Annotated in this window: 49 protein-coding genes and 3 riboswitches (2 of these 52 cut by a window edge); of the genes, 21 read left to right on the top strand and 28 right to left on the bottom strand. The window is 67.7% G+C overall.

The genetic code is table 11. The features are described 5' to 3' along the window. Positions 1–165, bottom strand: the start of a protein-coding gene (locus LSI54_RS00510) for a hypothetical protein (protein ID WP_241463662.1). The gene continues 243 nt to the left of window position 1, outside the view; only the first 165 of its 408 coding nucleotides appear in the window; it begins with the start codon at positions 163–165; its stop codon lies off the left edge, out of view. Positions 166–259: 94 nt separating this feature from the next. On the opposite strand from LSI54_RS00510, the gene LSI54_RS00505 reads away from it, so the two are divergent. After that, the gene (locus tag LSI54_RS00505; RefSeq protein ID WP_241470277.1) at positions 260–1,243 is read left to right on the top strand and encodes an SDR family NAD(P)-dependent oxidoreductase; all 984 of its coding nucleotides are present in this window, start codon (positions 260–262) and stop codon (positions 1,241–1,243) included. A gap of 76 nt (positions 1,244–1,319) precedes the next feature. Here the strand turns inward: LSI54_RS00505 and LSI54_RS00500 are convergent, their stop codons facing one another. Beyond that, complete coding sequence (locus LSI54_RS00500) at positions 1,320–2,930, bottom strand: mechanosensitive ion channel domain-containing protein (RefSeq protein ID WP_241477509.1); 1,611 nt, start codon at positions 2,928–2,930, stop codon at positions 1,320–1,322. A gap of 188 nt (positions 2,931–3,118) precedes the next feature. Here LSI54_RS00500 and hisD point away from each other — a divergent pair, with 188 nt between their 5' ends. After that, the gene (gene hisD / locus LSI54_RS00495; RefSeq protein WP_241477508.1) at positions 3,119–4,426 is read left to right on the top strand and encodes a histidinol dehydrogenase; all 1,308 of its coding nucleotides are present in this window, start codon (positions 3,119–3,121) and stop codon (positions 4,424–4,426) included. A 196-nt stretch (positions 4,427–4,622) separates the two neighbouring features. Here hisD and LSI54_RS00480 read toward each other — a convergent pair whose 3' ends face one another. Continuing rightward, entirely contained in the window at positions 4,623–8,768 is a 4,146-nt protein-coding gene (locus tag LSI54_RS00480) for an SH3 domain-containing protein (protein ID WP_274617459.1), read from the bottom strand. A gap of 829 nt (positions 8,769–9,597) precedes the next feature. Here LSI54_RS00480 and LSI54_RS00475 point away from each other — a divergent pair. The 3 genes from LSI54_RS00475 to LSI54_RS00465 all read left to right on the top strand — a co-directional run bounded on the left by LSI54_RS00475 (position 9,598) and on the right by LSI54_RS00465 (position 11,107). Beyond that, positions 9,598–10,077 (top strand): hypothetical protein, encoded by a 480-nt coding sequence (locus LSI54_RS00475; RefSeq protein WP_133725593.1) that lies wholly within the window; start codon positions 9,598–9,600, stop codon positions 10,075–10,077. Positions 10,078–10,284: 207 nt separating this feature from the next. Beyond that, a complete protein-coding gene (locus tag LSI54_RS00470; protein ID WP_241463655.1) occupies positions 10,285–10,680 on the top strand; it encodes an RNA-binding S4 domain-containing protein in 396 nt (131 codons plus the stop codon). Positions 10,681–10,735: 55 nt separating this feature from the next. Next, the gene (locus tag LSI54_RS00465; protein ID WP_241470280.1) at positions 10,736–11,107 is read left to right on the top strand and encodes a non-heme iron oxygenase ferredoxin subunit; all 372 of its coding nucleotides are present in this window, start codon (positions 10,736–10,738) and stop codon (positions 11,105–11,107) included. Between the two features lie 371 nt (positions 11,108–11,478). On the opposite strand, the gene LSI54_RS00460 is transcribed toward LSI54_RS00465, so the two are convergent. The 3 genes from LSI54_RS00460 to LSI54_RS00450 are packed head-to-tail and all read right to left on the bottom strand — an operon-like array spanning position 11,479 to position 13,554. Then, the gene (locus LSI54_RS00460; protein ID WP_241470281.1) at positions 11,479–12,255 is read right to left on the bottom strand and encodes a hypothetical protein; all 777 of its coding nucleotides are present in this window, start codon (positions 12,253–12,255) and stop codon (positions 11,479–11,481) included. Beyond that, positions 12,252–13,169: an ATP-binding cassette domain-containing protein gene (locus tag LSI54_RS00455; RefSeq protein ID WP_241470282.1), complete on the bottom strand. Its 918-nt coding sequence runs from the start codon at positions 13,167–13,169 to the stop codon at positions 12,252–12,254. The genes LSI54_RS00460 and LSI54_RS00455 overlap by 4 nt, the downstream gene beginning before the upstream one ends. Before the next feature lie 34 nt (positions 13,170–13,203). Further along, on the bottom strand, positions 13,204–13,554 hold the full coding sequence (locus LSI54_RS00450) for a GntR family transcriptional regulator (protein WP_241463651.1): 351 nt from the start codon (positions 13,552–13,554) through the stop codon (positions 13,204–13,206). A gap of 182 nt (positions 13,555–13,736) precedes the next feature. Between LSI54_RS00450 and LSI54_RS00445 the strand changes: the two genes are divergently transcribed. Further along, complete coding sequence (locus LSI54_RS00445) at positions 13,737–14,552, top strand: HAD-IIA family hydrolase (RefSeq protein WP_241463650.1); 816 nt, start codon at positions 13,737–13,739, stop codon at positions 14,550–14,552. Between the two features lie 66 nt (positions 14,553–14,618). Here LSI54_RS00445 and LSI54_RS00440 read toward each other — a convergent pair whose 3' ends face one another. Together LSI54_RS00440 and LSI54_RS00435 are read right to left on the bottom strand one after the other, a co-directional pair. Further along, the gene (locus LSI54_RS00440) at positions 14,619–17,306 is read right to left on the bottom strand and encodes an MMPL family transporter (RefSeq protein WP_241477507.1); all 2,688 of its coding nucleotides are present in this window, start codon (positions 17,304–17,306) and stop codon (positions 14,619–14,621) included. Positions 17,307–17,378: 72 nt separating this feature from the next. Further along, entirely contained in the window at positions 17,379–18,023 is a 645-nt protein-coding gene (locus tag LSI54_RS00435; protein ID WP_241463648.1) for a TetR/AcrR family transcriptional regulator, read from the bottom strand. 88 nt (positions 18,024–18,111) lie between these two features. Here LSI54_RS00435 and LSI54_RS00430 point away from each other — a divergent pair, with 88 nt between their 5' ends. Continuing rightward, on the top strand, positions 18,112–19,719 hold the full coding sequence (locus LSI54_RS00430) for an anthranilate synthase component I family protein (RefSeq protein WP_241477506.1): 1,608 nt from the start codon (positions 18,112–18,114) through the stop codon (positions 19,717–19,719). A 399-nt stretch (positions 19,720–20,118) separates the two neighbouring features. On the opposite strand, the gene LSI54_RS00425 is transcribed toward LSI54_RS00430, so the two are convergent. From LSI54_RS00425 to cls, 3 genes are all read right to left on the bottom strand, one after another. Then, the gene (locus LSI54_RS00425; RefSeq protein WP_241470285.1) at positions 20,119–20,508 is read right to left on the bottom strand and encodes a hypothetical protein; all 390 of its coding nucleotides are present in this window, start codon (positions 20,506–20,508) and stop codon (positions 20,119–20,121) included. 280 nt (positions 20,509–20,788) lie between these two features. Then, on the bottom strand, positions 20,789–21,493 hold the full coding sequence (locus LSI54_RS00420) for a hypothetical protein (protein WP_241470286.1): 705 nt from the start codon (positions 21,491–21,493) through the stop codon (positions 20,789–20,791). A 250-nt stretch (positions 21,494–21,743) separates the two neighbouring features. Beyond that, positions 21,744–23,234 (bottom strand): cardiolipin synthase, encoded by a 1,491-nt coding sequence (gene cls, locus LSI54_RS00415; protein WP_241463644.1) that lies wholly within the window; start codon positions 23,232–23,234, stop codon positions 21,744–21,746. 89 nt (positions 23,235–23,323) lie between these two features. Here cls and LSI54_RS00410 point away from each other — a divergent pair, with 89 nt between their 5' ends. After that, positions 23,324–24,280, top strand: a complete 957-nt coding sequence (locus LSI54_RS00410) for an aminodeoxychorismate lyase (protein ID WP_241475795.1) — start codon at positions 23,324–23,326, stop codon at positions 24,278–24,280. 45 nt (positions 24,281–24,325) lie between these two features. On the opposite strand, the gene LSI54_RS00405 is transcribed toward LSI54_RS00410, so the two are convergent. Then, positions 24,326–25,156, bottom strand: coding sequence for a carbon-nitrogen hydrolase family protein (locus tag LSI54_RS00405; protein WP_241477505.1), 831 nt, complete (start codon positions 25,154–25,156; stop codon positions 24,326–24,328). A 3-nt stretch (positions 25,157–25,159) separates the two neighbouring features. After that, a complete protein-coding gene (locus LSI54_RS00400) occupies positions 25,160–25,429 on the bottom strand; it encodes a DUF4235 domain-containing protein (RefSeq protein ID WP_241463641.1) in 270 nt (89 codons plus the stop codon). Positions 25,430–25,486: 57 nt separating this feature from the next. Continuing rightward, positions 25,487–25,633, top strand: a riboswitch (TPP riboswitch). 71 nt (positions 25,634–25,704) lie between these two features. On the opposite strand from LSI54_RS00400, the gene LSI54_RS00395 reads away from it, so the two are divergent. Together LSI54_RS00395 and LSI54_RS00390 are read left to right on the top strand one after the other, a co-directional pair. After that, positions 25,705–26,370 (top strand): ECF transporter S component, encoded by a 666-nt coding sequence (locus LSI54_RS00395; protein WP_241477504.1) that lies wholly within the window; start codon positions 25,705–25,707, stop codon positions 26,368–26,370. Then, positions 26,363–28,852 carry an ATP-binding cassette domain-containing protein gene (locus tag LSI54_RS00390; RefSeq protein WP_241477503.1) on the top strand — a complete coding sequence of 830 codons (2,490 nt, stop codon included), beginning with the start codon at positions 26,363–26,365 and terminating at the stop codon, positions 28,850–28,852. Before LSI54_RS00395 ends, LSI54_RS00390 begins: the two co-directional genes overlap by 8 nt. Positions 28,853–28,864: 12 nt before the next feature. On the opposite strand, the gene mnhG is transcribed toward LSI54_RS00390, so the two are convergent. From mnhG to LSI54_RS00360, 6 genes are read right to left on the bottom strand one after another with little or no spacing between them, the layout of a single operon-like run. Continuing rightward, positions 28,865–29,251, bottom strand: a complete 387-nt coding sequence (gene mnhG / locus LSI54_RS00385) for a monovalent cation/H(+) antiporter subunit G (protein ID WP_241463638.1) — start codon at positions 29,249–29,251, stop codon at positions 28,865–28,867. Continuing rightward, positions 29,244–29,819 carry a monovalent cation/H+ antiporter complex subunit F gene (locus LSI54_RS00380; protein ID WP_241477502.1) on the bottom strand — a complete coding sequence of 192 codons (576 nt, stop codon included), beginning with the start codon at positions 29,817–29,819 and terminating at the stop codon, positions 29,244–29,246. Before LSI54_RS00380 ends, mnhG begins: the two co-directional genes overlap by 8 nt. Continuing rightward, on the bottom strand, positions 29,819–30,541 hold the full coding sequence (locus LSI54_RS00375) for a Na+/H+ antiporter subunit E (protein ID WP_241477501.1): 723 nt from the start codon (positions 30,539–30,541) through the stop codon (positions 29,819–29,821). Before LSI54_RS00375 ends, LSI54_RS00380 begins: the two co-directional genes overlap by 1 nt. Beyond that, positions 30,541–32,271 carry a Na+/H+ antiporter subunit D gene (locus LSI54_RS00370; protein WP_241463635.1) on the bottom strand — a complete coding sequence of 577 codons (1,731 nt, stop codon included), beginning with the start codon at positions 32,269–32,271 and terminating at the stop codon, positions 30,541–30,543. Before LSI54_RS00370 ends, LSI54_RS00375 begins: the two co-directional genes overlap by 1 nt. Next, positions 32,271–32,939 (bottom strand): Na(+)/H(+) antiporter subunit C, encoded by a 669-nt coding sequence (locus LSI54_RS00365; protein WP_241477500.1) that lies wholly within the window; start codon positions 32,937–32,939, stop codon positions 32,271–32,273. Before LSI54_RS00365 ends, LSI54_RS00370 begins: the two co-directional genes overlap by 1 nt. Then, positions 32,936–36,010 carry a Na+/H+ antiporter subunit A gene (locus tag LSI54_RS00360; protein ID WP_241470292.1) on the bottom strand — a complete coding sequence of 1,025 codons (3,075 nt, stop codon included), beginning with the start codon at positions 36,008–36,010 and terminating at the stop codon, positions 32,936–32,938. Before LSI54_RS00360 ends, LSI54_RS00365 begins: the two co-directional genes overlap by 4 nt. Positions 36,011–36,123: 113 nt before the next feature. On the opposite strand from LSI54_RS00360, the gene LSI54_RS00355 reads away from it, so the two are divergent. Next, positions 36,124–37,497, top strand: a complete 1,374-nt coding sequence (locus LSI54_RS00355) for an MFS transporter (protein WP_241477499.1) — start codon at positions 36,124–36,126, stop codon at positions 37,495–37,497. Positions 37,498–37,542: 45 nt separating this feature from the next. Here LSI54_RS00355 and dcd read toward each other — a convergent pair whose 3' ends face one another. Continuing rightward, positions 37,543–38,121, bottom strand: a complete 579-nt coding sequence (gene dcd, locus LSI54_RS00350; protein ID WP_241463632.1) for a dCTP deaminase — start codon at positions 38,119–38,121, stop codon at positions 37,543–37,545. Between the two features lie 90 nt (positions 38,122–38,211). On the opposite strand from dcd, the gene LSI54_RS00345 reads away from it, so the two are divergent. From LSI54_RS00345 to LSI54_RS00315, 7 genes are all read left to right on the top strand, one after another. Next, entirely contained in the window at positions 38,212–38,679 is a 468-nt protein-coding gene (locus tag LSI54_RS00345) for an SseB family protein (RefSeq protein ID WP_241463631.1), read from the top strand. 90 nt (positions 38,680–38,769) lie between these two features. Next, positions 38,770–39,732, top strand: coding sequence for an AEC family transporter (locus LSI54_RS00340; RefSeq protein WP_241463630.1), 963 nt, complete (start codon positions 38,770–38,772; stop codon positions 39,730–39,732). A gap of 90 nt (positions 39,733–39,822) precedes the next feature. Beyond that, positions 39,823–40,896 carry a hypothetical protein gene (locus LSI54_RS00335; RefSeq protein ID WP_241477498.1) on the top strand — a complete coding sequence of 358 codons (1,074 nt, stop codon included), beginning with the start codon at positions 39,823–39,825 and terminating at the stop codon, positions 40,894–40,896. 23 nt (positions 40,897–40,919) lie between these two features. Beyond that, complete coding sequence (locus tag LSI54_RS00330; RefSeq protein WP_241477497.1) at positions 40,920–43,487, top strand: HAD-IC family P-type ATPase; 2,568 nt, start codon at positions 40,920–40,922, stop codon at positions 43,485–43,487. 46 nt (positions 43,488–43,533) lie between these two features. Beyond that, entirely contained in the window at positions 43,534–43,956 is a 423-nt protein-coding gene (panD, locus tag LSI54_RS00325; RefSeq protein ID WP_241463627.1) for an aspartate 1-decarboxylase, read from the top strand. Positions 43,957–44,156: 200 nt separating this feature from the next. Continuing rightward, complete coding sequence (locus LSI54_RS00320) at positions 44,157–44,663, top strand: hypothetical protein (RefSeq protein ID WP_241477496.1); 507 nt, start codon at positions 44,157–44,159, stop codon at positions 44,661–44,663. 87 nt (positions 44,664–44,750) lie between these two features. Beyond that, entirely contained in the window at positions 44,751–45,716 is a 966-nt protein-coding gene (locus LSI54_RS00315; protein WP_241463625.1) for a hypothetical protein, read from the top strand. On the opposite strand, the gene LSI54_RS00310 is transcribed toward LSI54_RS00315, so the two are convergent. The 6 genes from LSI54_RS00310 to LSI54_RS00285 all read right to left on the bottom strand — a co-directional run bounded on the left by LSI54_RS00310 (position 45,650) and on the right by LSI54_RS00285 (position 51,840). Beyond that, positions 45,650–47,065 (bottom strand): LLM class flavin-dependent oxidoreductase, encoded by a 1,416-nt coding sequence (locus tag LSI54_RS00310; protein WP_241477495.1) that lies wholly within the window; start codon positions 47,063–47,065, stop codon positions 45,650–45,652. The two genes, LSI54_RS00315 and LSI54_RS00310, sit on opposite strands and share 67 nt — an antisense overlap. Next, the gene (locus tag LSI54_RS00305) at positions 47,062–48,282 is read right to left on the bottom strand and encodes an acyl-CoA dehydrogenase family protein (protein ID WP_241463623.1); all 1,221 of its coding nucleotides are present in this window, start codon (positions 48,280–48,282) and stop codon (positions 47,062–47,064) included. The genes LSI54_RS00310 and LSI54_RS00305 overlap by 4 nt, the downstream gene beginning before the upstream one ends. Beyond that, entirely contained in the window at positions 48,279–49,181 is a 903-nt protein-coding gene (locus LSI54_RS00300; protein WP_241463622.1) for a MetQ/NlpA family ABC transporter substrate-binding protein, read from the bottom strand. Before LSI54_RS00300 ends, LSI54_RS00305 begins: the two co-directional genes overlap by 4 nt. After that, a complete protein-coding gene (locus LSI54_RS00295; protein ID WP_241463621.1) occupies positions 49,178–50,050 on the bottom strand; it encodes a MetQ/NlpA family ABC transporter substrate-binding protein in 873 nt (290 codons plus the stop codon). Before LSI54_RS00295 ends, LSI54_RS00300 begins: the two co-directional genes overlap by 4 nt. Before the next feature lie 207 nt (positions 50,051–50,257). Next, positions 50,258–50,926, bottom strand: a complete 669-nt coding sequence (locus LSI54_RS00290) for a methionine ABC transporter permease (protein ID WP_241470301.1) — start codon at positions 50,924–50,926, stop codon at positions 50,258–50,260. Continuing rightward, positions 50,926–51,840 carry a methionine ABC transporter ATP-binding protein gene (locus tag LSI54_RS00285; RefSeq protein ID WP_241477494.1) on the bottom strand — a complete coding sequence of 305 codons (915 nt, stop codon included), beginning with the start codon at positions 51,838–51,840 and terminating at the stop codon, positions 50,926–50,928. The genes LSI54_RS00290 and LSI54_RS00285 overlap by 1 nt, the downstream gene beginning before the upstream one ends. Before the next feature lie 7 nt (positions 51,841–51,847). Further along, positions 51,848–51,947, bottom strand: a riboswitch (SAM riboswitch). Between the two features lie 121 nt (positions 51,948–52,068). Continuing rightward, a riboswitch (SAM riboswitch) is annotated at positions 52,069–52,181 on the top strand. Between the two features lie 9 nt (positions 52,182–52,190). Here LSI54_RS00285 and LSI54_RS00280 point away from each other — a divergent pair. The 3 genes from LSI54_RS00280 to LSI54_RS00270 all read left to right on the top strand — a co-directional run bounded on the left by LSI54_RS00280 (position 52,191) and on the right by LSI54_RS00270 (position 55,214). After that, a complete protein-coding gene (locus LSI54_RS00280) occupies positions 52,191–53,078 on the top strand; it encodes an ABC transporter ATP-binding protein (RefSeq protein WP_241475812.1) in 888 nt (295 codons plus the stop codon). 223 nt (positions 53,079–53,301) lie between these two features. Continuing rightward, a complete protein-coding gene (locus tag LSI54_RS00275) occupies positions 53,302–54,381 on the top strand; it encodes an aliphatic sulfonate ABC transporter substrate-binding protein (RefSeq protein ID WP_241463617.1) in 1,080 nt (359 codons plus the stop codon). After that, complete coding sequence (locus LSI54_RS00270) at positions 54,378–55,214, top strand: ABC transporter permease (RefSeq protein ID WP_241477493.1); 837 nt, start codon at positions 54,378–54,380, stop codon at positions 55,212–55,214. The genes LSI54_RS00275 and LSI54_RS00270 overlap by 4 nt, the downstream gene beginning before the upstream one ends. A 124-nt stretch (positions 55,215–55,338) precedes the next feature. Here the strand turns inward: LSI54_RS00270 and LSI54_RS00265 are convergent, their stop codons facing one another. After that, the gene (locus LSI54_RS00265) at positions 55,339–56,742 is read right to left on the bottom strand and encodes an LLM class flavin-dependent oxidoreductase (RefSeq protein WP_241477492.1); all 1,404 of its coding nucleotides are present in this window, start codon (positions 56,740–56,742) and stop codon (positions 55,339–55,341) included. 128 nt (positions 56,743–56,870) lie between these two features. Then, positions 56,871–57,355: the 3' end of an acyl-CoA dehydrogenase family protein gene (locus LSI54_RS00260; protein ID WP_241477491.1), read on the bottom strand. It continues 817 nt past the right edge of the window; the window shows 485 of its 1,302 coding nt (coding positions 818–1,302); its start codon lies off the right edge, out of view; its stop codon occupies positions 56,871–56,873.

Below are 57,355 nucleotides of genomic sequence, written 5' to 3'. Positions count from 1 at the left end.
GCCCTCCTCGACGTCGGCACGGAAGGGGTCCATGAACCCGGTGAGCTCCTCCACCGCGTCGTCCACAGCTATCAGGTCCTCGGCAATGACCTCGGCATGGAGCACCGCCCACTCTTCGACCGCCAAGGGACGCCGACCCCATGCGGCCCGTTTCTTCCAGCGCAATGATCCTCCTGTTGTGTTCCTGCGGAGGCCAGACGGAGCACGCCGCGTGCAATGCTGACCGCTCCGCACATCTCTGCACTCTAGGATAGCGAGCATGAGCAACCATACGGCCGTCATCACCGGTTCCACCGCCGGCCTCGGCGCAGCGTTCGCGCGCCAGCTGGCTGCACAGGGCTACAACCTCGTCCTGGTCGCCCGCGACGGGAAGCGCCTGCGGATGCAGGCCGAGTCCATGTCCTCCCAATACGGGGTGAGGACCTCGGTCATCGTCGCGGACCTGGTGACCGACGACGGCGTGGCGGCGGTCCAGGAGCGGCTCGCCGACCGAACGAATCCGGTGCACCTGCTGGTGAACAACGCCGGGCACGGGCTGGCCACAGACTTCATCGACTCGGACCTCGACGACGAGCGCAAGCTGCTGCGCCTGCATGTGCAGACCACCATGGAGCTCTCCCACACTGCGGCCAACGCGATGGTGCGTCGCCGCGGCGGGCGGATCATCAATGTGGCCTCGACGGCCGGATACATCTCCACCGGGACCTACTCCGCGGCGAAGTCCTGGGTGATCAACTTCTCCAAGGGGCTGCATTCGCAGCTGCGCTCGCGCGGGGTGACCGTGACCGCGCTCGTGCCCGGCCTGGTGCGCACCGAGTTCCACCAGCGTTCTGGGATCAAGATCAAGTCCGTCAAGCGCTGGATGTGGCTGGACGCCGACGACGTCGTCCGCCAGGCGCTGACTGCCAATGCCCAGGGCGCCTCGACCTGCGTGCCGGCGCGCAGCTACCAGATGCTCACCGCCGGACTGCGCTTCATGCCCGACTCAGTGGTGCAGTGGGCCGTGGACAAGCGCACCGGGTCTCCAGAAAACGGTGAGGACTCAGAGGGCGAGACCGCAGGGGCGAGCGACTCCCGCGCTGCGAATCGCGGCTCCTCGGTGAGTGCGGAGTACGGGACCGGTGACGGCACCGCGGAGCCGACCACCGACGCGATCAAGACCGTCAACGCCTATAAGTCGGCGAAGGCCAAGAGCTCCGCCAAGGGCAGCGCCAACCGAGAGTCCCAGCCGCCGAAGGAGTGAGCAGGACCGACCTGCGGTCGGAGCCTCAACCCAGCGGCGTCCTCAGCGCTGACGGGAGCTCAGCGCGATCGGGAGCTCAGCGCGATGAACCAGGCCGAGGCGGCGCCTCGCCCGGACGCCGTGTCGCCGCAGCACCGAAGGCCTCCTCCTCCGCATCCTCGACCTCCTCGTTCGCCGACACCTTCCGCGTCGCCGAAACGTCCCGTTCCTGCGGCGCATCAGTCTTCAGCGGGGTGACCGCCGGCGTGGGCGCGGCATCCTCGGGATAGGCGGTGCCGTCGGCGTCGAGCTCATGGCCGTCCTGGCGCTCCTCCTGCCGTTCAAGCCGCTCGCGGTAGGCCTCGGCTCCGGGGCCGGAGAACTCTCGGTTACGCTGCACGGCGGCGATCGAGCCGGTGAAGACCGAGGCCCCCTCCCCCGCCTGGGTCACCGGCTGAGAATCTGCGCCGGGATCGACGACGCCGACCTGTCCGGTGCGCACCGGCGCGGGAGCCTTCGCCAGCGCCTCCTCATTGGTCAGCAGCATCCGCTGGGTGAACACCGCATAGGGGTGCTCGGCGCGCAGGTAGTTCACCAGATCCTCACGGATCAGGCAGCGCAGGTCCCAGAGCTCCCCGGAGTTCCGGGCGGAGACCACGACCCGTGCCTTGATCATGCCGCCCACGGCGTCGGTGACCTGCAGCGAGTAGTCCCTGCCGTCCCAGAGGTCGGCAGAATCGAGCAGCCGCTTCAGCCGGGCCCGCAGCGGATCCATCGGGACGCGCCAGTCGACGTCGAGCTCCACGGTGCCCAGGATGTCGGTGCCCACCCGGGTCCAGTTCTCGAAGGGGGTGGCCACGAAGTAGCTGGAGGGATAGATGAACCTGCGCTCGTCCCAGGACTTGATGACCACGGCGGTGAGCGTGATGTCCTCCACTGTGCCGAAGTTGCCCTCGACCACGACGACGTCTCCTGCGCGGATCGAATCGGTGAAGGCCAGCTGGATGCCGGCGAAGACGTTGGTGAGCACCGACTGCATCGCCAGGCCGACCACCACCGAGGCCACGCCGGCGGAGGCGAGCAGGCCGGCGCCGAGTGCGCGCACCTGCGGGATCATCAACAGGATCGCCGCCACCGCCACGGTGATGATGACCGCGGTGAGGATCCGCCGGATCAGGGAGACCTGGGTGGCCAGACGGCGGCCGCGCCGGTCCTCCACATCCAGCTCACCCTCGGAGTGACCGATGTACTTCGAATAGATCATCGCCTCGGCGATCCGTACGATCCGCAGCGCCCACCAGGCGATCCCGATCACCACGGCGACCAGCAGCACGAAGGAGACCGGCAGGAACCACTCGGCGGCGCGCAGCGTGATGTTCAGCGTGAACCAGGTTCCGATCAGCACCAGGGTGACGAACAGTGGGGTCCGGGTCCGGTTCACCGCATGCTTGACCCCATCGTTGTGCCGGAAGATCTGCTTCAGCAGCATCGAGGACATCACGGTGACCACCAGGGCGATCACCACCGCGATGATCAGGCCGGTGATGATGCCGAAGAACGGGCCCTGTTCGGCGATCAGGGTTTCGAGCCCCTCAGGGACGCTCTCCTCGACGATGTCACCGACCCCTTCGGTGGGCGCCGTCTCCTCGGGAGCGAGATCGGCGGTCTGCGGCACAGCGGGCGCCAGGAAGCTCGACGAGAAATCCATCCGGGAAAAGACCATGGCCAGCATCATGCCACGCCGTTCTGGACGGGCACTGAAACACCGCGGGGCGTCCGGTGTGTGGGCTCTCACGTCACGAAGTGGGCGCAAGGCTGCCGTAATGGAGACAATGGAGGGGTGTTCACCCTCGATCCAGCGGGCGAGCACCCGATCGCCTCACCCCTAGGAGACCCATGCTGACCCTCAAGGATCTGCGCGGCAGCGCGATCGACTCCGCCTCCGTGCTTCCGCGCGCCTCCCAGGACATCTCGACCACCATCGAGGCCGTGGCCCCGATCCTGGAGAATGTGCGGCTGAAAGGTGTCTCCGCACTGCTGGACTACTCCGAGAAGTTCGACGGCGTCCGGCCGCCCTCGCTGCGGGTTCCGGCGGAGAAGCTCCGCGAAGCCGCCGAGGAGCTTCAGCCTGAGGTTCGTGCGGCGCTCGAGGAGCTGATCCTCCGAGCCAGGCAGGTGCACGAGGCCCAGCTGCCGGAGGCCTCGGAGGTCTCACCCGGCCCCGGCGCCCGGGTGATCAACCGCTGGGCCCCGATCCGACGGGTGGGCCTGTATGTGCCCGGCGGTCAGGCGGTCTACCCCTCCTCAGTGGTGATGAACGTCGTTCCGGCGCAGGTGGCCGGGGTGCGATCGCTGGCGATCGCGTCACCCCCGCAGGCGGACTTCGGGGGCCTTCCCCACCCGACTGTCCTCGGTGCGGCGCACCTGCTCGGGATCGAAGAGGTCTACGCGGTCGGCGGCGCCCAGGCCGTGGCGATGTTCGCCTATGGGGCCCGGGACGAGCAGGGCGAGCAGGCCTGCCCTCCGGTCTCGCTGATCACCGGACCCGGGAACATCTTCGTGGCCACGGCCAAGCGCGCGGTCCAGGGGGTGGTGGGCATCGATTCAGAGGCCGGCCCCACCGAGATCATGGTGCTCGCCGATGAGACCGCGCCGGCGGATCTGATCGCGGCGGATCTGATCTCCCAGGCGGAGCATGATGCGCTGGCCGCCGCGGTGCTGGTGACGCCCTCGATGTCCCTCGCCGAGGCTGTGGGAGCCCAGGTCGAGCTGCAGGCGCGCAGCACCCGGCACGCGGATCGGGTCAAGCAGGCGCTCAGCGGCACCCAGTCTGCGGTGCTCGTGGTCGACACGATGGAGCAGGGCGTGGAGATCGCCAACGCATACGGCGCGGAGCACCTCGAGGTGATGACCAGCGATGATGCCGGAATCGTGGAGCAGATCCACAACGCCGGCGCGGTGTTCGTCGGCGCCCACACCCCGGTGTCACTGGGTGACTACTGCGCCGGATCGAACCATGTGCTTCCCACCGGAGGCGCCTCCGCGTACTCCTCCGGGTTGAACGTCTCCAGCTTCCTGCGCTCCCAGCAGGTCATCCAGTACGACCGGGAGGGGCTGCGCGCGGTGGCGGGTCACGTCTCGGCATTGGCCCAGGCCGAAGGGCTGCCGGCCCACGGCGACGCCGTCCAGGCCCGGTTCCGCTGACCCGCTGACCCGCCGCCGGCAGCCTTACCGACGACGACGGCGGACGCGACTCTCCCGCGAATGAGGGAGTCGAGCCCGCCGTCGTCCTACTGATGCGTCTTGGTCCTCAACACGGCAGCTCGGGGAGGCGGCACCACTGGTGGCGCCGCTCCCCGAGCTGCCGTGTTGAGTTCTCTACCAGCTCTGAGCGGAACGCTCAGGCCTGGGAGATGTAGCTGGTGTTGACCCAGCCGGTGTAGCTGTCCCCGCCGACCTTGTGCTGGACCTTGAGCCAGGACCCCTCGCGCTGAAGCTGCTTGAGCTCCGTGCCGCGCGGGACCTGCACGAGCTTGTCGCTGGATGTGGAGGCCTCTTCGCGCAGCGGCACGCTGTAGCTCGCAGTCCAGGTCCCTGCGGCCGAGACCGAGGAGACGGTCTTCGCGCTGGGGTGGACCTTGTAGTAGTCGTCCCCGTAGCCGCCCGGGTCACCCTTGAGGCCCAGCTGGGAGGTGCAGTGCGGCCAAGCGTTCCAGCCCTGCTTCTTCCAGAGCATGTGACCCCGCTTGATCTGTTCCGCTCTGGTGGCCTGGTGCGGGAAGCCGGAGCCGCCCACTTCCTTCCAGGATTCAGGGCTGAACTGGATGCCGCCGTAGAAGCCGTTGCCGGTGTTGATCTTCCAGTTTCCACCGGATTCACACTGTGCCAGCTTGTCCCAGGCCGAGCTGTACGGGCCGTTAGAGCTCTTGGTGTGCATGTTCGAGGTCGACGGTGCGGTGGAGGTGCCGCTGCCGGAGGACCCGGTGGTGGAGCCGCCGGTGGTCGAGCCGGAGCCCGAGGTGGCGGTGTCGGAGGTGGTCAGGAACTGCGCCGACATCCAACCGGTGGCACCGTTGACCTTGACCTCCTGCCAGCCGGTCGTCTTCTTCTCGAGCAGCTCGACCCTGGTTCCGGTCGGCACGGAGAACATCGTGCTGTTCTCGGTGCTCGGACCCATGCGGACATTCACCTGAGCCGTGGTGGTGGCGGTTCCGACGACCTTGCTCGTGCTGTTGGTCGAGTTCGCCAGGGTGGGGGTCGAGCTGCTGGAGCCCGTGCTGCTGGACCCGGAGCTGCCGGCGGCACCGGCGTTGATGTAGGTGGAGTCGACCCAGACGGTCTGCCCGCTGAAGACGAAGCTCACCCAGCCGCCGCTGCGCCCGGTGATCTCGAACTGGCGCAGCGGGTTCAGGTTCAGGACCACCTGATGTGAGGTGCCTGGGCCGCTGCGAGCATTCAGGTAGACGTTGGGCTTGACGTGATAGGTCCCGCTCGCGGAAGTGCTCGAACCCGAAGTGTTCGAAGACGACTCGGTGTTCGTCGGTGCGGAGGACCCGGTGCTGGAGGAGGACCCGGTATCTGAGGACGACCCGGTGTTTGCACCACTCGAAGTGGACGCGGTGACTTTGGAGAGGTAGTCCGAGTGCACCCACAGCGTGCGGGTGCCGTCCTCGAAGCTGACCCACTCGTCCTTCTCGCCCGTGACCTGGATCTTGGTACCGGGGCTCAGCACCTTCGCGGTGGAGCTGGAGGTGCTCGCACCCGTCCGCGCATTGAGATGGATGCCGCTCTTGACGGTGTAGGTGCCGCTGGAGGTGACCGGGGTGGAACTGGAGGACTCTGAACCGCCGGGGATGGTTTCGGAGCCTGAGCCGGAGCCCGTACTGGCAGTGGCCTTATCCAGGTACGCCGAGCTCACCCAGAGGTTCCGAGTGCCGTCATTGAACCGGACCGCGGAGCCCTTCTCGCCGTTCAGCGTGATCGTGGTGCCGGGCTTGAGGACCTTGACCACGGCGCTCGTGCTGCTGGCAGTCGAGCGGGCGTTCAGGTTCACCCCGGCCTTGACCTGGTAGCTGCCGCTGGCGGGACTGACCCCATAGGCCAGGGAACCGGCGCCTGAGGAACCGGTGCTTGAGGAACCGGTCGAGGCGTTGGCAGTGACCTCCTCCAGGTACGCCGAGCTCACCCAGAGGTTCCGAGTGCCGTCATTGAACCGGACCGCGGAGCCCTTCTCGCCGTTCAGCGTGATCGTGGTGCCGGGCTTGAGGACCTTGACCACGGCGCTCGTGCTGCTGGCAGTCGAGCGGGCGTTCAGGTTCACCCCGGCCTTGACCTGGTAGCTGCCGCTGGCGGGACTGACCCCATAGGCCAGGGAACCGGTGCCTGAGGAACCGGTGCTTGAGGAACCGGTCGAGGCGTTGGCAGTGACCTCCTCCAGGTACGCCGAGCTCACCCAGAGGTTCCGAGTGCCGTCATTGAACCGGACCGCGGAGCCCTTCTCGCCGTTCAGCGTGATCGTGGTGCCGGGCTTGAGGACCTTGACCACGGCGCTCGTGCTGCTGGCAGTCGAGCGGGCGTTCAGGTTCACCCCGGCCTTGACCTGGTAGCTGCCGCTGGCGGGACTGACCCCATAGGCCAGGGAACCGGAGGACTCTGTGCCACCGGGAATGGTCTCGGGCCCTGAGCCGGAGCCCGTGCCGAGAGTAACCTTCTCCAGGTGCGCAAAGGTCACCCAGAGGTTCCGAGTGCCGTCATTGAACCTGACCTTGGTGTCCTTCATGCCGGTCAGCGTGATCGTGGTGCCGGGCTCGAGGACCTTGACCACGGCGCTCGAGCCGCTGGCAGTCGAGCGGGCGATCAGGTTCACCCCGGCCTTGACCTGGTAGCTGCCGCTGGCGGGACTGACCCCATAGGCCAGGGAACCGGAGGACTCTGTGCCACCGGGAATGGTCTCGGGCCCTGAGCCGGAGCCCGTGCCGACAGTAACCTTCTCCAGGTGCGCAAAGGTCACCCAAAGGTTCCGAGTGCCGTCATTGAACCTGACCTTGGAGTCCTTCATGCCGGTCAGCGTGACCGTGGTGCCGGGCTCGAGGACCTTGACCACGGCGCTCGAGCCGCTGGCAGTCGAGCGGGCGATCAGGTTCACCCCGGCCTTGACCTGGTAGCTGCCGCTGGCGGGACTGACCCCATAGGCCAAATCACCGGTGCTCGCGGCAGTGGTCGTGCTAGCAGTGACTCTCTCCAGGTGCGCTGCGGTCACCCAGAGGTTCTGAGTGCCGTCATGGAACCGGACCTTGGTGTCCTTCATACCGGTCAGCGTGACCCTGGTGCCGGGCTCGAGCACCTTGACGATGGGACTCGAACCGCTGGCATTCGAGCGGGCGACCAGGTTCACCCCGGCCTTGACCTGGTAGCTGCCACTTGCGGGACTGACCCCATGGGCCAAATCACCGGTGCTCGCGGCACTGGTGTTCGAGGAACCGGTGGAGGCGGTCGAAACCCGGGACAGGAAGTCGCCGTGCGACCAGACGGACTGACCGTTTCGGCTGAACTTCATCCAGCCGCCGTGGGTTGCGGTGACGGTCACCGTGGTGCCCGAGGTGAGCCCCTGGAGAACCGCGTAGTTGGTACCGGGACCGCTGCGGCCATTCAGCGCCGCGGTGGTCCGGTACTGGGTGGGCGTGATGGAGGTGCCCTGGGGGACGTTGGCCGCAGGCACAGTGCCGCCTCCGGCCGGGCGGGAGGGCGTCAGTGAAGAGTGCGCCACCCAGCCGATACGACCGTTTGCGTTCACCCGCACCATGCCGTTGCTGGTGTCACCCGGGGCTGCGGTCAGCGTGGCGCCCGCTCCGAGCTGCATGATGACGGAACCGGTGCTGCTCGCGGTGGCGCGCAGCGGAGTTGAGTTCACGGTCCAGTAGTTGCAGGCAGACGGGTTGGTGATGTTCATCACGAATGAGGCGGAGGCGCGCAGGTCGACACCACGCTGTGCGAGCCAGGTCGTCGGATTGTGCGAGGTGCCGTGCATCCAGGCACCCTCCCAGATCTCCAGGTGCAGGTGAGGCCCGGTGGATGCACCCGAGCTTCCCACCCGTGAGATGGTCTGACCCGCCTGCACCGCCTGCCCGACGCGGACATGGGTGTGCGCATCCCACATGTGGAGGTAGGCGCTGTGGAAGGTCCTGCCGTTGATCTGGTGCTGCACGACGACGAAGCCGGTGTTGTACCGGTTGCCGCTGAAGGCGCGCACCACGGTGCCTGCGGCCACAGAGTAGATCGGGCTGCCGTCGGCGGCACCGAGGTCCTGTCCCAAGTGGGCGGTGGAGGCGCCCTGGGTCGGCATGCAGCGCGAGCCGTACGGGGAGGTGTAGGTATAGGAGCGCTGGGCCAGCGGGAACCGGAACTGGGTGGCGTTCTGCGTGGCGGAGATGTCCACCGTGCTCAGTCCGGAGAGATTCGTCGCTGGGGCTTCCACCCCCGCGGTGGGCAGCGCGGCCACATTCATAGGCGCGGTGTCCGCGGCGGCGGCATTCGCGGTCAGTGGCATGGTCAGGCCTACGGCCAGGGTGCCGATAACGGCAGACGAGAGTTTCTTCGGCACAGGTGCTTCCTCACTAGTCGTTCAGAACAGAACGGCTCCATGAACGCCCCGCCAGGCACGAAGGTCGACGACTGGGGCCCTCGCGCTCATCGGCTGGGAGACCGTCGAGCCCCCTTGCGGGGTGAGTGAGGACCAGCACGCGAAACACGTGCATGCGGAGTATTCATAAGCAGATATGGCGACTGGGGAAGCAGCGAACCGTACTAAGAGATGGGAAACCTACGCGTACAGCAAGCCGAGTCGGGACAACTGTAACCCATGATTAGTTGTCCGCCGCAAGAGTTTTTAAAAAAGCTTCAAGTTCAACTTTAACCACGCTGTGATCATGGAAACGAACAGAACACGACACGTTGATGAACACGGTGGAGGACGCAAGAGCAGCGTTCGAGTCGACGTCCAGGCGTCCGCGAGCGCCTGGGAATGATTGGAGGGCAGCGCAGCTGGCGAACATCACTACCGCAGGATGCTCGCGTGGCACTGCACTGCCCTCGCTGGAAAAGTATCCCATTCCAGGAGAGCAGGAACGCGCCGACGCCCGGCGCGGCACGCCATTGTGATGCGTTCGTGACTCACGCCGCGCAGCGCGTGCCACACTGGACCCATGACGCCGCCTCCAGCTTCGAAATCCGCCCCCATGCAGGGCACCCAGATGGCCCGCACCAGAGTGCGAGGGATGCTGATACTCGCTTCCATGACGCCGTTCGCACTGTTGGGATGCGCAGCCGAGGAGGAGCCGAGCTCTCCGACGCAGCCGAGCTCGGAGTCGGCGCCCCCCGTGGAGGAGTCCGAGGAGCCACAGCAGACGTCGACCCCGGAACCGGAGGAGCAGCCCGACACCTCACCGGACGACGGCGATTCTGGCGAGATTCCCCAGGGAGAAGGACCGGGAGGCGACCTTCCCGATCCCGATGAGATCGACATCGAAAGAACTGAGGAACTAGGTGCTTATTTCTCTGAAGAAGAGGCTTGCATGTTCATCGGTTCAATGATGGAAGGCCTGCAAACTGACATGAATGAAGGGGTTGAAGATCAAGAGGTTCTTGATGAGATCTATTCTGCGGTCGAGCAGAACTATATTCTCGTCCCAGTAGAACTGCGCGAGCCGCTTGAAAACATTCTTGCTCTGGTCGACACCGATGTTGAATCACTCGACGAGGAAGCAGTCCTGGTCGCGGCGGAACCGGTGGACGGATGGTTCACGGTTGAATTCTGTGAAGGCGAATATCACAACCAGACTTCAGGCGGCGACGCCTGAGCCCCAAGAGTTTCAGGCAGCTCACAGGTCACGACCATCGACTGCCCAAGAAGCCTCTCTAATGTAGGAACTGCCTCTTGAAGGTGCGAGTGATTCAGCAGACCCCGCGTATCGGAACAGTGTTCCCTCACACTCCGGACGCGGGGTCTGCGCATTCACTGGGACATCTCCGCCGCAGGCGAGACAGCGGTTCTCTAGACTGATTCCATGACAGAGACCGCCCCCACCGGCCCCACCGGCCCGGTCCGCATCGACGCATGGCTCTGGTCGGTCCGACTCTTCAAGACCCGGTCCGCGGCCACGACCGCCTGCCGCGCCGGGCACGTCACTATCGATGGCAACCCGGCGAAGGCCTCGCTGCGCGTCACTCCCGGCACCCGGATCCACATCCGCCGTCCAGGGCACGAGCTCATCCTCGACGTCGTCCACACCCTGTCGAAGCGAGTCGGCCCCCCGGTGGCCCAGAAGGCCTACCGCGACCACTCGCCTGAGCGGATCAGGCCCCGCGACGTGGGCCTGCCGGTGCGCGAGCGCGGCTCGGGGCGCCCGACGAAACGGGAACGTCGGAAGCTCGAGGAGCTCCGCGGCCAGCTCCCGGGCTGATCGGATTCTGAAAGAATGCAGGCTGCACATACTCACCGCTAGAGAGGCACTACAGATGTCCGCCACCGACGCACTCCCCCCGATCGACCTCGGCCCCGCAAGCCAATACCCAGAAGGTGAGGTCTTCCGAGTCTCAGCAGAGGACTCAGGGTGGAACGACGACATCGCGGTGGTCCACGCCGAGGATGGCGGCTTCTACGCCCTGGACGACACCTGCTCCCACGAGGCAGTGTCTCTCTCCGATGGCTATGTCGAGGAAGACACTCTGGAGTGCCCCATGCACGCCTCAGCCTTCTGCCTGCGCACCGGCGTCCCGGAGACGCTGCCAGCGCTGCGCCCGGTGAAGACGCATCAGGTCACGATCGACGGAGATCGACTGGTGCTGCATCCCGGCACACCGCGCCCGAGCGAGGACTCAGCCGCCTGACCGGAGCAGCTGTGAGGCGTCGCAGACTAAGACTCAGGAAGCTCCCAGGAACTGCACGGGGAAACGCCAAGAATGTCGCCTAGAGTAGTTATTACCTCATCAAGGTGCGAGTGATTCAGAGCCCCGAGTCAGCCATTTAAAGCGTCCCCTCACGCTGGCCGACTCGGGGCTCTTCTCATGGCCAAGACTGGGGCCACGATTTCCAGTGACTTACCAGCAAACCGCAAGTGCCCGCCCAAGGAGACGTCCTAAGGTAGGACTACCTCATCAAGGTGCGAGTGATTCGGGAGCCCCGGATCGGCCGATACAGCGTCCCCCTCACGCTGGCCGATCTGGGGCTCCCTTCTTTCTGCCTTGGAGAGGTCCGCCGCTCATGCAGTGGGTACGGCCCGGCGGATCACCAGATAGTTCACCGCAGTCAGGACCAGCGTGAGCAGCAGCACCCATCCGGCGAAGGAGTACGAGCTCTGCACGGCCAGCCAGTCCCCGACATGGGGCCACCACTGGTTCTGCGCGACGACCATGATGGTGACGGCCAGCAGGGCCACGAGACCCAGCGCGATGATCCAGAGCATCGCCAGGCTGACCCGGCGGTAGAGGATCGACCAGAAGAACCCGAACATCATCGCCCACAGGCACACCGCTCCCGCCAGGATCCCGGCCCCCAGGACCCCTGCGTTCTGCGTGACCGCTGGGATGTCGAAGGTGTAGCTCTCGGCCCAGAATCCACCGGTGGCCCGCTCGAGCAGGATGGCGATCGAGAAGAGTGCACCGAAGCCGGCCGAGACTGTCGCGAAGGCCAAGAAGGCCCCCAGCACGAAGACCCGCCTGCTGTAGCTCAGCGCCATGGAGAAGGGGAACGTGTGAGATGCCGAATAGGCCGCGATGAACGCCAGGCACCAGATGGTGGCCTGCGAGGCGCCGGTGTTGATCGTCGGCCCATCGCCGGAGACATGACGCAGCCAGAGACCGATGCCGATCGCCACGGCCCATGACAGCAGGAACACGCTCAGCGGCACCCAGATCATCTGCGATGGCACGGTGAACTGCAGCTTGAAGGCGGACGGGACGCGGGCGAAGCTCGAACGTGGGGCTTCCTGTTCCCGTGCCGCCGGAGCCGCCATTGAATGAACTGCGACGTTGCTCATCGGGCCACCTCCTGGGATGGATCCATCGTGGTCTGTTTCAACGTGTCTTCGCGTGCGGTGAGCCGCACGATGAGCTGCTGGAGCGAGACTGGGACGACCTCCACGTCGCGCTCCTGAAGCGCCCTGCGTTCAGCCTCATCGAGCGCCCCGAGCACCGTGGTCCGCACGATCCGGCCCATGGCCTCGTGCTGCAGGACCTCGCGGGTGCCGGCGATCTCGGCCACGGCATCTGCACGTCCCACCAGGGTGACGGCACGATCACACAGCTGTTCCACCGGCTCCTGCAGCAGGATGCTTCCCTGGTCGATGACCACCACATTCTCGATCAGGTGTGCGATCTCATCGATCAGGTGCGAAGAGATCACGATGGTTCGCGGGTGCGCAGCGTAGTCCTCGAGCAGCCGGTCGTAGAACAGCTGCCGGGCCACCGCGTCGAGTCCCATGTACGGCTCGTCGAAGAAGGTCACCTCGGCGCGCGAGGCGATCCCGATGATCACGCCCACGGCGGAGCGCTGGCCGCGGGACATCTTCTTGATCCGGGTCTTCTCCGGGACGCGGAACTCGCGGGCAAGCTGGGCCGCCAGTTCCTCGTCCCAGCGAGGGAACGCCTGGGCCGCGGCGTTGAAGGCGTGCTTGGCGAGCGCGTCGTCGACGTAGCGCTGCTCTTCACGGACGAAGCAGATCTTCGGGAGCACCTGCTCGTTCTCATGGGGGCGCATGCCTAGGATCTTCACCTCGCCCGCGGTGGGCCAGTCCTGGGCTGTCGCGATGGACATCAGCGTGGTCTTGCCGGCACCGTTGCGGCCCAGAAGCCCGTGGATGGCGTCCTTTTCAAGTCTCAGCGAAATGTCCTGCAGCGCCGTGGCGCTGCGGTATCGACGCGAGACCCGGATCAGTTCTATGGCGGCGTCCATGACCGCCTCCTTCCTTCAGCGCCCGGGGCGCTGTTCACGCTCTGGAGCGGAGCATCTCGATGATGGTGTCCACCGAGAGCCCGACGGTACGGGCCTCGGTGATGATCGGATCGAGGTAGTGGGTCGCGAACTGCTGCCGGCGCTGCGCGATGAGGATCTCCCGGGCGCCCGGGGCCACGAACATGCCGAGGCCGCGACGCTTGAGCAGGATCCCGCGATCCACCAGCAGGTTCAGACCCTTGGCTGCGGTGGCGGGATTGATCCGATGGAAGGACGCGAGCTCGTTGGTCGAGGGGGCGCGCTCACCTTCTGCCAGGGATCCGTCCAGGACGGAGGCCTCCAGCTGCTCAGCGATCTGCACGAACAGTGCGCGACCCTCTTCCACGGACCCATCCACCCTTCATCGAGGAACAGCTCCAGCATACCGAGTCCACTACCTCTATGGTTAATTACTCTACTAATTAACCATAGAGGTAGTGCTGGGTCAAGGTTCGACGCCTCACCGCGTGTGGGAGGCCCCAGGGTCACCTCTGGCAGGGCACCAGCTTCAGGACATAGGATCAGCACATGAACGGTGAGAACATCGAATGTTGGCTGACCGATATGGACGGGGTGCTCGTCCGCGAGCAGGAGGCGCTGCCCGGCGCCGCAGAGCTGCTGGAACAGTGGCGGCGCCAGGACCTCCCCTATCTTGTGCTGACGAACAACTCGATCTTCACCGCCCGCGATCTCAGCGCTCGGCTGCGCAACTCCGGACTGGTGGTGCCCGAGGAGCGGATCTGGACCTCCGCCCTGGCCACCGCGACCTTCCTGGCGAACCAGATCGACCCGGAGTCCAACGCGCAGGGCAGCTGCTACGTCATAGGCGAAGCCGGGCTCACCACCGCGATCCACGCCGCAGGGTTCATCATGACCGAGACCAATCCGGACTATGTGGTCGTCGGTGAGACGCGGAACTATAGCTTCGAGGCCATCACGAAGGCCCTCCGGCTGATCAACAACGGTGCCCGGTTCATCCTCACCAACCCCGACGCCACCGGCCCGAGCCCCGAGGGCGTGCTGCCCGCCACGGGCGCCATCGCCTCACTGATCACCAAGGCCACCGGTCGCAAGCCCTATGTGGTCGGCAAGCCGAATCCGATGATGTTCCGGTCGGCGCTGAACCACCTCGGGGCGCACTCCATGGAGACCGCCATGATCGGGGACCGGATGGACACCGACATCGTGGCCGGCATGGAGGCCGGAATGCACACGATCCTGGTGATGACCGGACTCTCCAGCCGCGCCAGCATCGCCGACTTCCCGTTCCGCCCGAATCGGATCATCGACGGCGTCTATGAGCTGCTCGACGATCCGGTAGATCGGGACGACGACACCCAGTAGGACCCAGACGCAGAGACGCCCGGCACCTTCGCAGAGGTGCCGGGCGTTCTTGCGTGTGCAGAGCGGTCAGCGCGGGTGCGCCGGCTCCTGCTCGCGAGCCAGCGGTTCGATCCCGTCCGAGGGGTCGGAAGCATCGGGCAGGACCTCGCGCTCCAGCTGAGCGCCCTCGACGTCGACGTCAGGGATGAGGCGATCCATCCACTTCGGCAGCCACCAGGCGGCGGGACCTGCCAGGTGCAGCAGGGCGGGCACCAGCAGCAGTCGCACCACGAAGGCGTCCAGCAGCACGCCCACGGAGAGCCCCAGGCCCATGGAGGCCACCATCGGATCGTCGGTGAAGATGAATCCGGCGAAGACCGAGGACATGATCAGCGCCGCGGCGGTGACCACGGAGCGCCCGGCATGCAGTCCCTGGCGCACGGCGAGCCGCGGCGCAGAGCCGTGGGCGTAGGCCTCGCGCATGCCCGAGGCGGTGAAGAGCTGATAGTCCATGGCCAGTCCGAAGAGGATGCCGACCATCAGCACCGGCAGGAAGGTCACGATCGGCCCGGGTTCGGTGACTCCGACGATGTCGGCGAACCAGCCCCACTGGAACACTGCCACGACGATGCCCACGGCGGCGGCGAAGGACCCGACGAACCCGAGGGTGGCGATCACCGGGAGCAGGATCGAGCGGAACACCATGATCATCAGCAGCAGCGAGAGCCCGATGACCAGCGCCAGGTAGAGCGGCAGCGCATCGGCGATCACATCTGACATGTCGATCTGGGCGGCCGTCATGCCCGCCACGGAGAGCTCGACATCGGCGGCGTCCGTGCCGGCCAGCGGAGCGCCGTCGCGGAACTCATGCACCAGAGCCTCGGTCGACTCGGCAGCCGGCCCCTCCTCGGGGATGATCTGGAAGACCCCGAGCGTGTTGTCCTCGCTGAGTGCGGCGGGGACCGCTGCCGCGATGTTCTCGTTCTCCAGCAGCGAGGTGCCGATCTCGATCTGGTAGTCCTGCGCCTGGGTGTCATCCAGCCCGGAGGGCAGGTCGGCGAGGACCAGGAGCGGCCCGTTGACACCCTGGCCGAAGGCCTCCTCGGTCGCGGAGTACGCCTGGTAGGAGGCCGAGTCCTCGGCATTGGAGCTGGCATCGGGAAGGCCGAGGCGCAGGTCGAAGGTCGGGATGGAGAGCACGCCGAGGCCGATCAGCGCAGCGGCGGCGATGCCGATCGCCTTGCCGTGGCCCATCTGGGTGGTGATCTCCTTGGTGCGCCGCTCGCCGATGTGGCGTCGTTCCCGGCGGGCAAGGATCCTGCGGTCCACCAGGGAGAGCATGGCCGGGGTCATGGTGACCGCCATGAGCACCGCGATGGCCACACAGGCGGCTGCGACGCTGCCCATCAGGGCCAGGAACGGCAGGCCGGTGACGTTGAGCGCCAGCAGCGCGATCACCACGGTGGCACCCGCGAAGACCACGGCGTTGCCAGCGGTCCCGGTGGCCAGGGCGATCGACTTATGGACGGCCATGCCGTCCTTCAGCTGCCGGCGGTGCCGGTGGATGATGAACAACGAGTAGTCGATGCCCACGGCCAGGCCCAGCATGAGTCCCAGGATCGGGGTCATCGACATCATCTCGACGACGCCGGAGAGCGCCATCGCGCCGGCGACGCCGACTCCGACGCCGATCAGGGCGTTGAGCAGCGGCAACCCTGCGCCGATGAGCGTGCCGAGCATGATCAGCAGCACGGCGGCGGCGATCATCAGGCCGATCAGCTCGGCAACCGAGAAGAGGTGGGGAAGCTCGAAGTCGAGGTCTCCGCCGGGCAGTGCTTCGACTCCGTCGATCTCCGCGTCGGTGATGGCCGCCGAGACGGTGGCCAGGTCTTCGGTGCCGATGCTCTCCATCGGCTCGGTGAAGTTGAGCATCAGCACGGCGACGTCGCCGTCGTCGGAGACGACCTGGGCGCCGGAGGAGAGCTCCAGAAGCGCCTCGCCGCGCTCCAGCTCGGCGGCCGCCTCGGTGAGCTCATCTTCGCCGGCGTTGAGCTCCTCCTCCCCGGCGTTGAGCTCCTCTTCCCCGGCGTTGAGCTCCTCTTCCCCGGCCTCGAGCTCCTGCTCTGCGGCTTCCAGCTCGGCCCGGTTGGCATCGATCTCGGCCTGCTGAGCCTCGAACTGAGGCCGCGCGGCCTCATAGATGCCCTGCTCCTGGGCGCCAGCGATGGCCTCGTCGAGCTGCTCCTGACCTTCGTCGAGCTGGGCGAATCCGGACTCGATCTCCCCACGGCCCGCTTCGATCTCCTCACGACCGGCTTCGATCTCCTCACGACCGGTCTCGATGTCTTCGCGATTCGTCTCGATCTCCTCGCGGCCGGACTCCAGCTCAGCTTCACCGGCGGAGATCTCGCTGCGCGCGTCGGCGATCTGATCCTCGGTGGCGAAGGGGTCGGTGACGCTGCTGACGATGTCGTCAGCCTCGAGCTCCTCGATGAACTCGGCGACCTGCTGCTCCTGCTCGCCGGTGAACGGCTCGCCGTCGTCGGTGCGGATGATCGCCGAGGCGTTGCCGCCGCCGGAGTCTGGCATCTCCTCGGCCAGGCGATCGGCGACCGCGGTGGTCTCCAGGTCAGGAAGGGTGATCTGATCCGTCAGCTGTCCGCCGAAGGCGAGGAAGGAGCTGACGGCGAGGGCGAGCACGGCGAACCAGGCTGCGACGACGGTCTTGGCTCGGCGCGCAGAGAGCAGGCCGAGGCGGTAAAGGAGCTTTGCCATGACACGATCATAAACGGAACGCCGCGTCTCGAAATTCACCGAGAGGATTGTGAAGGACGACTGTGGCGAAACTCACCGCGGCGGGTTGTGGGTCTGGTTCGTCTCGGGTCGCAGGAGCCCGGTCACCACGACGTCGACGAGGCTCTCCGCCCAGGTCAGGCTCGGTGCGGAGCCGATGAGCATTCGGAAGATCAGCGGGTCGCCGATCGCCGAGGCGGCCGCTGAGATGTCGACTCCGGCGCGAAGCTCGCCCGCCCGCTCGGCTTCACGCAGTCGTTCCGCCAGCTGTCCGTGATCCCACATGCTCGCCTGCTGGAGCAGCCGCTCGGTCCCGGGATCACACTGGAGTCCTGCCACCACGAGACTGCGCGCCATCCCGACGTGGGTGTCGCGGAAGGCCTCTACGATCATGCCGCGGATCCAGGTCAGGCAGTCCGCACGCAGATCACCGGTGGACGGCATGGGCACCAGCTCGATCTCGGCGTCTCCGGTGAGCATCACCTCCAGCACCACTGCAGCCTTGGACTTCCACCATCGATAGATGGTCTGCTTGCTCACCCCGGCCTCGGAGGCGATGGCCTCCACCGTCAGCTCCTCATAGGAGCTCACGCGGAGCAGCCGGATCGTGGCGTCGAGCACCGCCTGGTGGGAGGCTTCGCTGCGCGGACGTCCCCGTCGCGGTTCTGCGGTCTCGGCCCGCTGCGCCTCAGATGCCATGGGCGACATCGTAGCGCGCCGAGACGATTCCCGGCCTGTGCCATCCTTGACTCATGACCATTGCACCCGGGACTCCCCGAGGGCTGCGTTGACCAGCCGCCCCATGGACCTGCCGGGTCTCTCCGCGGGCCACCTGCCAGGTCTCGACGAGGTGGCGGGCGACGCGCTCGAGGACTTCGCACCGCAGCTGTTCGCCGCTCTGTGTGAGCAGCTGCCCGGGGTTCCCGCTGCGCTGCTGGACAGCAGCGATCACGCCAGGACCGATCAGCCCGCGCGCAGCGCCCACAGCATCCTGGCCTTCTCCTTCGGGGACCATGCGGCGCTGGTCAGCCACCATCAGGGCCAGACCAGCGTCACCACGCCCAAGGGGACCATCGAGCGCCGCCAGCCGTTCTTCAGCTGGTTGGCGGAGAACTGGACCGGGTCCGCAGAGCAGCCGGACGAGGGTCGCGAGCCTGCCGAGTCTGACCGACCTGGACAGCCTGACGGACCGGACGCGACCCGCCATGATCTCCCGCGGTTCGCGCTCGGCTGGGTGGGATGGCTGGGCTATGAGCTCAAGCGGGAGGTCGGCGCTGAAGACCCAGCGGAGAAGGCCCTGGAGCCGGCAGACCGTCCGGCCCAGGAGGCCAGCCTGTTCCGCGCCACCCATGCCGTGGTCATCCACCATGCCCAGGGGCAGCTGGAGCTTCAGTGCTGGGACGCAGCGGCGGAGTCTGCTTGGAAGGAGCAGGTGTTCGAGACGTTGCAGGGCCTGGCGCTGAGGGACGGCTCTGGCGAAGGAGGCTGCGACGAAGGAGGGTCCGACGCCGCCCTGCTCCGCGAGATCGCGGTCCGTGACTCTCGCCGGGACTATCTCGCCGCGATCGCGCGGGCGAAGCGGGAGATCACCGAGGGCAACAGCTATGAGATCTGCCTGACCACGGCGGTCACCGGGACGCTGGCACCGGGACGCGCACGCGGCATCGAGCTCTTCGCCGCCCTGCGCACCCGCAACCGAGCCCCCTTCACCCAGTTCCTGAGCATCGGTGAGACCGAGATCCTCTCCACCTCGCCCGAACGCTTTCTCAGCATCAGCGCGAGCGGCACGGCGCGCTCGGAGCCCATCAAGGGCACCAGACCCCGCGGGGTGACCGCCGCGCAGGACCGCGCCATGATCGAGGATCTGCGCACCCACCCCAAGGATCGGGCGGAGAACGTGATGATCGCGGACCTGGTCCGCAATGACCTCTCCATCCACGCGATCCCGGGAAGCCTGCGCACCGAGCGGCTCTGCGCGGTGGAGACCTATCCCAGCGTGCACCAGCTGGTCTCCACGATCAGCGCCCGCATCCCGGATGCGGTGCCGCGGGCCCGGGTCGTCGCTGACGCATTCCCCCCGGGGTCGATGACCGGGGCGCCGAAGATCTCCACCATGGAGATCCTGCAGCGGCTGGAGACGGGTCCGCGCGGGCCCTATTCCGGGGTGGCGGGGTATTTCAGCACGAACGGCGCTGCGGACCTGGCAGTGCTCATCCGCACCGCGGTGCTCAGCGGCGAGGGTGAGTCACGCCGCTTCCACCTGGGGCTGGGCGGAGCGATCACCGCTGATTCCGACCCTGCCGAGGAATGGGAGGAGATCCGCACCAAGTCGCGCGGGGTGCTGGAGGCCCTGGGCGCCCGGTTCCCGGAATCTGAGACCGCGACCTCGGACTAGACGATATGTAGCAGCTCCTAGGTCGGCGAGGGGTTGCGGGCCGGGCCCCCACTCACAGAGATTCGTGGGGCACCGGACGAAGTCCTCGACGCCGGAATCCGGTGCGAGCTTCCTGCCCCGGAGAAGCTCCAGCGACCAGCCGCAGACCGGGTCAAGACCGACGCCAAAGCCGCGGCGCACCTGCCCCGACTGCTCCCCGTCTCCGGCGGGATCTCGCTGCACCCGGCGGTCTCGAAGATGCCGCGCCCATGCTGCCCGCAGTGAGGCCCTCGTCCGGCACAGTGGCTGCACCAGCCGAAGAGTTCGCCTGCGACCGGGGAATCCTCGAAGTTCAGGGTGGTCAGTCCGCTCGGGGGCGGCGGGCATCCACGAAAGTGGATCGCGGGTGAGCGGTCCCTCCTACCGGCGTGTCACCAGGACGTCGAAGAAGACCGTCCCATCAGAGCCCTTCCTGAAGGACCCGGAGCAGGAGACCGGCTCGCCGTGACCGGTCCGCTTGCCGTAGGCCTTGTTGTACTCCCAGAGGAGCTGGCCAGCGTCGGAGAAGAGGGCGGCGTCGATCGAGCGAATGAACAGCTTCTCACCCGTGGCCACTCCCGCCTCGTCGAAGACGAAGGCGACAGCTCCGCGGGGCTTCACCTGTAGCATGTCGTAGCCGCCCTCGCCGTCGGGGCACCCGACGGTGATGAGGGGGAAGTCCGGTTTCACGGGCGCGGCCTGTGCGGCCGTGACGCTTCCTGCGAAGATCCCCGCTGCTAAGAATGTGGCTAGAACGCCTCGACGCACCATCGCCCATCACTCCTTCGTAAGCCACGGACGTGCCACCCGTGCGATGGGCAACGTCCTTTCATGACGCCGGATCCACCGGTGATAACGCTTCAATGCTGGCACCCCGGGGTGGCCACGTCTAGGGCGACCGTCCAGATCCGACCTCGGATCGAGCACAGATCAAAGTGCGGGTCGGGATCGCGCCAGCGGCGCGGGCAACGGCGCATCAGTTTGAACACTGGACCCGGGCCCTGCGCACGATGCGTGCCGTCTTGTGGCGGTCGGCCGCGGCTGAGTAGAACTAGTCGGTGCGCTGGTGGTCGAAGGTCGCGAGCTTCCCTGCCTGGCGCTCCACAATTGCGTCGAAGGTCTCGGCGTCCATGTTCGCGGCGCTGACCATCAGCAGGTGCCTGCCGTAGTCGACGCTTGCCGAGAAGCCGAGGACCTCCACCATGGATTCCCCGTCGTGGACCTTCATGTTCAGCTCCAGACCGCGGAAGTCGTGGGCCTCAAAGGCCTCGACGTCCACCGAATCGGTCTCACCGCGCAGCGGTTCGGCGGTGCAGGCTTCGATGACCCGGTCCCAGATGACAGCCGATTCCGGCGGGTCCTCGAGACCGAGCATCCAGACGTAGAGGCTCTCGGTGCGATCGGCGAGCTCATGCTTGTATTCCTGGACCACGCCGAGCTCCGGGCGCTCCCCGATGAGATCCGCATTGATCCGGTCCATCGCCGAGGCGCACTCGCCCTCGCCGAAGCTCTCGGTATAGACCTCTGCGGCCGCTCCGAGCTGGTCCTTGAAGAAGTTCAGTCCGGTCAGCGTGGAGTGGCTGTCTGGGGCGAAGGGCAGCTCGGACTCGGTGACCAGCACCTGGGAGATCTCTCGCTGGGTGAGCAGCTCGTCTGCGTCAGACGCAGCTGACTCTTCGGTCCCGGTCTCATCCTCAGCGGGATCCTCGTCGGCGCTGCCATCAGGCTCGCCAGCCTCCGATGGGAGGGAGCTCATGGATGCGACATCCTGCGCCGAGCTCGCATCCTCGGCGTCTGGGGAGCAGCCGGCGGCAGTCACGGCGAGCGCTCCAGCCGCAGACAGCGCAAGGAGACCCCTGGCCCGAGTCGCGCAGGGCACGGCTCGGTGAGCCGTCGAACGCAATCCGATCATGGTTCCTCAGGTCTCGTCGGCGCAGGGTGAGAGGGGCCGAATTGTGCGCTCCGGCGCCCTGGGCAGTGAGTATATCCGCTCATCGGAAAGGGCTCTACTGCAGAGCCGAGGTCAGTCGGAACGTGTTGTCCAGGTATCGGACGTGCCACGGCCGGCGGGCCCACTCCTGAAGATCGAGCTCGGTGGAGAGCAGCAGGTACCGGGTGAAGACCTCTTCGATCTCGGCCACCTTGCCCGCGTCGACGATCATCAGCGTGACCTCCAGGTTCAGCGAGAAGGAGCGCATGTCCATGTTCGAGGAGCCGAGCACCGCGACGTGGTCATCGATGATCATGAACTTGGCGTGCAGCACATCGGGGTCCGGGTAGCGGAAGATCCGCACCCCGGCCTCGAGCAGGATCTGATAGTAGGACTGCTGGGCATGCTGGATGGTGAACTGATCGGCCTTCTTGGAGACCAGGACAAGGACCTCGACATCGCGGTGCGCGGCATTGGTCAGCGCGTAGAGCAGCGAATCGTCGGGGACCAGATACGGCGTGGAGATGATGATCCGATGGGTGGCCTGGTAGATCAGGTCGTTGAAGAGTCGCAGGTTGTTCTCGTCCGGGAAGCCCGGGCCGGAGGGGACGACCTGGACCAGCGAACCGCCCGAGGCGGCCTCATCGGCCTCGAGGTCCACCAGCAGCTTCTCGCCGAGGTTCTCGTTGGTCTCGGCATACCAGTCCGAGGCGAAGACGATGTCGAGCCCGGTCACGGCCGGGCCGGTGAGCACGACGTTGAGCTCGACCCAGCGCCGACCCATCCGCACCGCCGCGGGGCGCTGGTAGTGCGGCTCGATCAGGTTCGTGGAGCCGGTCAGTGCGGTGATGCCGTCGATCACGACGATCTTGCGGTGGTTGCGCAGGTCGAAGCGGGAGAAGCGACGGCGCAGCGGGCGGATCGGCAGCACCCGGTACCATTCGATCTTCGAGCTGCGCAGCCTGCGCTTGAGCCGTCGGTAGCCGCTGACCCGGGCGGTGCCGAGGTGGTCGTAGAGGAAACGCACCTTGACCCCGCGCTCGGCCGCGCGCTCCATGGCGTCGAGGACCGGGCCGGTGTACTCGGGGTCATCGCCGACGATGTAGAAGAGCACGTGGACGTACTCCCGCGCCTCATCGATCTGATCGACCAGCCAGGTGAAGGACGCCTTATAGTCCGTGATCAGGGTGAGCTGGTTCCCCTCCTGGATGGGGAACGCGCCGAGGTTGCGGTTGAGCACCACGGTGGCGCTGAGCTGCTCGTGCTCGCGCAGCTGGTCGGAGAGCTGCATCTGGCTGGTGGCCTCCAGCAGCGCCGCGTTCATCCGCTGCTGACGCTCCTGCCGCCGAGCCGAGAGCTTGCTGCGCCCCAGGAGCAGGAAGAGCGGAAGCCCGATAGCGGGGATGAAGAAGATCGCGAGCAGCCAGGCCATCGCAGTGTTGGGACGGCGGTTCGACGGGATGATGCCGATCACAGCCACCCGGACGCCGATCTCGAACACGAGGATGCTCAGGAAGATCCCCTGCGGCAGGGAGTCCAGTCCCAGCCCGCTAAATGGCCACAGCAACGCATCCCTCCCAATCCTTCCAAGACAGCCTACTGGGTCCGCTCACGTCAATCGCCCCCGGCAGGTCGCGCAGGAGCTAGGCTGTAGCCATGGCTGAGCACTTTCGTGATGACTCTGTGGCCGCCGTCGCCGTACGCATCGACGCCGAACACCCCACCGGCGCGGTCTTTGACCCGCACCAGCCCCAGCTGCGAATCACCGATCTCGGTGCCATTCGCGGGGACGGGATATTCGAGACGATGCACGCCATCAACGGGACGCCGCGGAAGCTCGACGCGCACCTTGCCCGGCTGCGACGCTCCGCCGGCATCCTCGACATCGGCATCCCTCCGAGAGACTCCTGGGAGGCCGCCGTCGGGCTGGGCCTCGAGGAGTACCGCGCGCGGGGCGGAGTGCCTGAGGAGCTCGCGATCAAGCTCGTGGCCACCCGCGGGGTGGAGAACGAGCCCGCCTCCGAGGATCCGGCCTTCGCCGGCACCTACTGGCTCATGCTGACCCCGGTGGCGGAGAGCATGCGGATCAACCGCGGAAAGCCGCTCGGCGTGACGCTGCTCGACCGCGGCTATGACTCCACCGCCGCCGAGCGGGCGCCCTGGCTGCTGCTCGGGGCGAAGACGCTGAGCTACGCGGTGAACATGGCGGCGCTGCGCCACGCCGACGCCGGCGGCTTCGACGACGTCATCTTCATCACCTCCGACGGCCAGGTCCTCGAGGGGCCCACCTCCACGGTGCTGATCGCCGAGGCGGGCGCCGCAGGCGAGCCCCCGACGCTGATCACCCCGGTGCTGGAGACCGGCATCCTGCCCGGCACCACGCAGGGCGCGATCTTCACCGCTGCAGAGCGGGCGGGATGGAAGCTCGGCTATGGGCCGCTCACCCCGGAGGATCTCTACGCGGCAGACCACGTGTGGCTGCTGTCCTCGGTGCGGCTCGCCGCTCCGGTGAACCGGATCGATGAGCACGAGCTCGCCGTGGACCCCGAACTCACCGCGCAGCTGAACAGCTTCCTGGACCAGGACCTCCCGGTCAATCACCCGGTGGACTGAGCGCGTCCACAGCCCGCCGGCACAGCCGGTGCTGCAGAACGCCCGTCAGCTCTGCAGCTGGCGGGCGTTCTTCAGCACCGGGACCATCTTTCGGGTCTGGCTGACCACTTCCGGGTCCACCTCTGCGACCAGCAGCTCGGGTGCGCCGCCGGCCTCGCTGAGCGGGACGCCCAGCGGGGAGACGATCATCGAATGACCGATTCCGGTGGGCGCTCCCTGGACCGCGTCCACCCCCGCGGCGGCGGGGTCGGCCTGACCGCAGGCGAGGATGTACTGCGTGGAGTCCAGCGCCCTGGCCTGTGCGAGCAGCCGCCACTGCTCCAGCTTGCCCTCCCCTGCTCCCCATGAGGCCGGCACCAGGGTCACCTGCGCCCCGGAGCGGGCATGGTCGGTGAAGAGGTTCGGGAAGCGGATGTCATAACAGGTTGCCAGGCCGAAGGTGACCCCGTCGAGCACGAACTGCGCGGGGCTCCGGCCGGGCTGGACGCCGTCGGACTCCTTGAAGCCGAAGGCGTCATAGAGATGGATCTTGTCGTAGGCGACATCGACCTCTTCGCCGGAAACGGCCGGCCCCACGGCAATGAGCGTGTTGACCACCCGCGGTCGACCCTCGCCGCTGGGAACCCCGGGGGTGAACATCCCGGCGACGATCACGATCTGGAATTCGCGCGCCATGGCGCGGACCGCCTCGGCCCAGGGGCCGGTGACCGGTTCGGCCACGGGTGGCAGCGGGTGCCCGAAGGCTCGCTGGGTCGCCTCGGGGAACACGACGACGCGGGCGCCGGCCTGCGCGGCGCGTGCGGCATATTCGCGGATCAGTTCGAGGTTGGCTTCAGGATCCGGGCCGGTGGTGATCTGAGCGGCAGCGATGCGCATCGATCAGACCTCCGCGCGATCTCCGACCTTGCTGCGGAGCTTCTTCACCGTAGAGCTTGCGCCCCGCTGGGAGAGCACCTGCACGGTCGCAGAGACGGCCGCGGAACCGATGGAGAAGGCGAGGGCTCGCTTGAGCGTCATCTCGTCGTTGCCCACGCGCGGGGCGTCGTCGCCGGTGGCCTTCTTCCACACGAAGTCGAAGATTCGGGTTGCGACGAAGCCGCCTGCCAGTGAGATGCCAAGGGCCATGCCCTTGTCCAGAAGCTTGTCCACAATGTTCTCCTCAGGGGGTGGGTCGATGTCCTGGTGTTACTCTAGTGCACGTCATTTGAGACACGACAGGGGAGCGCCCCTCGACGGAAGAACGCGGCTGAGAAGCCATGATTCCGCCGGCAGGGCGCTGAGAGTGGGCTGAAGGCCCAGACCCTCGCACCTGATCAGGTTAGGACCTGCGAAGGAAGTCGAGAATCTTCACTCGGATGCTCGAGCTCCGGCTCGAGCTCTCCTCCTGCGTGCTTCTGGTCCGCCCTCATCCAGGGAGAAGCATCATGAGCAGCAGCAAACGCGCGGCCACCTCCGGTCGCGGCACAGGCGCACACTCCCCCACCCGATCATGGCGCTGGTCGGTCTCCGACATCGTGGTCGCCTCGGTGCTCGCGGTCGCCTCCGGAGTCATCTTCTGGGGCTGGAACCTCAGCTACCACCTGATCGGGAACCTCTTCGTCTTCTACCCGCCGGTGGAGACCCTGGTGCATGGGATGTGGCTCTTCCCCGCCGTCCTCGGGGCCCTGGTGATCCGCAAGCCCGGCGCCGCGATCTACTGCGAGATGGTCGCCGCGGCGGTCTCCGCCCTGCTGGGCTCCCAGTGGGGACTCACCGTGCTCTCCTCCGGGTTCATGCAGGGCCTCGGCGCCGAGCTGATCTTCCTGGCGGTGGTCTATCGCCGCTTCTCCCTGGAGTTCGCGATGGCAGCCGGCGCCGCCTCCGGGCTCACCGGCGGAATCACCTATCACTGGATCGTCCCGATGTACGCCTACGCCCCCACCGAGACCATCATCCACATCACCTGCTTCGCGCTCTCGGGGGCGATCATCGCCGGGGTGCTCCCCTGGCTCGCCACCCGTGGACTGGCGGCGGCCTCGGTGCTGGGGCCGCTGAACTCTCGGCGAGCGCACCGGGAGCCACGGCTGAGCCTCGGGCGAGCACATGGGTGAACGGGTCGACGCCGGGGCTGGTGATCTCGCCGGCACCCCGGTCCCTGAGCCCGGCTCCGCGACCCGGGCGCACCCTGCGCGCGGGGTCGCCGTCACCGCGCAGCGATGGTCCTGGACCCATGCCGAACGCGAGCGTGCTGCTGTGGCGGGCCTTGACCTGCAGATCTCTCCGGGAGAGAAGGTGCTCCTCGCGGGGCCCTCGGGGGCGGGGAAGTCCACCCTGCTGCACGCGCTGGCCGCGGTGCTGCATGATGATGAGGCCGAGGTCCACGGCCGGCTGCTGCTCGACGGCGTCGACCCTGAGCAGGCCCGCGGCCGGGCCGGCCTGATGCAGCAGGACCCGGAGTCCCAGGTGGTGCTCTCGCGGATCGGCGACGACGTGGCCTTCTCCGCCGAGAACCTCGCCGTGCCGCGGGAGCAGATCTGGCAGCGGGTCCGGGCCGCACTAACCGATGTCGGACTGCACAGCTTCGACCTGGATCATCCCAGCGCGAAGCTCTCCGGAGGACAGAAGCAGCGGCTGGCCCTGGCCGGGATCCTCGCGATGCGCCCCGGCCTGCTGCTGCTCGATGAACCCACCGCAAACCTGGACCCCGAGGGCGTCCGGCAGGTACGTGACGCGGTGCTCGCCGCCGCCGAGGCCACCGGCGCCACGGTCATCCTGGTGGAGCATCGTCTCGAGGTCTGGGCGGAGCACATGGACACCCTGCTGGTGCTCGAGACCGGCGGCGGGATCCGCAGGAGCAGTCCCGCCGCGGAGATCTTCACCGATGCTGCGCTTCGCGAGGAGCTGGCCGGCATGGGGCTCTGGGTTCCCGGACGGGATCCGCTGCAGGATCTGCCGGTGTGGAGGGGTGGTACGGAGCGGCTGGGCGGGACTGAGCGGCTGGGCGGGACTGGGCGGAAGCAGGCCGAACCGCTGCTGCTGGCCGAGGGCCTCGCCGTCGGACGCCACTCCCCCAAACCCGGCTGGCGGCGCGCGCAGCCGGCGCCGCCGACCGTGAAGGATCTCGATCTGGTGATCCGCCGAGGTCAGACCCTGGGCATCACCGGCGCCAACGGCGCGGGGAAGTCCACGCTGCTGCTGACCCTGGCGGGGCTGCTGCCCGCCCATGCCGGCAGCGTCTCGGCGACTGCGGAGCTCAAGGGCGCTGGCGCGCTGCTGGCGGAGGACCCGCACAAGTGGCGCTCCGCTGACCTGGTCGCCCGGATCGGGGTGGTCTTCCAAGAGCCGGAGCACCAGTTCGTGCGCAGCACCGTCCGCGAGGAGCTCGCCCTGGGCGCGCAGCAGGCCAAGGTCCCCGGCACGACGGACCCATTGTTCGACGAGCAGCAGATCGACGACCGGGTCGCCCGGCTGCTGGAGCGTCTCGGACTCACGGAGCTGGCCGAGGCCAACCCGTTCACGCTCTCGGGCGGGGAGAAGCGCCGGCTCTCGGTGGGCACTGTGCTCTCGGCGGGACCTGAGGTGCTGATGCTCGATGAGCCCACCTTCGGCCAGGATGCCCGCACCTTCGCGGAGCTCATCTCACTGCTGCGCGAGCATGTGGATTCCGGCGGAACGGTGCTGGCGGTCACCCACGATGCCGCCTTCCTGCGCGGACTTCACGCGAGTGAGCACCAGGTCCGGCGAGAAGAACCGGTCGCCCCGGACGAGCAGCGGGGCGGGGAGCGCTCAGACCCCCCGGGTGGGGAGCTCTTCGGGCCTGAGCGGTCGCTGTCCTGGCTGGGCCGGCGCAATGCGCTGGCCAAGCTCATCGCGGTCTTCCTGATCACGGCGGCGCTGGTGATGACCATCGACGCGGTGAGCTCCGGCGTCGTGATCCTCGCCAGCCTCGCGCTGCTGCCGCTGGCCGGGATCAGACCGGGCGGCTTCCTGCGACGCGTCTGGCCCTTCGCCGCGGGCGCGGTGGTGGCCGCCTGGGGCACCGCGATCGCCGCCGAAGAGTCCGGTCGTGTGCTCGCTGACCTGGGGTTCACCACGATCAGCGAGGGATCGATCACGCTGGGGCTCGCGCTGGGCGCCCGTGCGTTCGCGATCGTGCTGCCTTCGGTGATCGTCTTCTCCACCACGGATCCGACGGATCTGGCGGACTCCCTGGCGCAGCAGCTGCGGCTGCCCGCGCGCTTCGTGCTCAGTGCGCTGGCGGCGATGCGGCTGCTCGGTCTGCTGGCGGAGCATTGGAGAACGATCGGGCACGCCCGCCGAGCCCGCGGCGTGGGTGCGCACGGCGGGCTCACGGCACGGATGCGCGGCACGGCCTCGCAGGCCTTCGGTCTGCTGGTCCAGGCCATCCGGATGGCCACCAGGCTCGCGGTGACCATGGAGTCGCGCGGGTTCGGCGCGGGACCGCGAAGCTGGGCGCGCCCCGCGCGGTTCAGCGCGGCGGATCTGCCGGTGATCCTGGGCGGCGCCGGAATCGGGGCGCTGGCGGTGACCGCGGCGGTCCTCGCCGGAGCCTGGAACTTCGTCTGGACCTGAGCGGGTCCATGCTCAGCCGCGGGAGGGAGGGATGTCCCGGCTGATCCGCTCGACCGCGCTGGCGAGCTCGTCATGGGTGAGCAGATCCCGGCGCATGTGCTTGGTGCGGTAGCCGGAGCGGCCCACCACATGCGCGCTGACCGGCGCGGTGAGCAGCTGCAGGCCCCAGGCGAGCAGCACGATGGCGACCCATTCCCAGGACCGCCAGCTGATCGCCGCGGCCAGCAGCAGCGCAAGCAGCCCCAGCACCTGTGGCTTGGTCGCTGCGTGCATCCGCGAGTGCAGATCGGGCAGCCGGACCAGGCCGACGCCGGCGGCCAGGGACATCAGCCCGCCGATCACCAGCAGCACCGAGGCCACCGCATCGAGGATCAGGTCCGCGTCGAGAGACTCAAGCATCACGATCCTCCTGCTTCGATGGCTTCTGTGCGGGCGGGCGAGCAGCGGTGTCAGCACTCGGGGCTTCCTCCGCGTCGGCGCTGGCGTCGTCGTGGCGGCGCGGGGTGAACCCGGAGCGGGTCAGGGCGGAGAACCAGGAGGTGGACTCGTCCTCGCCCTCCTCCACCTCGATCCCGGGCATCCTGGGGGTGCTCACCGGGTCGTGCGGGGCCTCCGGCTCACTCTCCGCAGCGGCACCGGGGATGGCCGGGGCCAGCGGGGGCGCAGGGTATGGGTCCTGCTCGGAGGATTCGCTGGCCACCTCTTCGGGAGAGCGCACGACCACATAGCGTGCGATGGCCACCGCGCCGAGGAAGCCGATCACGGCCGTGATCACGACGAACATGATGAAGTCCTGGTGGTCGTTGACCACCATGTCCACGATCATCATCGAGGCCACGATGATGAGCATCACGTCGAGGCTGATCACCCGGTCCAGCACGGAGGGGCCCTTATAGATGCGGTAGACGCTGCCGATGGCGCCGATGGCGAGCAGCACCTGGGTGATGTGCACGGCGATGTCCAGCATCAGTGCTCCACCTCCTCGATCGTGGTCCGCTCAGGAGAATCGGCGCCGGCATCGATGTCGGTACGCTCGGGGGTGCGTCCCGCGGCACGTTCGGCGTCCCGCTCGGCCTCGCTGGGACCGTCGCCGCGGTGGATGAACGGGGCCTCCCGCTCGGTCTTGGAGAAGCCCGACATCCTGCCCAGGCGCTTCTCCGCCTTGACCACGGCCACGTCCGAGCGATTCCCGCAGGTCAGGATGAGCAGCGCCTCGGTCTTCAGCGCGTCCTGGCGGATCTTCTCGGCATCCTCATCGGAATTGATGTCGAGAGTGTGCAGGTAGAGCGTCGCCGTCGTGCGGTCGACGTCGAGGACCAGGGAGCCCGGCACCAGCGCAAGCGCATGCCCGGTCAGGGTGACGATCAGGTCGTCATGGCTGCGCAGCTGGATCGAGATGATCGAGTTCTTCACCCTCGGTCCGACGACGACGGCGATCCAGGAGACCTGGAACGAGGCGGCGACCATCTTCACCAGGAAGCGACCGGTGAAGGCCAGTCCCCACCAGGGGTTCAGCCGTCCGCTGCCGCGCAGCGGCGGCAGGTAGAACACCCGCACGATGATCGTGGCATAGACCGCCCCGATGATGAACGTGCCGATCGTGAAGTCCTGCCAGATCGCCATCCAGAAGAAGCCGAGGAACGCGATCAGCGGCAGCTCCAGCTTCAGCGGAGTCTTGGGTCTCTTCATCACTGATCATCCCCGTCGGTGATCTCCGGGACGACGTCGGCCGCTTCGTCATCGGGCTGCAGGGAGGTCTCCACCGGAGCATGCTCGGCCGCGCCGCCGTCGTCGAGCTCATAGTCGATCAGGAAGGTGGCGGCGAACTCCTCGAGCTCGTCGCGCACACCCTCGGTCCGGTCGGGGCCGAAGACGGCCTCCAGGTAGGGGGTGCGCTCATACATATCCTGCGCGGCGGCCCGGGAGAAGTCCATCAGCGGGCCGGCGAAGACGCTGAACGCCAGCGACATCGCCACCAGCGCCGCGGTCGGGGCGACCATCGACATCGGCAGGTAGCGCTTGTTCGCCGCGCGGGAGTGCGCCAGCGTCTTGGACATCAGCTGGCGCTCGGGAGTCTCATCGGCGTCCTCAGGCTTGCGCCAGAAGCCGCGGGTCCAGATCCTGGCCACCGCCATCAGGGTGAGCAGGGAGGTCACCACCGAGGCGATCACCAGCGTCCAGGTGATCCAGGTGTTCTCCGCGATGCCGCCCTGCATCATGCCCAGCTTGCCGACGAATCCGGAGAACGGTGGAATCCCGGCGAGGTTCATCGCCGGGATGAAGAACAGCAGTCCCAGCACCGGGGAGATCTTCGCCAGCCCGCCCAGGCGCAGCACGTTGGAGGTCCCGGACCGGCGTTCGATCAGTCCGGTGACCAGGAACAGCGTGGTCTGGATGGTGATGTGGTGGGCCACGTAGTAGATGGTGGCGGCCATGCCGATGATCGAGCTCAGCGCGAGCCCGAAGACCAGATAGCCGATATGGCTGATCAAGGTGAAGGAGAGCATGCGCTTGATGTCCGCCTGCGCCAGCGCACCGAGGATTCCCACGATCATGGTCAGCGCCGCGACGATCATCAGCGCGGTGTTGATCCGCTCCCCCGGGAAGAGCAGCGTCTCGGTGCGGATCATCGCGTAGATGCCGACCTTGGTGAGCAGCCCGGCGAACACCGCGGTGACCGGGGCCGGCGCCGTGGGGTAGGAGTCGGGCAGCCAGAAGGCCAGCGGGAACACCGCGGCCTTGATCCCGAAGGCCACCAGCAGCATCACGTGCAGGGTCAGCTGGGTGCTGGGATCAAGGTCCGCCAGGCGCAGCGCGAGATCGGCCAGGTTCACCGTGCCGGTGGCGGCGTAGATCATCCCGATCGTGATCAGGAACAGCATCGAGGAGACGATCGAGACCACCACGTAGGTGACGCCCGCACGGATCCGGGATTCACCGCCGCCCAGGGTCAGCAGCACATAGGAGGCGGTCAGGAAGATCTCGAAGCCCACGTAGAGGTTGAACAGGTCACCGGCGAGGAACGCGTTGGATACGCCGGCCACCAGGATCAGGTAGGTGGGGTAGAAGATCGAGACCGGACCGGAGTCGTCCTTCTCCTCGGCGGCGCCCTGGCCCACCGCGTAGAGCAGCACGCACAGGGTGATGATCGAGGAGACCACCAGCATCAGCGCCGCGAACCGGTCGATCACCATCACGATGCCGAAGGGCGCCGGCCAGCCGGCCAGGTGGATGGCGTGGGCGCCGCCGTTCCAGACGTGGCTCAGCATCGTGACCTCGAGGATCACGGTGAGCACGAGCGCGCCGATGGTGATCGCCCGCTGGGCGGACTTGTTGCGGTAGAAGGCGAACGCGAAGCCCGCGCCGAAGAACGGGATCAGCACGGCCAGCGGGGTGAAGTTGAGGAACTCGGTGTTCATCAGCGCTGACCTCCTTCGGTCGGGTCTGGATCCTCAGCCGGATCGGTGTCAGGTTCCGCCGTCGGCTCGACGTCGGGATCTGCCGGGGCCTGCCGAGGCGGCCCGTCGGCGCGTCCGGCTCCGATGGTGACGTCGAGCTGGTCTGCGTGCATCGCTCCGGACGCGGGCGCCTCATCTGCGGCATCCGTCCCAGCCACCTCATCCACCCCGCGGCGCGGGTTCAGCAGCTGGCGCCCCGAGGAGTCGGTGTCATCGGCGAACTCGGTGGTCTCGGTGGCCAGCTCAGCGTCTTCCTCGGTGTCATGGACGTTGGCGTAGGAGGCGATGCGGCGGTCTTCCTCGTCGTCGGCGAGCTCGTCCTGCCGGGCGAGCACCCAGGACCGGTAGATCAGCGCCAGCATGAAGCTGACCAGTGCGAAGGCGATCACGATCGCGGTGAGCAGCAGCGCCTGCGGCAGCGGGTCGAGGTACTCCTCGGCGGAGATGTCGGGATCATAGATCGGGGCGAGTCCGGCGCGGCCGGCGGTGTGCAGCAGCAGCAGGTTCACCCCGTTGGAGATCAGGATGATCCCGAGCAGCACCCGGGTCAGTGAGCGCTCCAGGAGCAGGTAGATGCCGATGGCGAAGAGCGCGCCCATGAGCACCAGAAGGGTCAGGTTGACGGTCATCGGGCCACCCCCGCAGAGGTCTCGCCGTGGATGCCGTGCGCGGTGGTGGTGGCGCGCTGGCCCTCACGTTCGCTGCGCACATCGATCTCCGAGCCGAGGCTGCGCAGGATGTCCACGATCAGGCCGATGACCACCAGGTAGACCCCGACGTCGAAGAGGATCGCCGAGACGAAGTGGTGCTCGCCAAAGATCGGGAGGGTGAGGTAGAAGTCGAAGGACTGGAAGGCCTGCCCGCCGGCGATCAGCGGGGTGATGCCCGTGAAGCAGGCGATGGCCAGGCCCCAGCCCATCATGGCGCCGGCGGAGAACGGGATCGCGGCTTCGAGCTCGTAGCGGCCGCCGGCCAGGTAGCGCAGCACGAAGGCGAGTCCCGCCAGCAGGCCGCCGGCGAAGCCGCCGCCTGGCAGGTTGTGTCCGGCCAGCAGCAGGTAGAGCGAGATCATGATGATGCCGTGGAACATCAGCCGGGTGATGACCTCGAAGACGATGCTGCGGTGCTCCGGCGCCACCGTGCGGCCGGCCACCAGCCAGGCCTCACGGGCCACGGTGGCGAAGGAGCGGGCGACCTTGATCTCGCGGACCTGGCGCGGGGAGAGCGCCTTGTCCGAGAGCACCCGTCCGACGGTGCCGCTGGGGACCTCATGGAGCTCCCGGCGCTGCACGTCACGGCGTTTCACGAAGATCAGCGAGGCGACGCCGGTGGCCGCGGCGGCGAGCACGGTGATCTCACCGAAGGTGTCCCAGACGCGGATGTCCACGAGTGTGACGTTGACGATGTTGGCGCCCTGACCGACCTCATAGGCCATCCAGGGGTATTCCACGGACACCGGATCGGCGGTGCGGGCGTTCATGGACATCGCGGCGACGGCCATCATGACCACGCCGAAGCCGATGCCCAGCGCCGCGCGGCCGAACTTGAACCGGGTGGGGGTCTGGGTCCAGATGCCCGCCGGCAGGCTTCGCAGCGCGAGCACGAAGACCACCAGCACGATGGACTCCACCAGCAGCAGGGTCAGCGCGAGGTCCGGGGCGCCCTGCAGCGCGAAGATCCCGGCGATCCCCCAGCCGCAGAGCGAGACCATCAGCACCGCCATGAAGCGCTTGGGAGCCCAGATGGCGCCGGAGGCTCCGCCGAGGATGATCAGCGCGAGCACCACCTGCAGCGGCTGCTCGGCGATGATGAAGTCGTCCACCATCCAGCGATCTGAGACCCCGGCGCCTCCGGGGCCGCCGAAGATCACCACGCTGAGCGGCACCAGCGTCGCCACGGCGAGGATGATGAACAGGTACCAGCCCAGCGCACCGCGCTGGGTGCGGGCGGTGACCCAGGAGGAGAGCATGTCGACCCCGCGCACCGTGGCTCGGTAGCCGCGCTCGGCGTCGAACACCGGAGGCACCTTCGTCTGGACGCGGGCGAAAGGCTCGCGGAGGCGGAAGAGCGCGTAGCCCAGCACCCAGGTCAGCGCGGAGAGTCCCAGCACCGGGGTCAGTCCGTGCCAGAGCGCGAGATAGGTCGGTTCGACCGCGGGGTCCACCGGCGCGAACAGGGTGGCCCAGGGTTCGACCAGCGCCTGCACCGGCTGTGGGAACAGCGCCAGGCCCACGGTCGCCGCGGCGAGGATCATCGGAGCTGCGAGGAAGACCCGCGGCACCGGGCCCTTGAAGACGATGGGCGCCGCCGCAGCGCCGGAGGCTTCGCGCTTGGTGGCGAAGGCTCCCCAGAGGAACCGGGCCGAGTAGGCAACGGTCAGCGCGGAGCCCAGCACGACGCCGACCAGCACCAGCCAGCCCCAGGTCAGCGCCGAGCCCCCGTCGGTGGCTTCGGCGTAGCTGAAGAACGACTCGAAGACGACCTCCTTGGCCACGAAGCCGAAGAGCGGCGGCAGGCCTGCCATGGAGGCGGTGGCGATCAGCGCGACGATGAACAATGGGCGCTGGGTCCGGGCCAGCCCGGAGAGCCTGCGCAGATCGCGGGTGCCGGACTGGTGGTCGATGATCCCGACCACCATGAACAGCGCCGCCTTGAACAACCCGTGGGCCAGCAGCATGGCGAGTCCGGCCAGCGCCGCGTCCTCGGTGCCCAGCCCGTTGATCATGATCAGGAAGCCCAGCTGGGAGACCGTGCCGTAGGCGAGCACCAGCTTGATGTCGGTCTGGCGCAGCGCCCGCCAGGCGCCGACCAGCATGGTGAGCAGCCCGAGCCCGAGCACCAGCGGCAGCCAGAAGGTGGTCTCGTGGAAGCCCGGGGCGAACCGGGCCACCAGGTAGACGCCGGCCTTGACCATCGCGGCGGCATGCAGATAGGCCGAGACCGGAGTCGGCGCCGCCATCGCTGCGGGGAGCCAGAAGTGGAACGGGACCAGCGCGGACTTCGAGAGCGCGCCGAGCAGGACCAGCGCCACCGCGATGTCCACCGCGGTCGCCGTCGCGGGGTCAGAGACCAGCTCCGGGGCGGCGGCGAGGATCTCGGAGAGCCGGTAGCTGCCGGTGAGCTGGCCCAGCCAGAGCAGACCCACCAGCATCGCCAGTCCGCCGAAGGTGGTCACCAGCAGCGCCTGGATCGCTGAGCGGCGGGCATAGATCCGGTGTGCCGAGAAGCCGATCAGCAGGAAGGACAGGATCGTGGTGAGCTCCCAGAACACGAAGAGCATGACCAGGTCATCGGCGAGCACCAGACCCAGCATCGAGGCGGCGAAGGCGAAGAGCTCCGCGGCGAAGGGGCCCGCCGCACGCTCGGAGGACGCGAAGTAGCGGGCGCAGTAGAGCATCACCAGGGCCCCGACGCCGAGGATCAGCACCGACATGGCCAGCGCCAGGGCGTCGATGCGGAACGCCAGCTCCACGCCGAACTGCGGGATCCACTCGATCACCTCGGCCGGAGGAGCGTTGGGCTCGCCGATGCCGGCGGCCTGATCGGCCTCGAGCACCGCGGGCACATAGCTCAGGATCGCGACCATGGCCACAGCCAGGACTGCGGCGAGGAAGAAGAAGGTGCGGCGGCCGAACCGGTGGTACAGGAAGGGGGTCAGGATGCTGAGCGCGAACAGCACAGCCAGCATCCCAATGATCATGTACCCCGCTCCTCTCCAGTCATCAGCCTCACACGCCTCACTGCGAGTTCCTGGATCCAGGTTCTGCGGTGGCAATCCTCTCAATGTTAACAAACCAGGGTTACTATGCCGCAATGACCAGCATCGAGCCCGTCGCGGCCTCCCCCCTCGCTCCGCTGAAGAAGCGGCTGATCGCGGTCTGGAGCCTGTGGAGCTGGGGCAATGCCACGGTGAGCGCGGTGATGGTGACCTTCGTCTTCGGCACCTACATCGCCGACGCGGTCGGGCCGGGCGGGCAGGGAACGCAGTATCTGACCACCGCGAACACCATCGCCGGGCTGGTCATCGCGCTCACCGCCCCGGTCATCGGGCAGCGGGCGGACAACGGCGGCCGACGACGACGCTGGCTCGCCGTCAACACCCTGATCGTCATCGCGCTGGTCGCGGCATGCTTCTTCGTGAAGCCCGACCAGGCCTACCTGGTCCTGGGCGTGACCCTCATGGCCACGATGACGCTCTTCGACGAGTTCGCGAACCTCAACTACAACTCCATGATCACCGACATCGCTGACTCGCCACGGATGGGCCGAGTCTCAGGCATCGGCTGGGGCTCGGGCTACCTCGGCGGGATCGTGATCCTCGCCATCGTCTACTTCGGTCTGGTCGCCGGCGAGCCGCCGCACCTGTTCGGACTGGGAGAGGATGAGATGGTCAACGTCCGGGCAGTGGCGCTGGTGGCTGCCGCCTGGTTCCTGATCTTCTCGCTGCCGCTGCTGCTGACCCCGCTCAAGACCGCCGACCAGGAGGTCATTCAGGAACGGGTCAGCATCCTGGAGTCCTACCGCAGGCTCGTCGGGCTGGTCATCGGACTCTGGCGTGAGGACCGGAACACCTTCTGGTTCCTGGTCTCCTCCGCGATCTATCGTGATGGGCTCTCCGCGGTGTTCACCTACGGCGCGATCCTCGGTGTCACGGTCTTCGGGTTCACCACCTCCGACATCCTGCTCTTCGGCATCGCCGGCAATGTGGCCGCGGCGCTGGGGGCGTTCATCGGCGGCTGGTTCGACGACCGGGTCGGTCCGCGCCGAGTGATCGCCACCTGTGTGACCGCGCTGATCATCACCGCCGCAATCCTGTACTTCCTCGACGTGGAGCGCAGCTTCGGCGGCTTCGTGGTCACCCCGACGGGCGCCTTCTGGGTCTTCGGGCTGATGCTCTGCGTGTTCGTGGGCCCGGCGCAGTCCTCTTCCCGGGCGTTCCTGGCCCGGCTGGCACCGCCGAGCCGGGCCGGTGAGCTCTTCGGGCTCTACGCGACGGCGGGGCGCAGCGTGTCCTTCCTGACTCCGGGGCTGATCGCGCTGCTGCTGTGGAGCGCGGGCGGCAGCGACAAGGCGATCATCATCGGCGTGGTGGTGATCCTGAGCATCGGGCTTCTCACCCTGACCCTGGTGCACAACCCCACCGGTCCGGCGAAGATGCGCGATCATCGGGTGCTGAACCGCAGCTGAGGGCTGAGGCGGGGCGGAGTGGCCCCGAGCTGACCCGGCCTCGGGCTACCTGATGATCGTGCGGTGGAAGTTCGCGTGGCTGCGCGAGGCCGTGGGTCCGCGCTGGCCCTGATAGCGGGACTGATGCGCCCCGGTGCCGTAGCCGTGCTCGGCCGGAGAGCTCAGCCGGAAGAAGCAGAGCTGACCGATCTTCGACCCGGGCCACAGCTTGATCGGCAGCGTGGCCATGTTGGAGAGCTCCAGGGTGACCTGCCCGGAGAACCCGGGGTCGATGAACCCCGCGGTGGAGTGGGTCAGCAGTCCCAGCCGGCCCAGTGAGCTCTTGCCCTCCAGCCGGGCCGCGACGTCGTCGGGCAGGGTGACCGACTCATAGGTGGCGCCGAGCACGAACTCCCCGGGATGCAGGATGAAGGGCTCCTCGGGATCCACCTCCACCAGCCGGGTCAGATCCGGCTGGTCCGCCGCCGGGTCGATGTGGGCGTATTTGTGGTTGTCGAAGAGCCGGAACATGCGCTCCAGGCGCACATCCACGCTTGAGGGTTGGATCATCGAGGTGTCCAGCGGGTCCAGCCTGATCCGCTCGGCGTCGATCTCGGCTCGGATGTCACGGTCAGATAGCAGCACTCGCCCAAAGTACCTCAGCACAGCACTTGCCGGAGACGAGCCGGGCCCGTTCGCATTGCATTCTGCGCGAGTCCGTGATCGCGTAGAGACATGACCGAGACTCCCAATACCCAGCCAGAGCAGACTCCCGCCACCGACGCAGCCGCCGAGCAGGTCGGCCCCGCCGCCACGCTCGAGCAGGTCCTGATCGAGGGCAAGGACGGCACCGCGCAGGCCGGCGAGATCATCCGGACCTTCCTGACCAGCAGCGTCTTCTTCCTCAGCCCCGAGGAGGTCAACGACGAGACCGGTTCGGTGAATCCGCTGACGCTGCAGGACAACGAGGGCAACCCGTTGATCGCGCTGTTCAGCACCAGCGGGAACATTCCCGATGACTACAAGGAGCACGCTCCGCATGCCGTGGAGGCCCCCGGGGTCGCCATCGTGCAGTCGATCACCGGCGCCGGCATCATGATCGACGCCGGCCAGGAGCATGGCTTCCAGATCTCCGCCGAGGGCGTGGAGCGGATCCGCACCGACTTCATCAGCCCTGCCGAGGACGCCGAAGCCCAGCAATGAGCTGACCTCCGCTGAGCGGCAGCGCTCGCACCGCCCCCGCCGGGGCTAGAGTGTTGAGCTGAATCTGCTGCAGGAGCCGGGAGGAGTGTCGTGGGCGCGGTCCTCTCCGGCTTCACCATCATCTGGCTGATCATCGCGGTCGGCTGGAGCATCGGCAGGTTCGGGGTGCTCGGCCCCGATGCGCGCGTGGTGATGAGCCGCGTCGCGTTCTTCGTGGCATCCCCCTGCCTGCTCTTCGTCACCATCTCCGAATCCTCGCTGCGCGAGGTGCTCGGGCCGCAGTTCGCCATCGCGACCATCGGCGCGCTGATGACCCTGGTCGCGTTCATCCTGCTCGGCCGACTCCTGCTGCTCAAGGGCCGCGCCGGGTCTGATCTGATGATCGGCGGAATGAGCGGGTCGCTGGTCAACGGCGCCAACCTCGGCTTCCCGATCGCGGCCTATGTGCTCGGCGACGTCGCGCTCGCCGCGCCGATCATCATGTTCCAGCTGGCGATCTACACCCCGATCTACGTCACCGCACTGGACCTGCTGACCCGCGACGCGGGCACGACGCCGAAGGTCCGGCCCCGCCCCCGCATCGCGGTGCTGCGCAGCCTGGGGCAGTCTGCGGTGAACCCGATGATCATCGGCGCCGCTCTCGGCCTGCTCTTCTCCTGGCAGGGACTGAGCTTCCCCACCCCTGTGCAGGAGGCGATCGAGCTCCTCGCCGGCGCCTCGATCCCGCTGATGCTGCTGGCCTTCGGCCTCTCCCTGGTCGGCAGCCGACCGCTGAGCAGGGCCTCCGCCCGGCGTCGTGACGTGTTCCTCGCCGCCGGCCTGAAGCTGATCCTGCACCCGGTGCTCGCCTGGCTGCTCGCGTCCTTCGTCTTCGGACTCGATGCGCATCAGGTGCTCGTCGCGGTGGTCATGGCGGCCCTGCCGACCGCGCAGAACGTGCTGGTCACTGCCGTGCGCTATCAGGCCGGGGAGGTCATCGCCCGCGACACCGTCCTGTTGACCACCATCGCGGCGATCCCCACCGTGGTGCTGGTCGCCGTGCTGCTGGGCTGATCAGCGCAGACCCGACCGATCACCGAACCGGCGACCGGGGCGGCAGCCGAGCGACGGGCGGAGCGTCAGGGCATTGCTACGCTGAACCCTATGTCGCAGGTCCCCCACTCCCCTCCGCCGCCCCCACCCGGGGCGCCCGGGCGCACCCGCTCCCGCCGCGGACTGCTGGTGGCGTGGGCGGCCGCGCTGGTCCTGGCGCTGGCGGCCGGCGGCGTCGCCATCTGGCAGGTCAGCGAGAGGATCTACACCCCGGGTCACACCGCGCAGGAGTACTGGGACTCGATCACCCGAGGCAGCGGATCCGAGGCGCTGGGATTCTTCGACCCCGCCGCGCTGGACGCGGCGGAGGGCGCCCCGATCGACAGCCTGCTGCTGGACGGAGACGCGCTTGCACGCAGCGCCGCAGGCATCGAGAACACCAGGTTCGAGGAAGACCCCGGGCAGCAGGGACGCGCGATGATGCAGTTCGACATCGAGGGTGAGAGCTTCGAGACCCAGCTGCCCATGGAATCCCAGCAGAACACGCTGGCCTTCTTCCCGGACTGGGAGCTCACGGCGGCGTCGATGAGCCAGCTGCAGATCGATGTGCCCGGCGCCGCGGCCGGCGGCATCGCGCAGATCACCGTGAACGGTGAGCCGGTGAACCTCGAAAACGACTCCGCGACGCTGCGGACCTATGTCCCGGCCGTGGTGGAGATCGCCGTGGACAGCGAATGGCTGGTCGGCGCCTCTCGCTACGTGGTGGTCCAGGACGCCGGGAAGGGGGACGACGACGGCCAGTCCCACCAGATCACGCTGGAGCTCCAGGCCTCCGAGGCCGCCCAGGACCTGCTCCAGGAAGAGGTCGAGGCCTATCTGGACGGCTGTGCCGATCAGCAGGTGCTGATGCCCGCCGGATGCCCCATGGGCATCAACACCCCCAACCAGGTGGTCACCGAGTCCATCAGCTGGCGGATGCCTGAGCCCGAGGGCCTCACGCTCGACTTCGCAGAGGAGGGCTGGGAGACCCCCGGCGCCGACATGTCGGCCACGGTCACCTTCGACTCGCGGCACTTCCACGATGGGGCGAGCCTTGAAGAGAGCCACCAGGTCGACTTCGCGCTCAGCATCGAGGTCGGTGCCAGCGGCGAGGAGCTGATCGTCGCGGTCTCCGGCTCCGATTGATCCGAACTGTAGACTCTGGCCCTGTGGCTGCCCAGAGGACTGCGATCCGCGACACCGCGGAGACAAGGTCTGCCGTGGACCCCAAGACGCTCGAAACCGCTGGTCTGAGCTCGGTGCAGGTGCTGGAGCGAAACCGGCTGGGACTGGCGAACGTCCAGCCGCGCACCACCTCGCGCTCGATCACCGACATTCTGCGCACCCACCTGATGACGCTGTTCAATCTCATCATCGGGCTCTGTGCACTGGCCATCATCCTGCTGGGACGCTGGCTGGACCTGCTCTTCGCGGTCGCAGCGGTGGCCAACGTCTTCATCGGGCTCTTCCAGGAGTACAGCGCCAAGCGCAAGCTTGATGCCATCGCGCTGCTGCACCAGGACGATGTGCGGGTGCTGCGGGACGGGATGCTCCTGCAGATCCACCGCGAACAGATCGTGCTCGACGACGTCGTCGAGCTGCGCCGCGGCGACGAGATTCCCGCCGACGGCGCGGTGCTCAGCGCCGAGGGGCTCGACGTGGACGAATCGATGCTCACCGGGGAGTCCGATGCCGTGGCCAAGCGCCGCGACGACCGGATCCTCTCCGGGACCGCCGTGGTGGCGGGATCCGGAAGATTCCGGGTGACTGCCGTGGGGGAACGGGCCCATGCGGTGAGGCTGGCCACCGAGGCGAAGCGATATCAGAAGATCAACTCGGAGCTGCGCCGCGCGATGGAGAAGATCGCCTTCTGGCTCTCCATGGTGCTGCTGCCCATCGTGGCGGTGGTGCTCAACGGCCAGATGCAGGCCTTCGGCGGCTGGAACACCGCCTGGGAGTCGGGCCAGTGGCGGGACGCGCTGGTCACCTCGGTGTCCTCGGTCACCGCGATGATCCCCCAGGGGCTGGCCCTGATGACGACCATCGCCTTCGCCGTGGCCGCCGTGAAGCTCTCCCGGGAGAACGTGCTGCTCCAGGAGCAGCCGGCCGTGGAGATCCTGGCCCGGGTGGATGTGGTCTGTCTGGACAAGACCGGCACGCTCACCGACGGCACCATCGCCTTCCACCGGGCCACCGCGCTGAGTCCGCGCGGGCTTCCCTCCCCGGCCCGCCGCGACCCGGGGTCCACCGCGCTGGAGGGGACCGCCGAGTGGGAGCAGGTGCTGGCCTTCTTCGGCGCCGATGAGGGCGCGAACGCCACCGCGGCGGCGCTGCGCGCACCCTACACCGCCCTGCCTCGGCACCGGGTGGCCAGTCAGGTCCAGTTCTCCTCGGCCAGGCGTTTCTCCGCCGTGAGCTTCGCCGCGGACGCCGGCGGTCTCGCCGGGCACTGGGTGCTGGGCGCCCCGGAGATCCTCCGCGGGGACTCCACCGACCCGCAGGTGCGCACGGAGCAGCTGCTGAACCGCACCGAGGAGCTCTCCAGCCGGGGACTGCGCACGATGCTGCTCGCCCACGCGCCCTTGGACGGCCCGATCATCGACGGCGACACCGGGCCGCTCGGCCGGGGGCAGCGACTGCCGCAGGGAATGGTCCCGGTGGCGCTGCTGACCTTCAAGGAGAACGTCCGTCCCGAGGCCCACGCCACGCTTCAGTATTTCCGTGAGCAGAACATCGCGCTGAAGGTGATCTCCGGCGACTCCCCCAAGACGGCCGCCGCGGTGGCCCGCGAGGTGGGCATGGTCATCGAAGGCGACGCCGTGGACGCCTCCGCGCTGCCAGAAGACCCCGTGGCGCTGCGCGAGACGTTGGAACACCATTCGGTGTTCGGCCGGGTCTCCCCCGAGCAGAAGCGCACCATGGTGGAGGCGCTGAAGTCTGCCGGACACGTCGTGGCGATGACCGGCGACGGAGTCAACGACGCCCTGGCCATGAAGAAGGCTGACCTGGGGATCGCCATGGGCGACGGCGCACCGGCCACCAAGGCGGTCTCTCGGATGGTGCTGCTCGACGGTCGCTTCGACCGGCTCCCCTCGGTGCTGGAACAGGGCCGCAAGGTCATCGCCAACACCGAGCGGGTGGCGCACCTGTTCCTGTCCAAGACCGCCTATGCGATCCTGCTCGGGCTGATCTACGGGCTGCTCTTCTGGGAGTTCCCGTTCCTTCCCCGTCAGTTCTCGACCGTGGACTTCCTCATGATCGGATTCCCGGCGTTCTTCCTCGCCCTGATGCCCAATCCGCGGCTCTACCGACCGGGGTTCCTCCGCCGCTCGATGCTCTTCTCCATCCCGACGGCGATCGCGATCGTGCTCGCAGTGGTCACGGTCAGCGCCTTCGGCCGTTACCTCGAAGCGCCCTCCGCGGCGATCCAGACCGCCACGACGCTGTGCCTGACCGCGGTGGGCCTCTGGGTGCTCAATGTGGCGCTGCGCCCGCTGACGTGGCCGCGGGTGGCCCTGATCGGGACCATGTACCTGCTCCTCGCCGCGGTGCTCCTGCTCCCCATATCTGTGCAGTACCACCTCTTCGTGATGCCCTCGACCGAGCTGCTGGTGGCGGCGATCGTCTCCAGCATCCTGGGCTGCGGGCTCGTCGAGGTCGGGAGCCGGGCCGTCACGGCGCTGACCACACGGCGGCCCGCGCCCGGGAATACCGGGCTCGGCTCGGACGCTGGATAATGGACCACGTCATGAGCACCCTTCCTTCGTCGAAAGCGAGCCGAGCATGCTGAGGACCGTCATGGGCGGCAAGATCCACCGCGCCACCGTGACCCACGCGGACCTGCACTACGTGGGGTCCATCACCGTGGACGCCGATCTGCTCGACGCGGCAGGGATCGTCGAGGGCGAGAAGGTCCAGGTGGTCGACATCACCAACGGTGCACGCCTGGAGACCTACACCATCGCTGGTCCGCGCGGATCGAGTGTCATCGGGATCAACGGCGCCGCCGCCCACCTGGTGGATCCAGGGGACCTGATCATCCTGATCAGCTACGTGATGCTGGACGCGCTCGAGCTCGCCTCCCACGAGCCGCAGGTGGTCCATGTGGACGGTGAGAACCGGATCGTGGCGCTCGGCCACGACCCGGCCGAGCCGGTGCCGGGCGCGACGGACCAGCTGGACCCGCGCACCGCGACGCTCGGCTGAGCCGCCGATCCGAGGCTCCGGTCTGAGCTCGAACAGGCGACCCCTGCGGCGCGAACCAGGGATGGAGCCGGGTGCTGAATCAGGGTGGAATCAGGGTCCATCAGGGGTCATGACCGTGACATCGGCGTGCAAAGCAGACTAAGTTCTAAAGGGACTCGTAAGACACGAGAGACTCATCCACCGTCAGAACGGAGTTGACCATGCGACTGTTCACACTGGGCGCCGGCGTAGCCATCGGCTACATCATCGGCAGCAAGCGCGGCAAGGCAGAATTCGAGCGGAGCCTCAACGCCGTGAAGAAGAACGCCGCGGAGACCTGGAAGGACCCCAAGGTCCAGGAGACCGTGACCAAGGCCGGAGAGACTGCCAAGCAGTACGTCTCCACCGTGGCCGACTCGGTCAAGAAGCACGCCAACGACGCCGCCACTCCGGTGGCCGACGTGGCGATCGACGCCGCCGCGCGCGCCGAAGACACCGTGAAGAAGGCCGGCAGCAGCGCCGAGAAGCTGGTCGATCAGGCCGCCGAGAAGGTCGAGAAGCAGGCCGACGCGGCGGATGAGAAGGCCCGCCAGTCCTCCGGCGGCACCGGCTCGTCCGACTCGTCCTCGAGCAGCAACACCGACTCGTCCTCGAGCAGCAACACCGACTCGTCCTCGAGCAGCAACACCGACTCGTCCACCAAGCCCTCCGGGAGCAACGGACGCTGACTTCAGGCACTGACAAGCAGTGACGGCCGTGGGTGCTCGCCTCTGAGAATGGGGGCGGTCCCACGGCCAACCTATATCCTGAGACCTATGCCGACTGAGACATCCGCCGCCCGACTGATCGTCGAGACCCTCGGCACCCGAACACTGAACGAACACCCCGAGGCCCCGCGCCATGACCAGCTTCTGCGCCGAGCCCTGCGGCGCAGGCGGGTGACGCTGAAGCCTGTGGGCGAGCACAGCCAGGTCTTCGTCTTCGGCGGCGTGGTCGTCGGCGGGATGGACTCGGTGGTGACGACACTGGTGAGCGCCCACGCGCGCCGGATCACTGCGGATCCGCAGCTCCTGCGTCGGCACCTGCAGCTCCAAGAGGTGCCGCTGCCAGCGGAGCAGAACGATGCCGATCAGACTCACACAGATCAGGCTGACGCTGATCCGGACTCGGGTGACCAGCGCACAGGCGACCAGGGCGCCGCTGATCCTGGCACGACCGTCGTGCGCCCAGCGCCTTCCGCGATCCGCGCCTTCGTCGTCGGCGAGCGGGTCTGCGCCTCCCTGCTGCGACTGCCCGCCACGGTCCTCGGCGACGGCAGCTCAACATTGAGCCAGCTGATGCAGGCCGATGCCCAGGCGCGCAGTCGGCACGCGCTGCTCGCCGGCACCGCGGTGCCCGTCCCTGCCGACGGCTCGACCCCCGCTGCGCAGGACCAGCTGCGCAGCCGGGGCCTTGATCCCGACGACGTGCCCGCACGAGGTGTCCCCGTGCAGCTGCAGGACTCGCTGGAGATCTCGGCGGGCGGGCTGACCATCGATGTGACCACGGTGCTGCCCGATGCTCTGCACGAGCTTGCGGTGGAGGCGGTCATGGCGGTGCCGGGACTCTTCGCGGCCGCGGTCGATCTGCAGGTTCCGGACCTCGAGTCGGCCGAGGGCGCCGTCGTCCTGGCGGTGCTGCCGGATGCCGATATCAGCCGCGCCCACCTGCCCGCCTACGGAGAGCCGAGAGACGTCGCCGGCGCGATCGCCGACGAGATCCTGCTGCGCGCCTCACGCTGAGAAGCCCGGCGCGCGGGATGATCCGCGCGCAGGTGCGGCCCATCTTCGAACAGCGCCTCGCGCAGCGTCACCGGGGTCTCGGGGCGCTGGGGCAGCAGACCTCGTCGGCGCAGCTCCGGAGTCACGAAGGTCTCGAAGCGTTCAAAGTCCGCGGGCCGCACTCCGGCCGAGATGTTGAACCCATCCACCCCGGAGAGCTCCTTGAACCGGACCAGCTCATCGACGACCTGCACCGGGTCTCCCACGATCAGCGGCCCGCGCCCACCGATGGAGATGAACTCCGCGACATCTCGCACCGTCCAGTGCTTGGACGGGTCCTTGGTGAACATCGCCAGCGCCGACTGATTGGCCTCGGTCTGCACATCGGCGACGACGTCGTCCTCGCGCAGATCCGAGAGATCCACCCCGGTCCACCCGCCGAAGAGCGTCAGTGCCGAGGCGGTGTCCACATACTCGCGGTATTCGGCGAGCCGCGCCTGTGCCAGCTCCTCGGTCTCGGCCACGATGATCGTGGCCATGGCGAAGAACCGCACGGATTCGGGATCACGCCCGGCCTCCAACAGTGCCCTGCGGGTCTCGGAGACCTGAACAGCCAGCCGCTGCGGGGACGAGCTGACCACGAAGATCGCCTCGCCATGGTCCACCGCGAACTTCTGTCCCCGCGCGGAGGACCCCGCCTGGAAGAGCAGCGGGGTGCGCTGCGGTCCTGGGTGGGTGAGCATCTCCCCGGGCACGGTGAACCACTCTCCCTGGTGGTCGATCGGGTGGACCTTCTCCGGATCCACGAAGACCCCGGTGGACTTGTCCGCGAGGACCGCGCCGTCTTCGAAGGAGTGCTCGAAGAGCTTGTACATCACTTCGAGGTACTCGTCTGCGCGGTCGTAGCGCTCGTCATGCGGGATCTGTGTGGCAAGTCCGAGATTGCGCGCCGCGGAGTCCTGATAGCTGGTGACGATGTTCCACGCGATCCTGCCCCGAGTGAGGTGATCCAGGGTGGCGAAGCGCCGAGCGAGGGCGTACGGAGCCTCATAGGTCACCGAGGCGGTCAGCCCGAATCCCAGGTGTGTGGTGGCCGCGGCGAGCGCCGGCACGATGACCTGCGGGTCCAGCAGCGGGAACTGCACTCCACCGCGGGCAGCTGCCTCGGCGGTGCCGCCGTAGACGTCATAGACCCCGGGGATGTCAGCCAGGAACAAGGATGAGAAGCCTGCCCGCTCCACGGTGCGGGCCAGCTCGGTCCAGTACTCGAGCGTGTCGAACTCTGCGATCCGCGACTCTGGGTGGCGCCACAGGCCCGGCGACTGATGCACCGGGACCAGCATGTCGAAGGCGTTGAAATGGATGGTCATGGTTTCTCCTTGGCCTCGCCGATCGCGTTGAGCCCCTGGGGCAGGGTGCCGTTGATCTCATGGTCGCCCAGTGAGCGGGCGCGAAAGACGACCGGGTTGTGGGTGGCGATGGTCTGCGCATTGCGCCAATGCCTGTCCAGCGCCTTGGTGCGCAGCGTGGCGGAGGCGCCCACGGTCTGGAACAGCTCCGAGGTCACCGCCAGGACCAGCTCCGGCACACTGATCTGGGCCTTCTCCACGGCGATCTCCGCATCATGGATCTGAACCGGTGGTTCGCCATGGAACTCGGGGCCGCCGGTGCCGGCCTGCAGGCCCGCTGCCAGTGCCCGGTCCAGGGTGCGGGCCGCCTGCAGCACGGCGGCCTCGGCCACGAAGGCCTTCGAGGACATCTTCCCGACCACCTGCTGGATCAGCGGATCCTGGCTGAAGGCCTGCCCGGCGGTGGAGGTGTTGAAGGTGCGGGTGCGCCGGGCCAGTGTGGACGTGGCATCTGCCAGGGCCGCCTTGGCGATTCCTGCTTGGACGGCGAGCAGGTAGAGCTGGAAGAACGCCGCCTCGTGGACGGATTCGTGATCGCCCGGGCTGCGTCCGAGCACCGCGAGGTCCTCCACCGCCACGGAGTCCAGCCGCGTGGTGCCGGTGCCGGTGAGCTTCTGCCCGAAGCCGTCCCAGTCATCGAGCAGGGTCACCCCGGCGGCGTCTGTGGGCACCACAGCGAAGCGTCGCCCCTCCCCTTCCTGGGCCTGAGAAGCTGAGACGCGGGTGTAGGTCGAGAAGATCGTGCCGGTGGAGTAGCACTTCTCGCCCGTGAGCAGCGCCGCGCCATGCTCGTCGCGGTCCAATCGGGTGTTCAGGCTGCCCAACGCGTTGCCGCCCTTCTCCGTGGAGGCATTGCCCACCGTGCCGCCCTTGAGCACCCGGGCGTACCAGAGCTCGCGCACCGGCGCAGGTTGGAAGCGCAGCGACTCGACGAACCCGAAATGCCCGCGGTAGAGGTGGGCGATGTTGGAATCTGCCTCGGCGAGCGCGATCACCTCGGCGATGAGCCCCTCGATGCTGAGCTCCTCGCCGCCGAACTCGGTCGGCACGCGCAGCGCGCCGAAGCCGACGTCGTCGAGCCAGCCGACCTGCTCGAAGGGCAGGATCCGCTCCAGCTCACGCTGTACGGCGCCTTCTCGGATGCGGGTCAGGAGCTCTTCAGGGATGGTGCGGCTCATGCGTCGTTCACCTGTTTCCATGCGGCGTCGATGTCTCGGTCGAAGGCGGGGTTGAGCAGACCGTCGAGGTACTCGCCGTACCACTCACGCACCTCCGCGGAGTGGTAGGCGGCCTTGAGCGCCTCGAAGCGCTCGGGCTGTTCCTCGCGGAAGCCCGGGCGCGCGCAGACCGCGAGCGCGAAGGGCAGCGCCTCCTCGGCTGATTCCATGATCAGCACCTCGTCGGGGAGCACATCGATCTCGGCCAGCAGCCGGGCGAAGCCGAAGACGGCGTCGACATCCGCGTAGATCTGCCCCACCGACTGCTGGTCCACCTCGATGAACTGCAGGTCCTTGGGGTTGGCGGTGATGTCCCGGACGCTCAGCGCGGCGACAGGCTTGGACTCATCGATCTCGATCAGACCTCCGCGGGCGAGCAGCCGGATCCCGCGCCCGTTGTTCGCGGTGTCCACCGGCAGCGCGATCTGGGCGCCGTCCGGGAGCTCCTCCAGCGAGTCGTGCTGCGCGGAGTAGATCCCCGAGGGCTGCTCGAACATGAAGAAGATCGGCTCGATGTCGAGGTCGTTGTCCGCGTTGAACTGGCGCAGATAGCTGATGTTCTGGAAGAAGTTGACGTCGTATTCGCCGTTGCTCACCGCGTGGTTGGGTTGGATGATGTCGGTGACGTAGGTGGCGTTGAACTCCCAGCCATCGGCCTCCAGGATGCGCTGGGCGATGCGGGTCGGCTCCTGGAAGGGGGCGTTCTCGGTGACCACCAGGCGCAGGCTGCGGTCGGCGCCGGCCCCGCCGGCGAGGCCGCATCCCGAGGTGAGGCTCCCGACGCCGAGCAGAGCGGCCATGCCCAGTGAACCGCTCAATACTCGACGCCGGGAGAGTGTGGGGGCGCTGGATGTGCTCATGCGCTGAAGTCCGCCCAGATCTCTTCGGCGTTGTCGATAGTGATGAAGTCCTCGAAGTCGATGACCCCGCCCTGGTACTCCTCGAACCACTGTTCGACCTCTTCGGACTGGAAGGCGTCCTGAAGCGCCTGGGCCTGTTCATCGGTGACCCCGTCCGGTCCGACGGCGACCACGCAGGTGAACGGGGTGCGCACCTCTTCGCGTCCGTCCTCGATGCTGAGCGTGGTCTCCTCGAGGTCCAGGTCGGCCTCGGCGATCAGCCGGACGAAGGCGAAGCCGGCGTCGACGTCGGGCAGCACCTGCGCAGCTGACTGCTGGTCGGTCTCCACGAACTTGAAGTCCCGGGGGTTCTCCGTGATGTCGTTCTGGGTCAGTTCGATGATCGAGACGGACTCGTCGATCTCGATCAGGCCCTCATCGGCGAGCAGCTGCAGCGCCCGGCCGTTGTTCGAGGGATCCACCGGCAGGTTGATCTCGGCCCCGTCGGGCAGCTCCTCGAGGGAGTCGTATTCCAGTGAGAACAGCCCGGCGGGGGCGTAGTACACCGAGAACAGCGGCTCGACCTGCGTGTCGTTGGACTGGTTGAAGTTGTTCAGATAGGCCAGGTGCTGGAAGTAGTTGCCCTCGAACTCGCCCTGGTTGACCACCTGGTTGGGCTGGACGATATCGGTCATATAGGTGATGTCCAGCTCGTAGCCCTGCTCCGCGAGCAGCTCGGCGGCGATCTCGGCGGGCTCTTGGAAGGGCGCGGATTCGGTGACCACGATGCTGATGGTGGAATCATCCTCCACCAGCCCGCAGCCGGTCAGGCTCAGGGCTGCGGCGGAGAGGACTGCGCCGGTGAGGATCGCGGGGCGTAGAGCGTTCATGGGTTTGGGCTGCTTTCTCTGGCTGGGCGACATGCGCCCAGAGGGTGTGCGGGAATGACCAGGGCGCGACGTCGGACGCCAGCCCTGGCAGCGGAGTGAGGTGATGCGGGGTGGTGTTGCCGTTCCGCGGATGCGCGGGTCAGGCGAAGATCCTGCTCAGACGGTGATCTCGGTCAGGCGAGGATCTCGGTCATGCGGTGATCGCGGTCAGGCGGTGATGCGCCGGTCCGAGGCGCGGGCGAGCCGGGTGCCGGCGAACTGCACCAGGGTCACCAGCAGCACCATCAGCACGATGGCGGCGATCATGGTGGGGGTCTCATAGCGGTAGTAGCCGTAGCGGATCGCCAGGTCACCGATGCCCCCGCCGCCGACCAGCCCTGACATCGCCGAATAGGAGATGAAGCTGACCGTGGTGATGGTGATGGAGCCGATCAGTCCGGGCTTGGCGTCGACGAGCAGCACGTTGCGGATGATCTGCCCGCGCGTGGCGCCCATCGCCCGGGACGCCTCCACCGCACCGGAGCCCAGCTGGGTGATGTTCTGCTCCACCAGGCGGGCGAAGTAGGGGATGGCGTTGATCGTCAGCGGGACGATCACCGCGGCGGTGCCCACCGAGGTGCCGACCACGAACCGGGTGAACGGGATGATGGCGATGAGCAGGATCAGGAACGGGAAGGACCGGATCATGTTCACCACCCCGGAGACGATCGCATGAGACCGTGGCCGCGGCGCCAGTCCGTCGGGAGCGTGGACGAAGAGCCAGATCCCCAGCGGGGTGCCCAGCAGGACCGCCACCGGGATGGCGACCCCGATCATCGCGAAGGTCTCCAGCATGGCCTGGTTGATCTCGGGAAGCCGCTCGATGACGAGGTCCATCAGCGCACACCCCCTGCCGAGCCGGCCAGCGCGGCGTGCTCTGACCGACGCGTCTGACCCTGATCCTGAGACTCCGCGTGCTGCGGGGAGCGTCGCGTGGACTGACCCGACTTCTGCTCGCCGGACTCCGACCCATGCGCGGCCGGGCCGCTGCGGTCCAGCCGTATCCCATCGCTGAGCAGGTACTTTCCGATCGAGGTCCGCGGATTGAACCCTTCTCGGCGGAGCTCGCTCGCCGGGAACTCCTCGACGACCCGCCCATCCTCCATCACCGCGACGTTGTCGGCGAGAGCCTTGATGACTTCCATCTCGTGGGTCACGATCACCACGGTGATGCCGAATTCACGGTTCACATCCGCGAGGTACTGCAGCACGGTGGCAGTGGTGAAGGGGTCCAGCGCAGAGGTCGGCTCATCGCAGAGCAGCACCTCAGGCTTGGTCGCCAGTGCCCGAGCGATCGCCACGCGCTGCTTCTGACCACCCGAGAGCTGAGCCGGATACACGGAGGCCTTGTCGGTGATGTCCACGATCTCCAGCGCCTCGGCCGCCCGCCGCAGACGTTCACGGCGGTCCTTGACCCCGGCGAACTTCAGCGACAGCTCGACGTTCTGGGCGACGCTGAGGTTGTTGACCAGGTTGAATCCCTGGAAGATCATGCCGATCTGGTGCCGGGCCCGGCGCAGCGCCGCATCGTCCAAGCCGGTCAGCTCGGTGCCGGCGACGCTGACCTGGCCCGAGGTGGGGCGCTCGAGCAGATTGATGTTGCGCAGCAGCGTGGACTTGCCGGCGCCGGAGAACCCGATGATGCCTTGGATGCTGCCGCGCGGCACCTCGAGGCTGACGTCATCGACCGCGGTCAGCGGCTCGCGGCCGCGGGCGGCAAAGGTCGTCGAGACATGGGACAGGGAAATCAAGGGGCATACTCCATCGGTCCTGGCGTTAGCACCCGGCGGAGGCCGTGAAGCCCTCCGGGTTGCTGCGACGTCTTCGAGCCAGATCTCTCGGTCGCTCTGGATGGTTGAGTGCCTTCACTGTAATGGTGAACGTGGGCAGAAAGTCAAGTCGCGATATGTGTTGCGTTTTGTCTCATTTGCTGAACGCGACATTGATCGGATTCCCCGCCTGGGCGTAGTCTGATCCGCGTACCATCCCGAGCGGCCGAGAGATCTGGCTCGTCGACGCCGCAGCAACCCAGGGAGGGGCACCTTTGCAAGGGTGTCTTTTCGCCGGGTGCTACCGCCAGGATCGATGGGAGTATCCTCTGATGATTTCGCCTGCCTCCACCCTGACCGACTACACCGCAACAACCGCTGCCGGCCCTGCCGAGCCCTCAGACGCCACCTCCGTGGCTGCCGCCAAGCCTGACAGCCGGCAGCAGTACACGTCACTCGATGTCCAGCTCTCCGGCGTCGGCCGCGCCTTCGGATCGCGCACCGTGCTGCGCGACGTCAGCCTGCAGATCGCTCCCGGTGAGGTGCTCGCGATCCTGGGTTCCTCCGGCTGCGGCAAGTCCACGCTGCTGCGCGCCGTCGGTGGTCTCGACACCGGCAGCACCGGCGAGATCCTGATCAACGGTTCCCCGGTGCAGCGCTACGACGAGCGCACCGCGGTCGGATTCCAGGAGCCGCGACTGCTGCCCTGGCGCTCGATCCACAAGAACGTCAGCCTGGGGCTGCCGCGCAGCCTGTCCAAGGCCGAGGGGCGTGAACGCGTGGACGAGCTCCTGGAGCTGGTCGGTCTGCACGACCGCGCGTCGCTGCGACCCCGGGAGATCTCCGGAGGCATGGCGCAGCGCGCGTCGCTGGCCCGGGCACTGGCTCGCCGCCCCGGCGTGCTGCTGCTCGACGAGCCCTTCGGCGCCCTGGACGCGCTCACCCGGCTGAAGATGCAGGACCTGCTGCTGGATCTGCATGCGCAGACCGGCACCACGGTGCTGCTCGTCACCCACGACGTGGATGAGGCGCTGCAGCTGGCAGACCGCGTGCTGCTCCTCGGGCAGGACCCGGCGGACCCCGATCCCGCCGAAGGTGCCACGATCGCCCGACTGCTGAGCGTGCCCGGGCGACGTCCGCGAGATCGCGCCTCCGCGGAGCTTGCCGCTCTGCGCGGGGAGCTCTTCTCCGGCCTCGGCGTCGACTCGCACAGCCACTGACTCGTCCCGGCAGCTGATCCGGCCGACTCCGCTCGTCCTGACCTGACCAGCGGGGCTCCGCCGACGCGGTCCCCGCACTGCCGGATCACCACCTCCGGGGCCCATTCACTGCCTGACCCCACATGCCGAACATGCCAGGAGCCTTCTGCCGCTCCTGCCTGACACGCACGACCATGAACCTCGAACACGATGTCCATCCTTGAAGAACCGAAAGGCCCTCCCCATGCCCAGCACCTCCGCTTCCCGCTCCCCGCGCTCCCGCCGCACCTCCGTCAAAGCTGTCTCCGCAGCCGCCGCCGTCGCGCTGCTCGCCACCGCCTGCGGCGGTGATGGCGGCGAGGACGAGCAGCTGGAGACGCTGAACATCGACTTCGCCACGTACAACCCGCTGAGCCTGATCATCCTGGAGAACGGCTGGCTGGAGGAAGAGCTCGAAGAGCTCGACGTCGACGTGCAGTGGGTGCAGTCCCAGGGCTCGAACCGCGCGAACGAGAACCTGCGCGCGGGCAACATCCACGTGGGCTCCACCGCCGGCTCCGCCGCGCTGCTGAACCGCGCCGTCGGCGCCGACACCCACACGATCATGATCGAGAACCAGCCCGAGTGGTCCGCTCTGGTCACCCAGGAAGGCTCCGACATCGAATCCGTGGAGGATCTCGAGGGAGCTTCCATCGCCGCCACCCTGGCCACCGACCCCTACTTCTTCATGGCGCGCGCGCTGCAGGAGGCCGGGCTGAGCGTGGACGACGTCGAGGTCCAGGCGCTGCAGCACGCCGACGGCCGCCAGGCGCTGGAGAACGGCGACGTCGACGCCTGGGCCGGACTGGATCCGATCATGGCCGGCGCCGAGGCCGAGGGCGCGGAGCTGCTCTACCGCAACGTGGACTTCAACACCTACTCGGTCATCAACGCCACCGGGGACTTCGTGGAGAACCACCCCGATGTGGCCCAGATCGTGGTCAACGTCTACGAGCAGGCCCGCGAATGGGCCAACGAGAACCCCGAGGGAACGGCGGAGATCCTCGCCGAGTACGCCGGGATCGAGCCGGAGATCGCCGAGGCGGTCATCACCGAGCGCACCAACTTCGAGGTGGACCCGGTGCCCGGCGATGACGTCTACGCCGCCATGGAGGCCGCCGGACCGTTCTTCGTGGAGAACGGCGACGTCGACAGCCAGGACGCGGTGGATGAGGCGCTCGAGTCCCTCTTCTACACCGAGTTCGCCGAGAACCGCGAGGCCACCGACGCCGAGGGCACCGAGAACGCCGCAGACGAGGCTGACATCGAGGAGGTCGAAGAGTGACAGACACCGCACTCAGCTCCACGGCGGCACAGCCCGCCGATGGGGCCGCACACTCCCCTGAGCGGCGCACCCGGCGCGGGCTGCCCGGCGGCGGGCTGTTGATCGGCGCCGTCGTCCCTGTGCTGCTGCTGACACTGTGGTGGGTGGTCACCGAGGTCACCGGCACCTTCACCGCGGTCCAGCTGCCTCCCCCGCAGGCGGTCCTCACCGCTGGGATCGGGCTCTTCGAGTCCGGCGACCTCTTCGAACACATGGGAATCTCGCTGCAGCGCGTGCTGATCGGCTTCGCCATCGGCGCCGGGCTCGGCCTGGCGCTGGGTTCGCTGCTCGGGCTGTCCGGACTCGCGGACAAGCTGCTGAACCCCACGGTGGGAGCCTTCCGGGCCGTGCCGTCGCTGGCCTGGGTGCCGCTGCTGCTGCTCTGGGTGGGGATCGGTGAGGACTCCAAGGTCATCCTGATCGCCATCGGCGCGTTCTTCCCGGTGTTCACCGCGATCCACTCCGCGCTGCGGCATGTGGACGCGCAGCTGGTCGAAGCCGGCCGCGCCTTCGGGTTCCACGGCCTCCGGCTGCTGGGCACCGTCCAGCTGCCCGCCGTGGTGCCCAGCGTCTTCTCCGGACTCCGGCTCGGCCTGGCGCAGGCCTGGCTCTTCCTGGTCGCCGCAGAGCTGCTCGCGGCCGCCGAGGGACTGGGCTTCCTGCTCACCGAGTCGCAGAACAACGGTCGCACCGATCGGCTGCTGCTGGCGATCGTGCTGCTGGCGCTGCTGGGCAAGCTCACCGACACCCTGCTCGGGGTGCTCGAGCGCAAGGCGCTCAAGACCTGGGCCTAGCCGCTCCCCCAGTTCGGGGTTCTGCCGGGGCTTCCGCATCACGCCGGCCAGATCATCGGCCAGGTGTCATGCGGAGGCCCCGGTCCTCTGTGTTGCGGGACGCTGAGTTTTCCTGCCGGCGGGATCAGCTCCTGCGGCGGAGCTGGAACTGCGCCCCGTGGTGCTCCGTGGGCAGGTGGTCGCCGGCGCCGAAGAGCTTGTTGCGCAATGTGCCCGGGGCGTACTCGGTCTTGTAGCGGCCGAGCTTCTGCAGCTCGGGCACCACGTGTTCGACCACGTCCACGAAGGTGCCAGGGGTGATGTGATAGGCCAGGTTGAAGCCGTCCACATCGGTCTCCTCCTGCCATTCGATCAGCTGCTGCGCCGCCGTCGGGCCGCCACCGATGATGACCGGGCCGAAGCCGCCGACACCGACCCATTCGGCCAGCTGCCGGACGGTCCAGACCTCATCCTCCCGACCGGAGGCCTTCTGGAAGGTCTCCACGGTGGACTGGATGGCGTTGGACTTCACGTCGCCGATGGGCTGGTCGAGATCGAACTGGCTCAGGTCGATGCCCATCCAGCCCGACATCAGCACCAGTCCGCCCTCGGCGTCGATGTACTGGGCCAGGTCGTCGTACTTGGCCTGCGCGGCGGCGTCGTCCGGTCCGGTGACGATGGTCTGCATCGCGAAGATCCGCACCGAGTAGGGGTCCCGTCCCGCCTCGGCCACCGACTGGCGGATCTTGGCCACCGAGGCCTTGGCGAGCTCCTTGGTGGGCGGATTGATGAACACCGCCTCGGCGTGCTTGCCGGCGAAGGCCCGGCCGCGGGCGGAGGCCCCGGCCTGGTAGATCACCGGGGTGCGCTGCGGGGAGGGCTCCACCACGCCGATCCCGGGGGTCTTGAAGAACTCCCCGTGGTGCTCGATCCGGTGCACCTTCGCCGGGTCGGTGAAGACCCCGGAGGCCTTGTCGGCGAGGACGGCGTCGTCCTCCCAGGATCCTTCGAGCAGCTTGTAGACGACGTCGAGGTACTCATCGGCATGGTCGTAGCGGCGATCGTGCTCCATCTGATCGTCCTGGCCCATGTTCTGCGCGGCCGAGGGCAGGTACCCGGTGACCACGTTCCAGCCCACCCGGCCGCCGGTGAGGTGGTCCAGGGTGCCCAGCCGTCGGGAGAACGGGTAGGGGTGCTCGTAGGCGGTGCCGGCGGTGATGCCGAAGCCCAGGTTCTTGGTGACCGCGGCCATCGCCGAGACCAGCAGGAACGGGTCCTGCAGCGGGATCTGCGCCCCGGAGCGCAGCGCGGCCTCCGGGTTCGAGCCGAAGACGTCATAGGGGCCCAGCACATCGGCGATGAACAGTCCGTCGAAGAGGCCTCGCTCGAGGATCTGCGCGACCTCGGTCCAGTACCCGATCGTGTTGTATTCCCGGGCGCGGTCCTCCGGGTGCCGCCACAGCCCCGGGGACTGGTGCACCACGCAGTTCATGTCGAAGGCGTTGAACAGGATCTCGCGCTTGCCGGACTCGGTGGTCGGGTAGGTCATGTGCAGTTCTCCTTGAGGTTCGACTCAGTGGTTGGCATCGATGTCTGCGCGTCGAGGCTGCGCGTAAGGTGCAGCGTCGGAGCTCGGTCGGGTGGGGCCGGTTCTCAGGCGTTCTTCGCGGCGTTCTTCTACGCGCCGATCGGGGTCGCTGGCGGGCTGGCCACCGCAGACTGACTCGCGGTGTCCGGTTCGCCGACGCTCCACAGCCGGACCGGCTCGGCGCCGTTGACCCGGTTGTCCCCGGCGATCCGGGCCTTGTAGACCCAGGGGTTGTGGCTGGTGACGGTGCGGGCGTTGCGCCAGTGCCGGTCGAGACTCCGGGACTGGCTCACCCCGGAGGCGCCGAGGACGTCGAAGATCCGGGTGACCGCCTCCAGCACGGGTCGATGCAGCGCCACCTGGGCGCGTCCGGTGGCAAGCTCCACCGCGTTGGCCGCCTCGATCTGGGCTTGTTCCGTGGCGCTTCGCGCGGCGAAGGCGGCATCGAGGCTCGCGGCGGTGGCGAGGACCTGCGCCCGGGCCAGCGCCGCCACGGCATCCACCTCTCCGACGGCCTGGAGCAGCTGCGGATCGGTGCGTGGGGTGCGGGTGTTGGCGTGGGAGAAGGTCCTCG

The organism is Nesterenkonia sp. AY15, assembly GCF_022565855.1.
Lineage (GTDB): Bacteria > Actinomycetota > Actinomycetes > Actinomycetales > Micrococcaceae > Nesterenkonia.
Note: the sequence above shows the minus strand (reverse complement) of the source record. Positions and strands in the feature narration are given on the sequence as shown.

Coding starts and splice junctions, on each gene's coding strand:
- LSI54_RS00370 (WP_241463635.1), bottom strand. CDS start 32,271: ATGAACACCGAGTTCCTCAACTTCACCCCGCTGGCCGTGCTGATCCCG.
- LSI54_RS00265 (WP_241477492.1), bottom strand. CDS start 56,742: ATGACCTACCCGACCACCGAGTCCGGCAAGCGCGAGATCCTGTTCAAC.
- LSI54_RS00310 (WP_241477495.1), bottom strand. CDS start 47,065: ATGACCATCCATTTCAACGCCTTCGACATGCTGGTCCCGGTGCATCAG.
- LSI54_RS00355 (WP_241477499.1), top strand. CDS start 36,124: ATGACCAGCATCGAGCCCGTCGCGGCCTCCCCCCTCGCTCCGCTGAAG.
- LSI54_RS00275 (WP_241463617.1), top strand. CDS start 53,302: ATGCCCAGCACCTCCGCTTCCCGCTCCCCGCGCTCCCGCCGCACCTCC.
- LSI54_RS00335 (WP_241477498.1), top strand. CDS start 39,823: ATGTCGCAGGTCCCCCACTCCCCTCCGCCGCCCCCACCCGGGGCGCCC.
- LSI54_RS00390 (WP_241477503.1), top strand. CDS start 26,363: ATGGGTGAACGGGTCGACGCCGGGGCTGGTGATCTCGCCGGCACCCCG.
- LSI54_RS00315 (WP_241463625.1), top strand. CDS start 44,751: ATGCCGACTGAGACATCCGCCGCCCGACTGATCGTCGAGACCCTCGGC.
- LSI54_RS00290 (WP_241470301.1), bottom strand. CDS start 50,926: ATGGACCTCGTCATCGAGCGGCTTCCCGAGATCAACCAGGCCATGCTG.
- LSI54_RS00460 (WP_241470281.1), bottom strand. CDS start 12,255: ATGAGCAACGTCGCAGTTCATTCAATGGCGGCTCCGGCGGCACGGGAA.
- LSI54_RS00435 (WP_241463648.1), bottom strand. CDS start 18,023: ATGGCATCTGAGGCGCAGCGGGCCGAGACCGCAGAACCGCGACGGGGA.
- LSI54_RS00440 (WP_241477507.1), bottom strand. CDS start 17,306: ATGGCAAAGCTCCTTTACCGCCTCGGCCTGCTCTCTGCGCGCCGAGCC.
- LSI54_RS00505 (WP_241470277.1), top strand. CDS start 260: ATGAGCAACCATACGGCCGTCATCACCGGTTCCACCGCCGGCCTCGGC.
- mnhG (WP_241463638.1), bottom strand. CDS start 29,251: ATGCTTGAGTCTCTCGACGCGGACCTGATCCTCGATGCGGTGGCCTCG.
- LSI54_RS00320 (WP_241477496.1), top strand. CDS start 44,157: ATGCGACTGTTCACACTGGGCGCCGGCGTAGCCATCGGCTACATCATC.
- LSI54_RS00375 (WP_241477501.1), bottom strand. CDS start 30,541: ATGAAGAGACCCAAGACTCCGCTGAAGCTGGAGCTGCCGCTGATCGCG.
- LSI54_RS00500 (WP_241477509.1), bottom strand. CDS start 2,930: ATGGATTTCTCGTCGAGCTTCCTGGCGCCCGCTGTGCCGCAGACCGCC.
- LSI54_RS00300 (WP_241463622.1), bottom strand. CDS start 49,181: ATGAGCACATCCAGCGCCCCCACACTCTCCCGGCGTCGAGTATTGAGC.
- LSI54_RS00405 (WP_241477505.1), bottom strand. CDS start 25,156: ATGCGCATCGCTGCCGCTCAGATCACCACCGGCCCGGATCCTGAAGCC.
- LSI54_RS00345 (WP_241463631.1), top strand. CDS start 38,212: ATGACCGAGACTCCCAATACCCAGCCAGAGCAGACTCCCGCCACCGAC.
- LSI54_RS00380 (WP_241477502.1), bottom strand. CDS start 29,819: ATGCTGGACATCGCCGTGCACATCACCCAGGTGCTGCTCGCCATCGGC.
- LSI54_RS00305 (WP_241463623.1), bottom strand. CDS start 48,282: ATGAGCCGCACCATCCCTGAAGAGCTCCTGACCCGCATCCGAGAAGGC.
- LSI54_RS00445 (WP_241463650.1), top strand. CDS start 13,737: ATGAACGGTGAGAACATCGAATGTTGGCTGACCGATATGGACGGGGTG.
- LSI54_RS00365 (WP_241477500.1), bottom strand. CDS start 32,939: ATGACCGTCAACCTGACCCTTCTGGTGCTCATGGGCGCGCTCTTCGCC.
- LSI54_RS00465 (WP_241470280.1), top strand. CDS start 10,736: ATGTCCGCCACCGACGCACTCCCCCCGATCGACCTCGGCCCCGCAAGC.
- LSI54_RS00455 (WP_241470282.1), bottom strand. CDS start 13,169: ATGGACGCCGCCATAGAACTGATCCGGGTCTCGCGTCGATACCGCAGC.
- LSI54_RS00360 (WP_241470292.1), bottom strand. CDS start 36,010: ATGATCATTGGGATGCTGGCTGTGCTGTTCGCGCTCAGCATCCTGACC.
- hisD (WP_241477508.1), top strand. CDS start 3,119: ATGCTGACCCTCAAGGATCTGCGCGGCAGCGCGATCGACTCCGCCTCC.
- panD (WP_241463627.1), top strand. CDS start 43,534: ATGCTGAGGACCGTCATGGGCGGCAAGATCCACCGCGCCACCGTGACC.
- LSI54_RS00395 (WP_241477504.1), top strand. CDS start 25,705: ATGAGCAGCAGCAAACGCGCGGCCACCTCCGGTCGCGGCACAGGCGCA.
- LSI54_RS00280 (WP_241475812.1), top strand. CDS start 52,191: ATGATTTCGCCTGCCTCCACCCTGACCGACTACACCGCAACAACCGCT.
- LSI54_RS00425 (WP_241470285.1), bottom strand. CDS start 20,508: ATGGTGCGTCGAGGCGTTCTAGCCACATTCTTAGCAGCGGGGATCTTC.
- LSI54_RS00295 (WP_241463621.1), bottom strand. CDS start 50,050: ATGAACGCTCTACGCCCCGCGATCCTCACCGGCGCAGTCCTCTCCGCC.
- LSI54_RS00410 (WP_241475795.1), top strand. CDS start 23,324: ATGGCTGAGCACTTTCGTGATGACTCTGTGGCCGCCGTCGCCGTACGC.
- LSI54_RS00420 (WP_241470286.1), bottom strand. CDS start 21,493: ATGAGCTCCCTCCCATCGGAGGCTGGCGAGCCTGATGGCAGCGCCGAC.
- LSI54_RS00470 (WP_241463655.1), top strand. CDS start 10,285: ATGACAGAGACCGCCCCCACCGGCCCCACCGGCCCGGTCCGCATCGAC.
- LSI54_RS00480 (WP_274617459.1), bottom strand. CDS start 8,768: ATGCCACTGACCGCGAATGCCGCCGCCGCGGACACCGCGCCTATGAAT.